The sequence below is a fragment of the Paenibacillus antarcticus genome, assembly GCF_001637225.1.
GTDB lineage: Bacteria > Bacillota > Bacilli > Paenibacillales > Paenibacillaceae > Paenibacillus_AQ > Paenibacillus_AQ antarcticus.
In genome coordinates, this window is sequence record NZ_LVJI01000029.1 from 1 (window position 1) to 52,449 (window position 52,449).

General features: G+C 40.5%; 55 protein-coding genes, 7 pseudogenes and 1 riboswitch. Of the genes and pseudogenes, 47 read left to right on the forward strand and 15 right to left on the reverse strand.

All coding sequences use genetic code 11. The features are described from left to right. Positions 1-319: 319 nt before the first annotated feature. The 4 genes from PBAT_RS18435 to PBAT_RS26255 all read left to right on the forward strand — a co-directional run bounded on the left by PBAT_RS18435 (position 320) and on the right by PBAT_RS26255 (position 4,165). Positions 320-589: a CD3324 family protein gene (locus PBAT_RS18435; RefSeq protein WP_068651668.1), complete on the forward strand. Its 270-nt coding sequence runs from the start codon at positions 320-322 to the stop codon at positions 587-589. A gap of 153 nt (positions 590-742) precedes the next feature. Next, positions 743-2,215 carry an amidase family protein gene (locus PBAT_RS18440; protein WP_068651670.1) on the forward strand — a complete coding sequence of 491 codons (1,473 nt, stop codon included), beginning with the start codon at positions 743-745 and terminating at the stop codon, positions 2,213-2,215. 320 nt (positions 2,216-2,535) lie between these two features. Further along, positions 2,536-3,627: a stalk domain-containing protein gene (locus tag PBAT_RS18445; protein WP_068651760.1), complete on the forward strand. Its 1,092-nt coding sequence runs from the start codon at positions 2,536-2,538 to the stop codon at positions 3,625-3,627. A gap of 409 nt (positions 3,628-4,036) precedes the next feature. Then, entirely contained in the window at positions 4,037-4,165 is a 129-nt protein-coding gene (locus tag PBAT_RS26255; protein ID WP_276326592.1) for a hypothetical protein, read from the forward strand. A 294-nt stretch (positions 4,166-4,459) separates the two neighbouring features. Here the strand turns inward: PBAT_RS26255 and PBAT_RS18450 are convergent, their stop codons facing one another. After that, entirely contained in the window at positions 4,460-5,812 is a 1,353-nt protein-coding gene (locus tag PBAT_RS18450) for an MATE family efflux transporter (RefSeq protein ID WP_068651672.1), read from the reverse strand. A gap of 129 nt (positions 5,813-5,941) precedes the next feature. Here PBAT_RS18450 and PBAT_RS18455 point away from each other — a divergent pair, with 129 nt between their 5' ends. Next, positions 5,942-6,622, forward strand: a complete 681-nt coding sequence (locus PBAT_RS18455; protein WP_068651674.1) for a TetR/AcrR family transcriptional regulator C-terminal domain-containing protein — start codon at positions 5,942-5,944, stop codon at positions 6,620-6,622. A 574-nt stretch (positions 6,623-7,196) separates the two neighbouring features. Here the strand turns inward: PBAT_RS18455 and PBAT_RS18460 are convergent. Next, entirely contained in the window at positions 7,197-7,988 is a 792-nt protein-coding gene (locus PBAT_RS18460; RefSeq protein WP_248912439.1) for a cytochrome c oxidase assembly protein, read from the reverse strand. Positions 7,989-7,995: 7 nt separating this feature from the next. Beyond that, on the reverse strand, positions 7,996-8,502 hold the full coding sequence (locus PBAT_RS18465) for a DUF2243 domain-containing protein (RefSeq protein ID WP_068651678.1): 507 nt from the start codon (positions 8,500-8,502) through the stop codon (positions 7,996-7,998). 247 nt (positions 8,503-8,749) lie between these two features. Between PBAT_RS18465 and PBAT_RS24875 the strand changes: the two are divergent. Both PBAT_RS24875 and PBAT_RS18470 read left to right on the forward strand, forming a co-directional pair. Then, a pseudogene (locus PBAT_RS24875) lies at positions 8,750-8,866 on the forward strand (BBE domain-containing protein); the annotation flags it as partial. Between the two features lie 233 nt (positions 8,867-9,099). Then, complete coding sequence (locus PBAT_RS18470) at positions 9,100-9,810, forward strand: alpha/beta hydrolase (protein WP_068651680.1); 711 nt, start codon at positions 9,100-9,102, stop codon at positions 9,808-9,810. A 245-nt stretch (positions 9,811-10,055) separates the two neighbouring features. On the opposite strand, the gene PBAT_RS18475 is transcribed toward PBAT_RS18470, so the two are convergent. Continuing rightward, positions 10,056-10,715 (reverse strand): hypothetical protein, encoded by a 660-nt coding sequence (locus tag PBAT_RS18475; protein ID WP_068651681.1) that lies wholly within the window; start codon positions 10,713-10,715, stop codon positions 10,056-10,058. Positions 10,716-10,796: 81 nt separating this feature from the next. After that, entirely contained in the window at positions 10,797-11,813 is a 1,017-nt protein-coding gene (locus PBAT_RS18480) for a DUF4179 domain-containing protein (protein WP_068651683.1), read from the reverse strand. A gap of 319 nt (positions 11,814-12,132) precedes the next feature. Here PBAT_RS18480 and PBAT_RS24880 point away from each other — a divergent pair. Then, positions 12,133-12,372: pseudogene (locus tag PBAT_RS24880) on the forward strand (IS3 family transposase); the annotation flags it as partial. Positions 12,373-12,420: 48 nt separating this feature from the next. On the opposite strand, the gene PBAT_RS18490 reads toward PBAT_RS24880, so the two are convergent. The 3 genes from PBAT_RS18490 to PBAT_RS18500 all read right to left on the reverse strand — a co-directional run bounded on the left by PBAT_RS18490 (position 12,421) and on the right by PBAT_RS18500 (position 14,635). Further along, positions 12,421-12,672, reverse strand: a complete 252-nt coding sequence (locus PBAT_RS18490) for a hypothetical protein (protein WP_068651687.1) — start codon at positions 12,670-12,672, stop codon at positions 12,421-12,423. Between the two features lie 302 nt (positions 12,673-12,974). Further along, the gene (locus PBAT_RS18495; protein ID WP_169810136.1) at positions 12,975-14,111 is read right to left on the reverse strand and encodes a DUF4179 domain-containing protein; all 1,137 of its coding nucleotides are present in this window, start codon (positions 14,109-14,111) and stop codon (positions 12,975-12,977) included. Next, positions 14,108-14,635, reverse strand: coding sequence for an RNA polymerase sigma factor (locus tag PBAT_RS18500; RefSeq protein WP_068651691.1), 528 nt, complete (start codon positions 14,633-14,635; stop codon positions 14,108-14,110). Before PBAT_RS18500 ends, PBAT_RS18495 begins: the two co-directional genes overlap by 4 nt. Positions 14,636-14,854: 219 nt before the next feature. On the opposite strand from PBAT_RS18500, the gene PBAT_RS25325 reads away from it, so the two are divergent. Then, positions 14,855-15,112, forward strand: a complete 258-nt coding sequence (locus tag PBAT_RS25325) for an alpha/beta hydrolase (protein ID WP_211267839.1) — start codon at positions 14,855-14,857, stop codon at positions 15,110-15,112. A gap of 60 nt (positions 15,113-15,172) precedes the next feature. Here PBAT_RS25325 and PBAT_RS18505 read toward each other — a convergent pair whose 3' ends face one another. Together PBAT_RS18505 and PBAT_RS18510 are read right to left on the reverse strand one after the other, a co-directional pair. After that, positions 15,173-15,742, reverse strand: a complete 570-nt coding sequence (locus PBAT_RS18505; protein WP_068651693.1) for a YdeI/OmpD-associated family protein — start codon at positions 15,740-15,742, stop codon at positions 15,173-15,175. A 146-nt stretch (positions 15,743-15,888) separates the two neighbouring features. Then, complete coding sequence (locus PBAT_RS18510) at positions 15,889-16,350, reverse strand: VOC family protein (RefSeq protein WP_068651695.1); 462 nt, start codon at positions 16,348-16,350, stop codon at positions 15,889-15,891. A 134-nt stretch (positions 16,351-16,484) separates the two neighbouring features. Between PBAT_RS18510 and PBAT_RS18515 the strand changes: the two genes are divergently transcribed. Further along, positions 16,485-17,396 carry a helix-turn-helix transcriptional regulator gene (locus PBAT_RS18515; protein WP_068651697.1) on the forward strand — a complete coding sequence of 304 codons (912 nt, stop codon included), beginning with the start codon at positions 16,485-16,487 and terminating at the stop codon, positions 17,394-17,396. A gap of 259 nt (positions 17,397-17,655) precedes the next feature. Here PBAT_RS18515 and msrA read toward each other — a convergent pair whose 3' ends face one another. Together msrA and PBAT_RS18525 are read right to left on the reverse strand one after the other, a co-directional pair. After that, on the reverse strand, positions 17,656-18,171 hold the full coding sequence (gene msrA, locus PBAT_RS18520) for a peptide-methionine (S)-S-oxide reductase MsrA (protein WP_068651762.1): 516 nt from the start codon (positions 18,169-18,171) through the stop codon (positions 17,656-17,658). A gap of 165 nt (positions 18,172-18,336) precedes the next feature. Next, positions 18,337-18,816, reverse strand: a pseudogene (locus PBAT_RS18525) (aldo/keto reductase); the annotation flags it as partial. On the opposite strand from PBAT_RS18525, the pseudogene PBAT_RS18530 reads away from it, so the two are divergent. Continuing rightward, positions 18,815-19,379: pseudogene (locus PBAT_RS18530) on the forward strand (AraC family transcriptional regulator); the annotation flags it as partial. The pseudogenes PBAT_RS18525 and PBAT_RS18530 overlap by 2 nt on opposite strands. Before the next feature lie 602 nt (positions 19,380-19,981). On the opposite strand, the gene PBAT_RS18535 reads toward PBAT_RS18530, so the two are convergent. After that, a complete protein-coding gene (locus PBAT_RS18535; RefSeq protein ID WP_068651700.1) occupies positions 19,982-21,478 on the reverse strand; it encodes a glycoside hydrolase family 43 protein in 1,497 nt (498 codons plus the stop codon). 161 nt (positions 21,479-21,639) lie between these two features. Between PBAT_RS18535 and PBAT_RS18540 the strand changes: the two genes are divergently transcribed. The 6 genes from PBAT_RS18540 (at position 21,640) to PBAT_RS18565 (ending at position 25,970) form a co-directional block, all read left to right on the forward strand. Further along, positions 21,640-22,566 carry an ArsR/SmtB family transcription factor gene (locus PBAT_RS18540; protein ID WP_068651702.1) on the forward strand — a complete coding sequence of 309 codons (927 nt, stop codon included), beginning with the start codon at positions 21,640-21,642 and terminating at the stop codon, positions 22,564-22,566. 474 nt (positions 22,567-23,040) lie between these two features. Next, the gene (locus PBAT_RS25795) at positions 23,041-23,391 is read left to right on the forward strand and encodes an FAD:protein FMN transferase (protein ID WP_211267840.1); all 351 of its coding nucleotides are present in this window, start codon (positions 23,041-23,043) and stop codon (positions 23,389-23,391) included. A 579-nt stretch (positions 23,392-23,970) separates the two neighbouring features. Continuing rightward, positions 23,971-24,070: riboswitch (guanidine-I (ykkC/yxkD leader) on the forward strand. Between the two features lie 102 nt (positions 24,071-24,172). Continuing rightward, positions 24,173-24,508 carry a DMT family transporter gene (locus PBAT_RS18550; protein ID WP_068651704.1) on the forward strand — a complete coding sequence of 112 codons (336 nt, stop codon included), beginning with the start codon at positions 24,173-24,175 and terminating at the stop codon, positions 24,506-24,508. Between the two features lie 3 nt (positions 24,509-24,511). Further along, on the forward strand, positions 24,512-24,826 hold the full coding sequence (locus PBAT_RS18555) for a DMT family transporter (RefSeq protein ID WP_068651706.1): 315 nt from the start codon (positions 24,512-24,514) through the stop codon (positions 24,824-24,826). Between the two features lie 87 nt (positions 24,827-24,913). Beyond that, the gene (locus PBAT_RS18560; RefSeq protein ID WP_068651708.1) at positions 24,914-25,441 is read left to right on the forward strand and encodes a hypothetical protein; all 528 of its coding nucleotides are present in this window, start codon (positions 24,914-24,916) and stop codon (positions 25,439-25,441) included. A gap of 148 nt (positions 25,442-25,589) precedes the next feature. Further along, positions 25,590-25,970, forward strand: a complete 381-nt coding sequence (locus PBAT_RS18565) for a hypothetical protein (protein ID WP_068651710.1) — start codon at positions 25,590-25,592, stop codon at positions 25,968-25,970. Positions 25,971-27,239: 1,269 nt separating this feature from the next. Here PBAT_RS18565 and PBAT_RS18575 read toward each other — a convergent pair. Continuing rightward, positions 27,240-27,611: a nuclear transport factor 2 family protein gene (locus PBAT_RS18575; protein WP_068651714.1), complete on the reverse strand. Its 372-nt coding sequence runs from the start codon at positions 27,609-27,611 to the stop codon at positions 27,240-27,242. A gap of 149 nt (positions 27,612-27,760) precedes the next feature. Here PBAT_RS18575 and PBAT_RS18580 point away from each other — a divergent pair, with 149 nt between their 5' ends. The 8 genes and pseudogenes from PBAT_RS18580 to arfA all read left to right on the forward strand — a co-directional run bounded on the left by PBAT_RS18580 (position 27,761) and on the right by arfA (position 35,582). Further along, a complete protein-coding gene (locus PBAT_RS18580) occupies positions 27,761-28,117 on the forward strand; it encodes an ArsR/SmtB family transcription factor (protein ID WP_068651716.1) in 357 nt (118 codons plus the stop codon). A 491-nt stretch (positions 28,118-28,608) separates the two neighbouring features. Beyond that, positions 28,609-28,890 carry a carcinine hydrolase/isopenicillin-N N-acyltransferase family protein gene (locus PBAT_RS18585; protein ID WP_248912440.1) on the forward strand — a complete coding sequence of 94 codons (282 nt, stop codon included), beginning with the start codon at positions 28,609-28,611 and terminating at the stop codon, positions 28,888-28,890. Positions 28,891-29,212: 322 nt separating this feature from the next. Continuing rightward, on the forward strand, positions 29,213-29,986 hold the full coding sequence (locus tag PBAT_RS18590) for a DeoR/GlpR family DNA-binding transcription regulator (RefSeq protein WP_338045640.1): 774 nt from the start codon (positions 29,213-29,215) through the stop codon (positions 29,984-29,986). A gap of 114 nt (positions 29,987-30,100) precedes the next feature. Then, positions 30,101-31,012 carry a 1-phosphofructokinase gene (gene pfkB / locus PBAT_RS18595; RefSeq protein ID WP_068651720.1) on the forward strand — a complete coding sequence of 304 codons (912 nt, stop codon included), beginning with the start codon at positions 30,101-30,103 and terminating at the stop codon, positions 31,010-31,012. A 39-nt stretch (positions 31,013-31,051) separates the two neighbouring features. Beyond that, on the forward strand, positions 31,052-33,001 hold the full coding sequence (locus PBAT_RS18600) for a PTS fructose transporter subunit IIABC (protein ID WP_068651722.1): 1,950 nt from the start codon (positions 31,052-31,054) through the stop codon (positions 32,999-33,001). A 565-nt stretch (positions 33,002-33,566) separates the two neighbouring features. After that, a pseudogene (locus tag PBAT_RS26035) lies at positions 33,567-33,809 on the forward strand (N-6 DNA methylase); the annotation flags it as partial. Further along, positions 33,763-33,984 carry a hypothetical protein gene (locus PBAT_RS26040; RefSeq protein ID WP_246168247.1) on the forward strand — a complete coding sequence of 74 codons (222 nt, stop codon included), beginning with the start codon at positions 33,763-33,765 and terminating at the stop codon, positions 33,982-33,984. The pseudogene PBAT_RS26035 and the gene PBAT_RS26040, both read left to right, overlap by 47 nt. A gap of 83 nt (positions 33,985-34,067) precedes the next feature. Then, a complete protein-coding gene (gene arfA, locus PBAT_RS18610; RefSeq protein ID WP_068651726.1) occupies positions 34,068-35,582 on the forward strand; it encodes an arabinosylfuranosidase ArfA in 1,515 nt (504 codons plus the stop codon). Between the two features lie 75 nt (positions 35,583-35,657). Here arfA and PBAT_RS18615 read toward each other — a convergent pair whose 3' ends face one another. After that, positions 35,658-35,858 (reverse strand): AraC family transcriptional regulator, encoded by a 201-nt coding sequence (locus PBAT_RS18615; RefSeq protein WP_246169014.1) that lies wholly within the window; start codon positions 35,856-35,858, stop codon positions 35,658-35,660. A gap of 12 nt (positions 35,859-35,870) precedes the next feature. On the opposite strand from PBAT_RS18615, the gene PBAT_RS18620 reads away from it, so the two are divergent. The 22 genes and pseudogenes from PBAT_RS18620 to PBAT_RS18705 all read left to right on the forward strand — a co-directional run bounded on the left by PBAT_RS18620 (position 35,871) and on the right by PBAT_RS18705 (position 52,314). Beyond that, a complete protein-coding gene (locus tag PBAT_RS18620; protein WP_068651730.1) occupies positions 35,871-36,050 on the forward strand; it encodes a hypothetical protein in 180 nt (59 codons plus the stop codon). 7 nt (positions 36,051-36,057) lie between these two features. Next, positions 36,058-36,576, forward strand: a complete 519-nt coding sequence (locus PBAT_RS18625) for a hypothetical protein (protein WP_068651732.1) — start codon at positions 36,058-36,060, stop codon at positions 36,574-36,576. A 3-nt stretch (positions 36,577-36,579) separates the two neighbouring features. After that, positions 36,580-36,780 carry a hypothetical protein gene (locus PBAT_RS25330; protein WP_149466343.1) on the forward strand — a complete coding sequence of 67 codons (201 nt, stop codon included), beginning with the start codon at positions 36,580-36,582 and terminating at the stop codon, positions 36,778-36,780. 12 nt (positions 36,781-36,792) lie between these two features. After that, positions 36,793-36,849: pseudogene (locus tag PBAT_RS26320) on the forward strand (S-layer homology domain-containing protein); the annotation flags it as partial. Between the two features lie 15 nt (positions 36,850-36,864). Beyond that, positions 36,865-37,146, forward strand: a complete 282-nt coding sequence (locus PBAT_RS18630) for an S-layer homology domain-containing protein (RefSeq protein ID WP_068651734.1) — start codon at positions 36,865-36,867, stop codon at positions 37,144-37,146. Positions 37,147-37,155: 9 nt separating this feature from the next. Continuing rightward, entirely contained in the window at positions 37,156-37,257 is a 102-nt protein-coding gene (locus PBAT_RS24895) for an S-layer homology domain-containing protein (RefSeq protein WP_084403248.1), read from the forward strand. A 437-nt stretch (positions 37,258-37,694) separates the two neighbouring features. Further along, positions 37,695-40,496, forward strand: a complete 2,802-nt coding sequence (locus PBAT_RS18635; protein WP_068651736.1) for a discoidin domain-containing protein — start codon at positions 37,695-37,697, stop codon at positions 40,494-40,496. 976 nt (positions 40,497-41,472) lie between these two features. Next, a pseudogene (locus PBAT_RS18640) lies at positions 41,473-42,116 on the forward strand (rhodanese-like domain-containing protein); the annotation flags it as partial. Positions 42,117-42,266: 150 nt separating this feature from the next. Then, positions 42,267-42,527 (forward strand): metal-sensitive transcriptional regulator, encoded by a 261-nt coding sequence (locus PBAT_RS18645; protein ID WP_068651738.1) that lies wholly within the window; start codon positions 42,267-42,269, stop codon positions 42,525-42,527. Between the two features lie 60 nt (positions 42,528-42,587). After that, positions 42,588-43,064: a DsrE/DsrF/DrsH-like family protein gene (locus PBAT_RS18650; RefSeq protein ID WP_068651740.1), complete on the forward strand. Its 477-nt coding sequence runs from the start codon at positions 42,588-42,590 to the stop codon at positions 43,062-43,064. Between the two features lie 14 nt (positions 43,065-43,078). After that, positions 43,079-43,426, forward strand: a complete 348-nt coding sequence (locus tag PBAT_RS18655; RefSeq protein WP_068651742.1) for a rhodanese-like domain-containing protein — start codon at positions 43,079-43,081, stop codon at positions 43,424-43,426. Positions 43,427-43,431: 5 nt separating this feature from the next. Beyond that, positions 43,432-43,731, forward strand: a complete 300-nt coding sequence (locus tag PBAT_RS18660; protein ID WP_068651765.1) for a rhodanese-like domain-containing protein — start codon at positions 43,432-43,434, stop codon at positions 43,729-43,731. Between the two features lie 49 nt (positions 43,732-43,780). Next, complete coding sequence (locus PBAT_RS18665; protein WP_068651744.1) at positions 43,781-44,344, forward strand: sulfurtransferase TusA family protein; 564 nt, start codon at positions 43,781-43,783, stop codon at positions 44,342-44,344. Between the two features lie 16 nt (positions 44,345-44,360). Beyond that, complete coding sequence (locus tag PBAT_RS18670; protein ID WP_068651746.1) at positions 44,361-44,756, forward strand: DsrE/DsrF/DrsH-like family protein; 396 nt, start codon at positions 44,361-44,363, stop codon at positions 44,754-44,756. An 80-nt stretch (positions 44,757-44,836) separates the two neighbouring features. Further along, entirely contained in the window at positions 44,837-45,970 is a 1,134-nt protein-coding gene (locus PBAT_RS18675) for an MBL fold metallo-hydrolase (RefSeq protein ID WP_068651748.1), read from the forward strand. A gap of 53 nt (positions 45,971-46,023) precedes the next feature. Next, positions 46,024-46,251: a sulfurtransferase TusA family protein gene (locus PBAT_RS18680; protein ID WP_068651750.1), complete on the forward strand. Its 228-nt coding sequence runs from the start codon at positions 46,024-46,026 to the stop codon at positions 46,249-46,251. Positions 46,252-46,317: 66 nt separating this feature from the next. Continuing rightward, positions 46,318-47,094 (forward strand): sulfite exporter TauE/SafE family protein, encoded by a 777-nt coding sequence (locus PBAT_RS18685; RefSeq protein WP_068651751.1) that lies wholly within the window; start codon positions 46,318-46,320, stop codon positions 47,092-47,094. 749 nt (positions 47,095-47,843) lie between these two features. After that, entirely contained in the window at positions 47,844-48,320 is a 477-nt protein-coding gene (locus PBAT_RS18690; RefSeq protein WP_068651753.1) for a hypothetical protein, read from the forward strand. Positions 48,321-48,475: 155 nt separating this feature from the next. After that, entirely contained in the window at positions 48,476-48,688 is a 213-nt protein-coding gene (locus tag PBAT_RS26415; RefSeq protein WP_420848798.1) for a hypothetical protein, read from the forward strand. A gap of 182 nt (positions 48,689-48,870) precedes the next feature. Further along, positions 48,871-49,446: a TetR/AcrR family transcriptional regulator gene (locus tag PBAT_RS18695; RefSeq protein ID WP_068651755.1), complete on the forward strand. Its 576-nt coding sequence runs from the start codon at positions 48,871-48,873 to the stop codon at positions 49,444-49,446. Between the two features lie 205 nt (positions 49,447-49,651). Further along, positions 49,652-50,692: an NADH:flavin oxidoreductase gene (locus PBAT_RS18700; RefSeq protein WP_188016954.1), complete on the forward strand. Its 1,041-nt coding sequence runs from the start codon at positions 49,652-49,654 to the stop codon at positions 50,690-50,692. Between the two features lie 764 nt (positions 50,693-51,456). Continuing rightward, positions 51,457-52,314, forward strand: a complete 858-nt coding sequence (locus PBAT_RS18705) for a copper amine oxidase N-terminal domain-containing protein (protein ID WP_068651757.1) — start codon at positions 51,457-51,459, stop codon at positions 52,312-52,314. The last annotated feature ends 135 nt before the right edge of the window (positions 52,315-52,449 follow it).

Sequence of the window (52,449 nt, forward strand, 5' to 3'; positions counted from 1 at the left end):
GGGGCATTAAGCTAACGGGACACGATAGCTTAATGTTAAGAAGGATTTAACTTAAATAACATAGAATAATTATTAAGAAGTGTGATTAGTAATAGGTTATCATAAATCGTGAAATCGCAATAAGGAGGGTTAAGATTGAACAATAGTGCCGCAAATAATAAGCTCCATGCAAAGTCTATATTATAACCACGGCGGTTATTTGTAGGGAGCATAAATGAAGTAACCGCATGTTTTCATTCTGACTTGTATGGTGAAAACAGTTTATAATATAGGTTTTGCTACCTTAAAATTAAATTCTATTTTAAGGAGTAGATCTATTTTGAAATATATTAATGCTGAAACTTTATTGCCAGAAGACTTACTTAAGGAAATACAGAAGTATGTGCAAGGTCGAATGGTATACATCCCTAACTCTGAAGGGTCTCGTAAAAAGTGGGGCGAAAAATCAGGGAACAGAAATTACCTGATCCTCAGAAACAGCCAGATTCGTCAGAAATTCGGTGAGGGATCTAATATTGATCAGCTTTCAGAACTATTCAGCCTTTCCCATGATAGTATCAAAAAAATTGTGTACTCAAAAAATAACTAGATCATAAGGTTTGTCGGGGTAAACCCGCAAGCCTTTTTATGTGCTCTACGAATACTAATTGTTTTCTACATATATTTATAAGCAGTCAATTCTATAATTAGAATCATAGGATTCACATGAATGAAATGACTAAAATCGAAAGTAGTAGCTCACATGGAACATATCTTTGGATTGAAAAAAATAAATAGTGAAGAAGCAACGATACTTGAATTACAGGATGCAATGGATAAGTGGGAAGTTACATCAAGAGAGCTTGTGATGTATTACATGTATCGAATCGCAACGATTGACCAGAGTGGTCCGATGATAAACGCTATTATGGAAATGAATCCAGATGCGATTTTTATTGCAGAAGCATTAGACCAAGAAAGAAAATTAGTAGGAGCAAGAAGCCCTTTACATGGTGTCCCTGTATTATTGAAAGGAAATATTGAAACAAATGATAAAATGCATACAAGTGCGGGTGCACTAGCCTTGGAGAACCATATAAGCTCAAGGGATGCCTTCCTTGTCCAACAACTAAGGAACGCAGGTGCAATTATTCTTGGGAAAACAAATATGACAGAATGGGCAAATGGGATGTCTTCATCCATGTGGGCGGGATACAGTTCAATAGGGGGACAAACAAAAAATCCATATGGGGATTTTTTTACTGGTGGATCTAGTACGGGATCTGCCGCATCCGTTGCAGCAAATCTTAGTACAATCGCAGTTGGGACAGAAACATCTGGCTCTATTTTAAGCCCAGCTATACAGAATGCTATCGTTGGCATAAAGCCAACCGTAGGTTTAATAAGTCGATTAGGAATAATTCCGTGGACCTATTCTCAGGATACAGCTGGACCTATGGCAAGGACTGTGACTGATGCAGCGATCTTATTGGGTGCTCTTGCGGGCAAGGATGAAAGAGATCCCGCTACTTGGAGGAATAAACATTCTAATGTGGACTATACAGTATTTTTGGATAAAGACGGATTAAGTAATGCAACTATAGGCGTTTTCAGAAATGTTCCACCTGAGAAATATCGTGACATTGGCGAGTATGATGAAAGATTATTTAATGATGCTGTGGCAAAACTTAAAGATTCTGGAGCCATAGTAATAGAAGATGTAGAAATTCCATCGTTTCATAAAGAGTGGGAATATAACAAAATGAACATTGAATTTAAGCATTCTGTTGAACTCTATTTGCAAAGGCTCCCCGCTCATTTTCCTATTCATACTTTAAATGAATTGATTGAATGGAACGAACAGAATACGGAGAATGCTTTGAAATATGGACAAGATTCATTGAAATATCGATCAATACTAGATAAGCCATTAAAGAGTCCGAAATATATTCTAGAGTCTATTACCGATTTATATTATTCACAAAATAGGGGTATAGATTATGCTTTAGAAAAGTACGGATTGGATACAATCCTGTTTCCTTCTTATGTTGGAGCTGATATATGTGCGAGAGCGGGTTATCCATCCATAGCAGTACCTGCTGGGTTCCAAGAGAATGGAAGAGCATTTGGAATTACATTCGCAGGAACGGCTTATAGTGAACCGACACTCATTCGTATTGCATTTGCATTCGAACAAAAAACGAAACACAGGAGAATGCCAAATTTCAAGAATTAAAAGAAATAAGACTCTGTTGGGAAGATACTTCTCAGTTTTGTTCCAGGTTGAAATGCCAGAAGCAAAAATATTTGCCTATTTGCCCATGTGTGCGGGCCAAATGCAACGGTTGAGATGCGACAGTGAAACGGATTGGTATTGGTGAAATGTGGATTCCTGTTGATAGGAATTAAATGTGGATCGATCTGATGCTTTGTGGAATTTTTATATTTTTGGGGTTTGCAACCTTTCCTGATTCTTTATCGTATAGAGAGGGTATTTAATGTTTATACCTCTATATGGAATTTACTAACACGAGAAAGGGATGTTGTAAATTGAAAATGAATAAAGGGAAAAGAAATCTACTTACGGCTACACTTGTAGCTACTCTTTTGGCGGCCCCTATGGCGCTTTCATTACCTGCTGGGCATGCTGAAGCAGCAACTACCATTTCAAAGTTAAAGACAACTGCAACGCCGTTTAGCATAGAAGGAACTCGGACGACAATTGATACGATCAATAAGAATAACACAACGTACATCGCATTGCGCCATCTTAATAATAGTTTAGGCCTGAGCACTAATTTTGTGAAGGCGACCCAGATGGTTAACATTGAGGGGAGAAGCCGGTCACTGCAGATTGATCTAAAGAATAAAACAACTAAATTTAACGGGCAGCAGCTTATCTTAGGATCTGAACCGATTCTTCAAGATAATACGACTTACCTACCGCTACGCTTCGTTTTAGAGCGGATGGGTTATGCCGTTTCCTATGAGCAAGCCACCAAATTGATTGGAATTCATGCTATTCAAGAGAATAAGCTGAAGATTAACTCGGAAGTAGTCGGAGCAGATGGAGACGGCAAGTCATTACTCGTGCATTATCCGGTTATCTCGGGTTATGAGAATACTACCGTTCAGCAGAAAATAAATACATTTCTGAAGAATGAAGCGGATAGGAATATCGCGGCTGGTTCGAAGCAAATGGATCAGGTTGTAGAAGGAAACAAGAAAATATTAGCCGATAATCCCAAAGCTACGATTCGACAGCCGAGCTTCGATGGTCATTATACAGTAACTTATAACGAACAGGGTAAACTGAGCCTATACGTGGATTACCATATCTATTCTGGGGGAGCTCATGGAGATACTGCACGAGTTCCTTACACATTCGACCTAGCAACTGGTAATTTGCTCTCATTGAAAGAAGTAGCAAATAGCAACGAGAATTACGTATCGATTATTAACAATAAGATTAAGTCTCAGGTTAATAGTAGCAATTTGCCATTGAATTACCCTTTCCAGACTATAGAGGTAGATCGTGATTATTTCCTTAATCGCAATGGGGTTGTTATTTACTTCACACAAAATGAATATACTTCCTATGCGGAAGGGATGCCGGAGTTTGTTATTCCGTATACAGACTTCCGATAAGAGAATGCGAGTTGTGGCTTGACACTGACCTTTCCTTGGTAAGTGTCTTTTTTAATACTGATCTAGAAACTTCGTTATGAAAACAGGCAACTGTTAAACTAACGGTATACAAGAGTAAAACAACAAGATGCTGATATGTATAACTGGTTTATAAGACAGACATGCTATAAACATACATATACCAAAAATTTAGAATCCATTCTTCATATTCTACCAGTACAAGAAGTATCAAAAGGAGGGGGCTATGAAATCATGATAGATTCGTTCGTATCCTCCAATAGCACATGTACTATAAAGTGCCGCAAGGTGGTTTGTTTTTTGCTGGTATACTGACTTATTGAAATAATTTTGTAGCCGCTGCAAGTCGGATTCTAGAGTATACCGAGGAAGGCCGGGGCGCTAAATTCAAATGAAATTTAATCCAGCTCTTCAGGGATGGCAGTTTCATGCTGCGTATTTTCTGAAATCAGCGTGGACGGATTCGAACCAAGTGTTCCGTACCAATTCAGAAGATTTGGTCTTCAAAATCCACTTTTAAAATCAGGTAGGGACCTATCGCAGAAGGTATTGTATCTGGGGACTAATGTGTTCTGTCCAATCCATGATTACAAGGTATCGTTGATTGACGGGAAGGTCCGATAGCTAGATAAAGGCTGCGTAGAAACTTGATTGAGCAGGAAAGGAAATGTATTTGTGCTGGTATAACAATAAGAGCGAGCGCTGGAGAAAATCCAGGCTCGCTTTGTGTCTGTATGTGAGTACTTGTCATGCAAGACTAAAAAGGCAGGATCGGGGAGTGCCTTATCCTGCCTTCTTGCGTGTTATATGTTTTCTACTGTACTAAACTATCTAAATCCGGCTGTAATTTGTTCCGCAGAACATACAGCATGATGGCACCAACAAGGAACGCGACAGCATCCGCAATAACGAGCGACCAGACCACACCTTGGAAGCCGTTCATTCGATTGGCGATATACAATACAGGAATCAGAGTAATTCCTTGAATAATTGACATAATAAAGGCAGCCGTTCCTTGCGCTGTTGCTTGGAAGATCCCCATAAACAACGTGGTCATTCCTGTAATGAACAAGGATAAGAATGTCACATGTAGAATATAGCTGCCCATTTCGATTAATTGCGGGTCATTCGTAAATAGACCAATTAAGTTGTCGGAAATCAAATAGACGATAATACCGAACACGACTGCTAGCGCTACAATTATTTTGAGCGTAAATCCAATGGTTTGCTTCATTCGTAATTTATTCGCTGTAAAAGAGAAGGCAATTAACGGTACGACTCCCTCGCACAATCCCATCAGAATAAATTCAGGAAATTGCAATAAACGTGATGAAATTCCGAAAGCAGCTACAGCCTGATCCCCATAATCGACAAGATAATGGTTAAAGATGAGTGACATTGCACCCAAGAAGATACTCATAACAAACACGGGAACTCCGATTTTGAATATATTGCTCAGAATCTCCTTGGAAGCCTTGAACCATTTTACAGAGGCGGTTAAGAATTGACTCTTATACCCCATATAAAAGGCATAGTATACACACGCAACCAAGTTAGAGATCACTGTAGCAGATGCAACGCCGATCACGCTCCAATGGAAGACGAAAATAACTAGCGCATCGAGAATAATATTCACGACAACACTGAGAATCATACCGATCATTGAGGTCATTGCTGCACCCTCCGAGCGCACAATATTCTCAAGTGTGAAGAATAATACGACAATTGGTGAACCAATAAGCATAACCGTGACATAATCTTTTGTAAATCCAAAGGAGTCAGGTGTTGCCCCCAGGCCATGAACGATTGAATCGATCAAGGGGAGGCCAACGGCCATTGCGATAAAACCGAGAACTAAACTGCTGTAAAAGGCGAATGAAGATACATGCTTTACATCCTCATATTTCTTCTCTCCCAGTAAACGGGAGATGAATGTACCGCTACCCATGCCAATCAAGTTGCCGAGCGCCATAATCAACGCGAATAACGGCAAGGTTAGTGCGAGTGCGGTTAACATGGCCGTATTGCCCAGTGTACCAAGGAAATAGGCATTTAAGATGGAGTATATGACACTCATTGACGTACCTAGCATCATCGGTACAGCGAAGTGAGCGACGGCTTTTGCGATAGGTGCTTTTTCAAAGTAATGGAGGTTTTCTGCTTCCATGTGGGTCACCACTTTCTTTATTATGATTATCTAACGGTGTTAGATTGAACCTTACAGTGTTAGATGTTATCATGAACTTATGAACCTGTAAAGAACAAACTTACACTGTTAGATAGAAGGGGGATAATAATGAAGAAGCAGCAGCCTCAGATTTCGGAGGATAAGATTCTGGAAGCCTCGTGGGAGCTTCTGGGGGAGGAAGGCATTGAGAAATTCAGTTTGAGACGATTGGCCGACCGGCTGGGGATTCAAGCTCCCTCTCTGTACTGGTACTTCAAGAGCAAGCAGAATCTCTATCAGCGTCTGGCAAACCAAGTATCGAAAACGATTCTGGACGAGTTCCACTCCGAGGGGGACTGGAAGGATCAGTTGACGGGGCTTGCGGTAACGATACGTAGTGTGCTCAGCCGGTATCCCTGTTCCACACAGCTCATGATGATGACGCTGCCCCACGAACCGGACATCATCCGGTTCACTAACCGTATGTTGCTCTGCGTGGAATCGACGCCACTTGAGCAAGAGCATAAAATGCAAGTGGTTACTACGCTAGTGAACTACATCTTCTACTTCGTTCTAGACGATTATCAGCATGAACGTAATGTCTCCGCTATCCTTAAGGACCAGGAAGCGCTCCCGGGTGAGGAGATGATTCGCCTTCTGGACTCCATGAGCGAGGCGGAAGCGGGACTGTTCAAGAGGATGTTCAAGAGCGGGCTGTTCGAGCTGATGGGGACCGACGGGGCTTTTGAGTTCGGATTGAAGTTGATTCTGCTGGGGATTGAACAGGTGATAAAGGATCAGGAGAAGTAGAATGTAAAAAACTGCTCATTCGGTAGTCAGATGGGCGGATTCGGATGCATCTTACCATTTACGGTGAAATGTTGTGATGAAGATACAATGTTAAGATGACATATTGAAAAGCAGGTGTTTCAGTATCCTGCTCTTGTTATTAAGCTAGCAGGCAGGATAGTTGAGTAAGGTATTTAAAGAAATTAGAATGGATTGTTAATATTTTTGGGGGATATATAAACCTAAAGAGTCGAATTCTTTGCTTACAAGAATTCGAATTTTTATTCAACTTGGGAATATTTTTGTATTATCAGTAAAAGCCTGAGAAATCAGGCTTTTCTTATTGTCATAACGGTAAAAATGTCACCAAAAAGCCGAAGGAGCAGGTGAACGAAAGGTAGAGCTAGCAAACATATGATCAGTAAAATTTCGCTTCGCGTATTCACCGCTTCTCTAGACATAGAAACAATTGAGACATCGCTGTCACAACGAGGGCGGTGATGTAAAATCCTAAATGAGCATACACAGAACATTACAGAGACATTAGAATATAAGAAATCCGAAAGATGATCAAGTTGTAAAGGCACCACGCAAACTAGCGAGTCATGGAAAATTTAGAGAATAGGGACTGGGAAGATCGGTACCATTGAAGCCAGAAAATGAAGATTAAAACTAGATCGATCAAATCTCCTCCATAATACATCAACAAGCCTCCTGTTAAACCTTGGGCTTGAGGTATTCCTTCCGGGGGCTCCGCATAAATCAGCTTGGACAATATTCCATGACCTGCAAATGCAATGATCATCACAAAGGAACGCAAATTATAGCTGGTTCGATGCGGAGCAAGATCGGTATAAATTAAGGAAGCTGTAAACAGGTAGCCTGCCACAAAGACATGAAAATGTACCAGAATATGAATAAGCATATTATGCTGCATCGCAGAATAGAGACCTGCCCCGTAGATCAGCCACAGTCCTCCGATATTAAGAGTGGCCGCTGTAATGGGATGAGAAATCCATAATACCGGTTTGGATTTGAGCAAACGAGTGACGCTCCTTGCCCAGTGTACTTCCATTGTCCGAAGAGCAAGAGCTACAGGCGAGGATAAGACGATAAGCAGTGGTCCTAACATGCCTAACAGCAAATGCCCCAACATATGCGCTCTAAAATCCAGATGTGCCCAATCAGCGAGAGGGCCTGTAACGGCTGACGCCGAGCTCAACACACCGATTATGAAGCATCCATAACGATACATTGGCCACCGCTGAAAGCGTTTATTGGAAGACAGGGTAGCATAAAGATATAGTGCAAAAGCTGCTGCAGTGATTATGACTGGAATAAATATAGATGGAAACAATTCGATGGTCCCGCTTTGTGAATGACTCATATGGTGGTTAGTCATATTGAACGGATTCTTCCGGAGGCATGCGTTTCGGGCTCGTTCGCAGGGTAATAACAACTCCGGAAATTAACAAAGCGAGGGCTGCAAGATTCCATACCCAATCATACAGGGAAATATCAACGTTATAGCGAATCTGGTGCAGCCGCATCAGCTTATGCTGAATAATGCCGTCATAAAGCTGGAAAATACCTGATCCCAGCAGAATGCCTCCAATCCACCTGCGCAGCCAGAAAGCGTCCCGGCGTCTAAGGTCTGAGAGCATGAATGAAGATCCTATCGTTGCAAAAAAACTGAACGCATGGAATAAGCCATCGGATACAAGGCCAATGTCGCTAGTGGATTTATCATAAAAGTGGTGCCAGTGCAGAAGCTGGTGGAACACGACCTCATCTATGAAGGCAATAACCCCGAAGCCGAATAAAATACCTGACCATAAATTACGGGCCGAGTAATTACGACGATCGGCGGGTTTATTCATTCTTATTTTAACTTTATCCATGATCGATCTCCTTAATTTATATATTTTTCACGCTTGAACTCTTCATGCGTTTATTCATAGTTTTACCATCAAAGAATTACGGTAAACTATATATTATTTATCATAATGCTCTAATTGAATGTGAATGGAGCCTAGACATCCGATCTTTGTTTCCACATGAATACCTTTGTAAGGATTAAACTCCTTTATGTGCTTAATTGTGTTATCAAAAAAATGACTGCACTGTACTTTTCAGCACCAGCCCACAGCCTATATTAACGTTCCAGACCAAGGCATAAAATGTTCAGGTCCAGTCTATTATGGAAAGGACTATGCCAGACTGAAGAAAATAAAAGCGAAATACGATCCAAAAATTGTGTATTAATTGATATCGCGTATAAATAGAGGTATAAAGAAATAGATAAGAATTATTCCGTACTCACTGTAATAGTAAACGCTATAAACATACATATACCAAGAAGTTTGAATCTATCAAAGGATGGGTTAATTGATCGAAGAAAGAAGAAGGAACAATCTAGAGAGATTTATTAAAGAAGTAATAGAAATCTCGCCTCATTTTCTATCATAACAAGCATCAAAAGGAGGTTTTTTGGAATCATGATAGAGACGTTTGTATCCTCCAATAGCACATGTACAATAAAATGCCGCACGGTGGTTTGTTTTTTTGGCGGTGTACTGACTTTTCGAAATAATTTTGAAGATGCTGCAAGTGAGATTGCCAAAAGATATCGAAAAGCCAAAATTGTGATGATCTTTCCCTATGGGATGGCAAACGGCAGGACGGGTTCCTCTTTAATCCGTCTCTTGGCAAGGCAGCTTACTCAAGTTGGCTATGATCTACACCATGACCAATCCAAGCGGGTAACAAGCGTATCGCAAATCATCCGCGAGCATGTAGATGTTTCGGATCACTTAATCCTTATCGGGCATAGTGCCGGAGGCGTAATCGCCTATCGGACTGGACTTTATTTGGAGGAAAAGTACGGATTTCAGCAAGTTCAAGTATTTGCTGTAGGGTGTCCAAAGTTTCATTTGAGGGATATTCCATACAATGACAGGTTTACATATATCACTGGACAGAATCCGGACAGGATCACCCAACTTGGCAGATGGCGTAAGCCGGGTTCTAGGGTGTACATAGGAAGGCCAGGGCACGAAATTCAAATGGAATTTAATCCAGCTCATCAGGGATGGAAGTTTCATGCTGCGTATTTTCTGAAATCGAACTGGACGGATTCAAACCAAGTATTCCGTACCAATTCAGAAAACTTGGTCTCCAAAATCCATGAACTGTACTCGGGAACCTGATTAATACCTAATATGTTTATGTATTTTGAAAAGCGTGCCCGCTATGCCAGAGGATGGTTATTACCAGATATTTCACCGAGTGCAAACTTGTGAATCATTTTGGGATTTCACTAAGATTCAACTAATGAAAAAAACCAGTGCGACAGCCTGATGTTCAGACTGCTGCACTGGTTTTTTAACTATCTTTCTCCGATTACCCATTTGTTGCCCTACGGTCATGGTAGCAGTTGATTGCCTCCAGTCGTTCAGCTCAAAAAAAGGTTAATATTCATGATAGCTCCAGTGGAGCGGTCCAAAGTTACAAGAAACCGGCCACCGCTAGTAAGATTGCCTTCGGAAGAAGGAACAATTTCAAATTCAATAAGCGAGTCATTGTGAGGATACTGTGTTGTTGTGATTTGTACTTCTTGAACACTAACATCCAGGAATGGTTGAGCCAATTGAATCGCTTTCTCTTTACTTTGGTCTATTGAAATCCATTGTTCTTTTTGTATTTCATTGCTATTTTTTGATTCTTTAAATGCCTTCATATCGTTGATACCGATTATTTTTTTATTATTACCAACCCATACACGCATACTATTGTCTTCGGTTACATAAGATGCAGTGGCTACTTCTCTTTCATCTTGTATAAGTGAAAATCCAGTCAGGTTAAAATACTTCTGCAATACAAGAGTAGCTTCTTCCGCAGTATTAACTGTCAGGCTTTGGATTTGGCCGCCTCCAGGCTTTGATAGCTTTGCTAGTTCCACCGTTTCTTGGATATTCATTTTTTGATCTGATATTGCAACACTCTCATTTGGTGTCCTTTGAGTATTTACTAATAAGACTGTGCAGACAGTTAATATTGTTGCTAATCCTAATACAGATAAGCCTAAGTATTTTTTCTTTAAATGTTTAATCATAAGTATTCTCCTCTTTAGAAGCTTGTAATTGCCCGATAATTCGACCCAATAAACAACAATAAGTTCCTTTTTATAGATGTATTATTGTACCGAAAATACAGTCTCCAGCTCAGGGATATATTCCTTGACTATATTTTTGTCTTCCCATCGTCCTACAACCCCAGCCGGGGCATGACCTTCGGATACAATTAAGTACGGTTTGATAGTTACGGTACTTGGTAGAGTCTTGAAGGGTTCAAACTGAATCTTATAAGATTCGCTTAAGGGGTGACCTTTGATAGGCTTCAGTTGAACGCCATTTTCATCCTCAATGTCAAACGAAAGACCGATGACGCCCCCGTTAGCGCCCTCGTATTTCGAAGGGATAGAAGCGAGCATTTCTTCTACGTTCTGGCCCGGTTTGGTTTTGTACTCAACAGATAACTGCGTTGTCATTGGGGTGATTTCCAGCATACTGTTTTGCAAATTAATGTTATCGTGATGCTTGGTCTCCTCTGAAGTTAGAACGGTAATTGGCGTAGATCTTTTAACAGGCACAACGAATTGGAACGGGACATCGTAACCCTTTAACGTTACATTTACAGTCAAGTCAAACTGATCAGGAAACTGGACAGTCTGGTCTGTGCTAGTAGTACTGGTAACATCAACGATTAGGCTGGAACCAGTCTCACCGTCCATGAATTCGTAACCTGAGTTCAGAGATTGGCCTTTATAGAGAACCTCTAACGTATCTACTGCCCCTTTATTGGCATCGGAAGGCGGCGAATTGGGCTCTGAAGCAAGACGGTTTCCAGGAGTGGTTATGTTCATAAGAATTCGGGTCCCGTCAAATAACAACGTTGGAATATTCATAGTTATCTTGCCATGGGTCACGCTTTGGTTTACGTTTGTGATGAAATCCTCGGCTTGTTGAACACCGGGATCTAAGTTCTTTTCGCCCCATAATGAATAGATTTGTCCTAGACCCGGAATTTGCTTGAATGTATCTGCCATTACGGGCGATACAAATCCGGAAGCAATGAGTGTAACACCAAGGATTGCAGCGGCTGCAGTGGAAACCCACCATTTATTAGAAGCTTTTGATACATTTGAATTCATAAGTTTACCTGCTTTCTTGACTAGAAATTTTAGTATGTTCGTAACGTTACTTATATATTAGATCGAGTAGGTAGCTAAAAGGTTACATGGAAAAAAACCACCGTATTCAGTAAAATGTACCCTATAGAATAGACACTTTAAAAAAGTCTATTCTATAGGGTGATTTTCTGTATAATGTGAAAAAGTATAATGTTGGAGTGATTCATAATGAGTCTAAAATTATTCAATAAGCATGTGGATTCGAAGTCGAAATCCTCGGGATGGCTCGCGTTCATTCAGCTGAGAAGGGTTGAACAGTCTGCATGTCGAAGAGAAGGAAGGCTTTCACTATACAAACCCAATCATTCAAAGGCTTGTGAAAAAATGTGGTTTAGGACAACCCATGTCCACGACGAGGTAACTGTTGGGATAACGTCCCACAAGAATCATTCTTTGGGCATTTTAAAGACGTGGCTGCCATCAAACCTTGTGAAAATTGAAGAAGGAAATCAAGAGCTATATGATTTACTACAATCATTTCAGATATCAATGGAATTTAAAGAAAATGACTCCTGTATAATACAGAAATCACCTTCTTCAACATGCCTAGGTCTTTTTGAAATGTCCTTTATAAAGCTGATAACACTTCGTATTTGAGCAACATTGATTGTTTGATAATCTTGTTTTTCATCAAATCACGCTGTACAGACACAGGCATATTATGAAGTCTATCTTCCTGCGCTACGGCTAACAGGACGATTTTCGTAGCAACCATCGCACGATCTTCATTTTGAAGGATATAATACGCCACTTGGTAGCCATACGTTTCCAATTGTCTTAATACTTCTACTGTCCTATTTAAATAATTTGTTGATCGCATTGTATCTACCTCGTCTGTATGTTGTGAAATTGATTTAACGAATCAACACACATAATAATAGCCCTAATCAGCAATTTGCATATACAATCTATCCATGTCCTTCATTGTCCACTTACTTTCCGATTTATCACCATCATACACAATCTCCTTTATATAGAATGTCTCCAATCGTGGCTATTGGGGAAATCACCTCGAACCTCAATCTTTCTTCCCTCGTTAACATCTCCCGATACTTTCGATATCTTATTTTCTGGAAAATGAGCCACTGCACCATATATTACAGATGAACTATTACAGATGAACTATTTCACCGAAAATACAGTCTCTAGCTCAGGGATATATTCCTTGACCATATTTATAGCTTCCACTCGTCCTTCAGCCCCAGCAGGGTATTCTTCGGATACGATTAAGTACGGTTTGATGGTTACGGTACTCGGTATAGTCTTGAAGGGTTCAAACTGAATCTTATAAGATTCGTTTAAGGGGTGAGCTTTGATAGGCTTCAGTTGAACGCCATTTTCATCCTCAATGTCAAACAAAAGACCGATGACGCCCCCGTTAGCGCCCTTGTATTTCGAAGGGATAGAAGCGAGCATTTCTTCTACGCTCTGGCCCGGTTTGGTTTTGTACTCAACGGATAACTGCGTTGTCATTGGGGTGATTTCCAGCATACTGTTTTGCAAATTAATGTTATCGTGATGCTTGGTCTCCTCTGAAGTTAGAACGGTAATTGGCGTAGATCTTTTAACAGGCACAACGAATTGGAACGGGACATCGTAACCCTTTAACGTTACATTTACAGTCAAGTCAAACTGATCAGGGAACTGGGCGAATTCACCACTATTGAGAACATCAACCATCATGCTGGAAGCAGTCTCGCCCATGTATTCGATACCCCGGACCAGATTTTGACCTTCATAGAGGACCTCTAACGTATCCTGCGCCCCTTTATTGGCATCGGAAGGCGGCGAATTGGGCTCCGAAGCTAGAGTGTTTCCAGGAGTGGTTATGTTCATAACAATTCGGGTTCCGTCAAATAACAACGTTGGAATATTCATAGTTACATCGCCATGGGTTACGCTTTGGTTTACGTTTGTGATGAAATCGGCTTGTTGAACACCGGGATCAAAGTTCTTTTCGCCCCATATTGAATAGATTTGTCCCAGAACCGGAATTTGCTTGAGTGCATCTGCCATTGCGGGCGATACAAATCCAGAAGCAATGAGGGTAACACCAAGGATTGCAGCGGCTGCAGTGGAAACCCACCATTTATTAATAGTTCTTGATACATTTGTCTTTCTCTGAATGGGAGAAATGGAATGATCGGTTTCCGTGATGATTTGGTAAGTCTCATTCAGCTTGGAGCGGGCAATATCAGATAACTGATCAGGAAGTAGGCTTTGGCAGTTCTTTAATTGTTCTTCTAACTTAGTCTTCACCATGTGGCAACTCCCTTTTCTTGATTGATTTGAGATGAATGCTTTAGCTTTTTGCGGGCGCGATGCAGCCGGGTCTTCACGGCTACCGTAGAAATTTCGAGAATGTCGGAAATTTGACTGATCGGCATGTCCTGTAGGTAATGAAGGATAGTTACAATCCGTAGGTTCTCATCTAGATGTTGAACGGCTTCCCATAATTCGATTTTCTCATAATCCTTGGAAGGGGAAGGGACGTCGGGAAGTTCTCCGTAAGGGAGGGCTCTTGCGTTGCTTTTGATTATTTTATTGCATTCATTAATCAGAATCCGGAAGACCCATGTTTTGAAAAAAGCGGGCTCTCTGAGTGTATGGATGGACTTAAAGGCTTTAAGTATCGTCTCCTGTAGGGCATCTGCACAATCTTCGTCTTTGTTGACGATGGACCTTGCAGTTCTATACAAGGGTAACTCTATCTCTTGCATCAACTGCATGAATGCTTCAGGGTCCCCAGCTTTAGCTTTGATGACAATAGGATCTGTATGCAAGGGTTCACCTACTTTCTTGACTAGAAGTATTTAGAATGTTCGTAACGTTCTTATATATTAGATCGAGTAGGTAGGTAAAAGGTTACATGGGGAAAAAACCACCTCATTCAGGGGCGACATCCCGTTTGTGTGACAGGTACCAAAAAACCTTGCAATTTTAGTTGGCCAGTCGTCGGAAATTCAATAGCGACTGGTTATTTAGTCTCGCCTGAATCCGAATTGAGTTATGTAACGCAAATCATCCGTGAGTATGCAGAAGGTTCGGATCACTTAATCCTTATTGGGCATAGTGCCGGAGCAGTGCTCGCCTATCGGATAGGGCTTTATTTGGAGGAGAAGTACAGACAGCTATCAGCAAGTTCAAGTATTCGCTGTAGGGTGTCCAAAGTTTCATGCTGCGTATTTTCTGAAATCGAAATGGACGGATTCAAACCAAGTGAATACCAATTCAGAAAACTTGGTCTCCAAAATCCATGAAAGAGAAACCCCGAATTCTTACAATGACTAATTCTACTATGTTTTTTAACGTTATTATAATCAGTAATTCAAAAGGCGTCCGTTGTCGTTCCAATTACCATACAATTTATTTTGTCTGGTGTTTGTTATAAACTTATCTAATCTTTTTTCAAATAACTCAGGTTGATTATTAATACTTTGTATTGTGTCGATTCGAACTCTTTTATAAAGATCTGGAAATCGAACAAAATTCTGATATACATCTGTTTCCTCTTTCAGCCTCTGCTCAATAATAGGATCAATTTTAAATGAGTCATAACTCAGATCAAGTAGCACCTTTCTACCTACTTCCGTCATTAATCCCAACGTTTCAAGGCGACGGACCCGTTCTTTATTTAATTCAGTCCATGAACTATTTTTGTTTCTAGGAGATAGCCTTTGGGCTAGTTCAGTCTCGGAAACTTTCTTTTTTATTCCATCAATCCATCCACAACACAAGGCTTCTTCGACAGCGTCCAGATACAGCAAAGTACCTTGTGTCAACTTCATACTCACGACAACCCAACAAGATTTTTCAGTCAAATTATGTTCCTGAAACCAATACCTCAATTCGCTTTTCGACTTTACTGGAAGCAGTTCGTTGATTTCCATGAATGTGTTTCATTCTCCTCTCTGCATGAGCTGCAAACGAGAAAAAGTGACAACGCTAACTGTCCGTTGCCACTTTCCCTTAAGTCATATGACGTGCAAGAACAATTACCTAAAAACGAGAATCTACTCCTTGGTGTTAACTCTTGCTATTGGTTTGAAACTAAACGATCAAGGAACTTATTGGCGTCACTATTAAACTTCCAAACAACACCAAATTTATCAACCAACATTCCAAAGCAGGAAGACCAAGGCATTTCTGATAACGGCATGATAACATAGCCACCTACAGATAAATTAGAAAAGTAATTTTCCATTGTCTGTCTATCATCAATAACGATACTAATCAGTATATTGTTGCCTTTAACCAACTCGCCCGTTACTTTCTTCATCGAAGGTAAAATATCCGACATCATTATTTTTCCACCAGCGAATTCTAAGGATGACTCCATAATCATATTCCACTCATCTTCTGGCAAAGGGTAGTTTGGATCTTGTGGGAAATCCTTAAATTTAACTTTTTTTACTTCACTTGAATTCAAAGCTTCTGAATAAAATGCTATTACCTGCTCTGTATTCCCATCAAAATTTAAATATGCAATAACTGACATGAAAAAACCTCCTTCTTGTAATACATGAAGTATAAGCTATAATAGGTGACAGCTATTTGTCACCTATTATAGCTCTGTGAAATTTTTTTTCATAAATGGATTGACTTATTACGCTTCAAACCGGGAGGGACAATATGAATAAAATTGAAAGATTAATATCTATAATAATGATCTTGCTGCAAAAGAACGTTGTTTCATCAACCGAATTCTCACAATTATTTAACGTGTCCAAAAGAACGATTCTACGTGATATGGAAACTCTCAGTTTATCTAATATTCCTATTTATTCTGTAAATGGAGTTAACGGGGGATACGGGATTATGGATGAATACAAATTAGACAAACGACTTTTAAGCAGTAAAGATTTAGAAAATATATTAACCGCACTGGGCGGATTGGGACAAATTCTATTTAGTGACGAAGTCGAACTAACTCTTAAAAAAATTGAATCAATGATAGGCTCAGCAACTTGGAAAGGTTCAATTCACCTGTCATTTTATGATTGGGACGGTCGTTCTGAAATTTTTCAAATCTTAAAGACTTGTCAAGAAGCAATAGTGCAAGGAAGATTACTTACCTTCAATTATATTGATCGAAGTGGAATGAAGACGAATAGAATGATCGAGCCCTACCAGCTTCATTTTAGTGAAATGAGTTGGTATTTGAAGGGGTTTTGTTTAAATCGAATGGAATATCGAACTTTTAAATTGTCCAGAACGGATAATCTTAATATCGATATCAAAACATTTGTTCCTAGAGATTTTTTGACCGAGCTAAAAGCTGAACAACATTATCAACCAAAATTAATTACAATTAAAGCATTGATCTCACATAGCATAAAAGATCACTTTATTGAAAGATACGGTCAGAAAAAGATTCAAGCCTATAATTCTGAAGTTTTAATAGCTTCAATAGATGTACCGCAAAACCATATCGGATTCCGGTTTTTGGCTAGTTTTGGAACTGATTTGGAAATCATAGAGCCTAAAACATATGTTGATGGTTTTCGAGAGTTTCTAAATGTCATGATAAAGAAATATACATAAAGAATCCCCATTGCATAGTTACGCTGATTGCTTTGCTCTTTTATATAGAGAAGAAGGGGATTCTGGCGGGGGAGGGAGCCCAGTAGTGGCCACATATTATCTTCGAAGGAGCAGAGTATAGCATTTCCTTTAGATAAACCATTCAAGTTCGTAATGAGAAAAAATGCGAGCTTCAAGGTACAGAAGATCCTTATGTTTATTACATAAGAGTGATAGGAATAGATTAAAAAATGCGGCCAATTTATGGCCGCATTTTACTTTAACTCCAATATTTCTCGATAATGTCATTACGTCCGGAGTAGACTCGGGATTCTTTGTAAAACTCCGGATTTTTGCGATGGTAATCTTGATGATATTCTTCCGCCGGATAAAATACAGACGCTTCTTCAATTCCAGTAACTATCGGCTTATCAAAGCGTCCGCTTTGTTCAAGATCATGTCTAGACTTAATAGCCAGTAAACGTTGCTCTTCATTATGGAATAGGATTGCCGCCCGATATTGGCTTTTCCGATCGTTACCTTGTCCTGTCGCATCAGTTGGATCAATTTGTGGCCAATAAAGCTCTAGCAATTTTTCGTAAGGGAAGATAGTCGGATCATAAGTGATTTGGACTACTTCCAAATGTCCGGTTTCTCCTGTCAACACTTGTTCGTAAGTAGGATATTCCACTGAGCCGCCCATATAACCAGAAATAATTCCGTGAATGCCCGGCTGTTTTTCGAATGGAGTTACCATACACCAGAAGCATCCACCTGCAAACGTTGCTTTTTGAATCATACGTTCCCCTCATTTCATGTTGATTTTAATAATTATAGGGTTACGATAAAGCGAAGTCTATAAAAACAAATGGGCCGTTTTTATTTTTTTAGGGAACTATCATAATTAGCGAGAAAAAAGGCCGCAGCTAGTTTAGTAGCTGTAGCCTCATGATCGTATCAATTAAATATCAAGTTTATGGGTACCCATCCATTTTACCATTTCAGGATCGCGATGTGAAAAGAACAAGCTTTCTTTCGTATCTAACGTACTAATCGATTCCATATCCTCTTGACTTAATTCAAAATCAAAGATATTTATGTTCTCGAACATTCTTTCTTTACGTACAGATTTTGGAATCACAACAACTTCTCTTTATGTCAACCAACGCAAAACCACTTGAGCAACAGATTTATTATACTTTTCAGCTATAGGTACCAATACCTCATTCTGGAACAAGTTATTTTTCCCTTCAGCAAAAGGCGCCCAGGACTCAACCTGAACATTGTTTTCTTTCATGAATTCTGCACTTAAGATTTGCTGGTTGAAGGGGTGTGTTTCGACCTGATTTACAGCAGGAGTTACTTCGTTATGAATAATCAAATCGATCAGAGGATCCGGCTGGAAGTTACTAACGCCGATTGCCCGAATCTTTCCTTCACGAGCCATGTTCGTTGGTCAGATCGAGTTATCAATATTGGATTCCGTGCTTCGTTTGGTTCAATTGCTCGATTCACCTCAAGACATTCCATTTCTTGCACCTATTCATAAGAAAGAGATCATCTATAGACTCCTTCAAGGGCAATATGGGGCAACGCTTGCACAAATTGCAATGGAAGGAAGTAACACCTATCGCATCAGGGGGGGCAATCGACCAAATTATCCAACATTATGATCAACCTTTAAGAATTGAAGAGCTTGCAGAAGTCGCTAATATGAGCACTTCTTCGTTCCACAGACATTTTAAGGAAATGACTAACATGAGCCCACTTCAATTTCAAAAACATCTTCGGTTACAAGAAGCCCGGAGTCTTTTGTTAATGGAGTCAGGAGATGCTACTGAGGTTGCGTATCGGATTGGTTATGAAAGTGCATCCCAGTTTAGCCGTGAATATTCTCGTATGTTTGGATTTCCTCCTAAGGCAGACATAAAGCGACTGAAGGAAACATTCGAGCAATTAGAAGGGAATCTAGATAAAAACCTTATTTGGACGTCCAATTTGTGATGGGTGACAATCATTCGTTCACAGAATATCTCATCATAATAAAGAAAGGCAGCTGGTCTTCATCCAGCTGCCTTTCTTCGTTTACGGACAATCAGAAGTTAACTCAATCTCCGATAGACACTAACCATTAGACCCGTAATTATTTGTTCCATCGATAAAGAGTTATTCTCATATTGCTCCTCCAGTCTGCAGCGGCAAGAGAATTAGGCAATTATTTGAGACAATCGAGATAACGGTGTACTCATTATGTCATGCATAATAAGATGAACGAAAAAAAGTGGGTTGGAAATTGAACAACTAGAACCTATTAATAAGGAGGGAAATAAGATGAAAATACGATACTTAATCACCCTTGGGTTGGCAATTATAATCACATTAGTTATTTTTCATTTAAAGGGAACGAGTTCTTGTACCAATTCGTGGACGAGAACTCGTTCCCTTTGCAGTATAGGACACAATATTGCCGATTGACCAATCCCAAAAAATACCCTCCATCCAACAGTGTTCAATCTCTCTTAGAATGAACATCTTGTCTTATTGTTAACATGAGGGGGGAATTCTATTGAATTACAATTTATCTAGCGACAATGATGTCGGAAGCATTAAGAATAAACGCAGCTGAAATTTGTGAACTCCGCAGAAGGATCATCGACTTCTCCAGTGGCATACAAACCGATAAGTACACCTGTAAAGCCGCCTGCAACTTCAGATGAGAGATATTTTGTTTGTGCGGTTCCTAGTAAGGTCTCGGTACCATCAATCTGAACATAGAAGTAATAATAAGTGGGGGTAGCTTTAATAACCAAGACAGCATGATTTACCTGGCTCAGATTTCTGGCTTTTTCTATAGATTTAATGTCTCCGATATTAAGCCGTTCAATGACTTCGTATCCATTTTGATGTTCGCGTAGCGCCAAATCATAGTGATGGTTTTCGTCCATATAGAGAGTAATACCGGCTTCGCCTCTGGCAAGGGTGATATCGCATGATATAACCGCGTTGAAGTCTTTTTGACGAATACCTATAAATGTCGGGGATGCCGGTACATCCAGTGTAACTTCTGTTCCATTAAGCTTTACTTTGTCAGGTTCTAACAGATAATTTTCTGGAGCTGGATGCCGAAGATAACACCAATCTAGATTCCAGTCCGTATTCTCGAACGTATAGAATTTTTTCTCTTGATGACTGATCGTGCTCGCAATACGATCAGTCTCGAAGCTCATAAGTGTGGTGCCGTTGTGACCCGCAGTAAACCAGCCGTCTTCGCTAAAGGTAACTGGCGTTAAGAAAACTTCCCGCCCTAAGTGATGATAGGATAGATACTGTCCGGTCTGCCGGAATCCAAGATGATAAAGCCACCAATTTCCTTCGTGGTCTTGTATCAGGTCACTGTGACCAACACCCTGCAGTTCGTAACCGCCCAAATTACGATTGGTCAGTACGGGATTTTCCGCATAGGCTACGAACGGCCCTGAAGGTGAATTTCCCCGTGCATAAGTGACCATATGGCCATATTCGGTTCCTCCTTCAGCTGCCAGCAAGTAATATTGTGCATTAATTTTGTACAAATGAGGACTTTCTAAATATCTTCCACCCGATCCTTGCCATACTGAGCAGCTTGGAGTCAACTTGCGTCCGGTTTCAATTTCGATTTCACACTGGACAATGCCATCAACCCCATAATCATCAGTACCATTGCTCATGAAATATGTCTTACTATCTTCAAAATATAAATCCGGATCGATTCCTCCTTGATCAACATTTATCGGTTCAGACCATTCACAATAAATATCATCAGTCCAGACATAGAAGTTCTGGCGTGCAGTTGCATTTGTAGTCGTCATGTAGAATCGGCCGTTGTTATAGCGCAGGGTGGGAGCAAAAACACCTCCGGAGCTGTCCACAGTGTCCAACTGAATCTGGCTTTTTCGGGTTAGGCAATGCCCGATTTGTATCCAATTTATCAGATCTTTGCTTTCGAAAATTGGAACCCCAGGGAAATACTGAAAGGAACTGCAGGCCAGATAATAGGTGTCATCCACTTTGCAAACGCTTGGGTCGGGGTAGAAACCTTTAATGACCGGGTTATTGTAGTTCATTGTCCACCTCTCCTTTAAATTAACATAAATAAGAATTCAATTTGATTGAAACTAAGAAAATTAAACACCATTGCTCAAAGTAATTCAATGGAGCAGAATTAGAGTTTCATGTTAAATTAACATATATGTTATTTTAACGATTGATAGTGAGGAGATTATAGATGTTAAAAGCGAATGGGGAACCGAAATTTATGGCTTTATATGAAGCGCTGGCCAGTGAAGTTAGGTGGAGAATCATGGGGTTGATTGCTGATAGTGAGATTAATGTAAAGGATATTGCGGCAAAGCTAGAACTTAGCCCTTCTATTGTGACCATGCACATCCGAAAACTCGAACAAGCCGAATTGATCGAATGCCGCAGGGTACGTATAAATGGAGGGACACACAAAATGTGTTTCCTTAAACAAAAAAACATCGAAGTTGAACTGCCATCCAGTAACCAAACTGTGAGGATAAAAGAGCAGACGATTTCAGTCGGTCATTATACCGCTTTTGAAATCCATCCTACATGTGGGCTTGGGACCCAAGAAAAAGAAATTGGAATTTGGGATGAAGCTCGCTTCTTTCTCGATCCCGAGCGAGTTCATGCTGCCATTTTGTGGTTCGGGAGAGGATACGTAGAGTATAAAACACCTAACTATCTTCTTCCTGATGAAACGCCTGAGGCCATCGAAATTTCAATGGAACTAGCTTCTGAAGCCCCCGGATTGAGAGATCATTGGCCTTCGGATATCCGATTTACGTTTAACGGTGTTTTGCTTGGAACTTGGACCAGCCCTGCAGACTTCGGAAGAGCGGCTCGTGGCAAATATACGCCTGAATGGTGGCATAGAAATGTGAATCAATACGGATTGTTGAAGACTATACGCATAGACGCCCTAGGAACATCTATAGATGGAGAACGCATGTCGGACGTAACTATTAAGGATATCAAGCTAAAGGAACAATTCTGGACGCTACGTTTCACGGTGGACGAGAATTCTGTTAACGTTGGAGGATTGACGCTCTATGGAGCTGGATTCGGCAATCATGACCAAGATATTATAATCCGCATTTGTCTTAGCAATAGTATGTATTTTCAATTCTAAAAGACAAGAACACAGTCAGTGTACGGAAAGTCTAAGGGAATTGATTCAAGAGTATGTGGATAAGAATCCCAATATAGATCCAAATCGCATAACTCACCCCCTATCGGGAGAGTGCACAGAGAAATTCATTTTCAAGTTCGATGCCCTTCGAACACAATGGGAGATCGAAACCAGTAAACCGTTGAACAGCTACTTACAACAATACATCCTCGAACAAATTGAACAATTTGATGCCATATACTCACGATTCCGACATGACTCCATCATCACTCATATGGCTTCTGCCCATAAAGGAGGGAGTTTCCTCTTTCCCGATGACTCCATTGTCTTATTTGATCTTTACGATAAGCTCCACAAATTAAGTGAAGGAGCAGTGAATCCACTATTGGGTCGCGACCTAGAGTTGCTTTGGATACGATCAGTCCTATTCGTTCAAACCAGCCCCCGAGCTTATCATAAACGAGACAAGTGCTGGTGAAAGATATTATTAGAACGGGACATACACTTCATACTCTTCAGCCGCTACTGATTGACGTGGGAGCTGCTGGGAAGGGATATCTTGTGGATAATATCTCACAGATTCTGCAAGGAGTTGGGATTACCGACTTTGTTGTCGATGGAAGTGGAGACTTCCGTCATTCAGGTGAGTCCGGTATTCGAGTGGGACTTGAACACCCATTCAATGCTAGCTTAGTGATTGACATCGCTAACATAAAAAAACGGTCAATGTGTGCATCAGCGATTAATAGGCGAGCTTGGGGTGATAATTTGCATCACGTAATTGACGCAAGGACAGGGAAGCCTGTCCACATGGGTTGTCGCTGATGGTATGGCCACAGCTCTGTTTTTCACAAGAGGTGAACTTCTTTTGAAGGAGTTTCAATTTTCCTATGTACGAATGTTTAGTAATGGATGCGCTGAGATGTCTGAGAACTTCGATGGTGAGCTATTCGTTAACTAAATTAATAGTGAATCAACTTCCACAAATTGAGATCATGAATCAATTCATTATGCTTTTATGTCCCAATTTTTATCGGGCTTAATGATGCCAATTTATGCAGTTTATCGGGAAATTTAGTTATGGTGGACCTATCGTTATTATAGACCAGGGATTTGATACACCCCGGACAAATCAAGGGAAGAAAGGAAAATGTACACATGGATAAATGTGACTATTTTTAAGTTAAAACCTCGAAAATTTAGCCATAACTCATAGATTTATGTGCTTTTTAGCACCAAATGTATGCAATGCCTTAGCATTTTTAGTCTTTTAGCTCGTTCCAGTCAAAAAAACTCTGGATACAGCAATATGAAGCGGGTATTGATGGTTCTGAAAGAATAATTGAGATGTGAAAAAGATTGTAATTAAAAATGAAGTATGTATAATTAAGAGAAAAATAAATTTTGAATGTTTTCTAGGGTTCCGCGATTTCTAAATCGGCTGGTCCGAGAGAAAACTCACAGCCTATAGGTTGTGTCACGGAGGGATAAAAGCCTGGGAGATAAACTGTTGAGAGACAGTTTGTTTCCCAGGCTTTTTTATATTTTTGCTACATTTGATAAATACTTCATATGTAGCGTAATTCTGTAGAGGAGTGTGGAAGAAATGAACAAAACGTGGTTATCTGTCATTATTGCAGCGGTATTTGAGGTGGGATGGGTCATTGGATTGAAACATGCCAGTGGGACCCTAGAATGGGGAGCTACAGTGATCGCCATCATTGTAAGCTTCACTTTGATGATTAGAACTTCTCGATTCCTGCCTGTAGGAACTGTATACGCCGTTTTCGTTGGATTAGGTACTGCAGGTACTGTTTTTGCAGAAATTATTCTATTTGGTTCTCCTATCCAGATTGAAAAAATGGCGCTCGTTGCAGTGCTGCTCCTGGGTGTCATTGGCCTGAAAATGTTAAGCAAAGAGAAAAAAAAGGAGGAGGCATAATTCATGGATTGGGTATTTCTAATTTTAGCGGGGATATTTGAAATGTTCGGAGTCCTTATGATTAATAAGTTGAACAAAGACCGTAACTTGGTCTCATTCCTATTGTTAGTTGCAGGATTCGGCTTAAGCTTTTTGTTCTTGTCCTTTGCAATGGCAACTCTGCCGATGGGGACAGCATATGCCGTTTGGACAGGAATAGGAGCATCGGGAGGAGCTATTCTCGGAATGATCTTTTATGGTGAATCAAGAAATGTCCTGAGAATTGTATTTATTGCCATGGTGCTTGGATCTGCAGTAGGCTTGAAGTTAGTAAGCTAACTTCTTATTAAACTAACGGGTAGAATATTGCAACTTTGTGAGTATGTTTACGTTTATTAAGGAAGAGCTTGAAAAAGGATGTGTGTAATGAAGCGAAAAATTGCTTTTTCACTTACGATATTAACAATAATTGCAACTATATTCTCCATTTGGAACTTCATACCCAAGCGGTACTCAGAGACAGTAAATGGTGTTTATTATCAATTAGGAACGGAAGGAATAATCGAGAGTATAAAAGTACATCTTGATGGAAAATTGCAAAATCATATAAATGGCAATAGAACCTTTAAAGGTATCGTTTACTTTGAAGGAAGTAAGGTTCCTCAAATTCCTAAAGATAGAACAGAATTAGAGTTGCATTACGATGGTCATAATTTCACAACCATTTTCAACGCTTTTCGAATCATAGATGATAAAGGGAGAATAGAGCCTGATATTTTCACTTACGGTTGGCTATATACTGATGATAAATTCTCTGAATTTACAATTAAAGTTATGAATGATGATGACCAGTGGTCCCCATCAAACGGACTTATGATTACAGCACCAGCGAAAGATAGGCAGGAAGCAACGAAAAGGTCCCAAGAGTTAATCAAGGAGTTTGAAGGAAAGTAGAAAATGTTTGAACTAACGGACGGATTCTCCAATTAGACAATATCACTAGGAATAAGTGGGATTTCGTGGTATATATAGTGAAAAAGAAGTGTATCTTATTGACACGACTATGTACGACCGATTCCGACATTAATTAGGAGTGAATGCAATGGGAATACGAATAGTCATCATTGGTGTTGTCTGTGTAATTGGCTTAGTGTCAGGAACGATGGCTCTCGATAGTACAAATGCTAACTACGCAATCAATCAAAGCTCTGTACAAGCTCCTAACTTCCCTAAAAATGAAAGTGGACAGACATACGGATCTGCATCGGATGCCACTTCTCCATATACAGAACCGGATTTAATTAAAGCATATGGTGTAGACGGAACTAACGGATATGTGCTGAAAAAAGATTTGGACGGGGAGATGCCAACTACCCCTGAGGAAGCATTAGCTCAACAGAAGAGTAGACCAGCGGGTGGTCGTGACATCCCATTATATGACGTTGATGGTAAAACTGTAATTGGTGTCTTTCATATTGGATAATAGATACTGGGCAATACCCCGATAATCATAAAGACTCGTAAGCTAACGGGACACGATAGTTGAATAATACATTGATGAGCAGGTACTTTGGTAACCTGTTCTTTTTATTAAGCTAACGGGGCAGATTAATGGAACTTTTATGTATTTATAGTGTCTAAAACTATGAGTTTATTTGTTGATTATCATAGGCATTATTTGAGTAGAATTAAACAAAATGGAGGGGATGAACGTGGATAAGAAGAAGTATTTCATTCTAATGCCACCAATGTTATTACTTGGAATTTTTTTATTTTACTTTCTTCCAGCAAATCAGAGATCTTATGTTTTTTTAGCTCCTATTGTATTGTGGTTGATATATTACACTTGGATATTTATTGAAATAAAACACAAGAAAAAATTATAATTGGCTGTCATTGGATGCCAATGATCTATGCCCGTATGATTCAAAGAAAATGGATGAATTAAAATACATAAGCTGATCTTGTTGAAGATCAGCTTTTTTTGTTCTCCTAAGAGTAAGCGGGAATGGGTACATATTCTTGTCCTCGGATAGACAAAAAAAATGTCCAAGGACACTAAAGTGCCTACATAAGTAGTATCAGTAAAAGCTTGAGAAATCAGGATTTTTTATTTTTATGTAGGCAAATTGATGTCACGCTAAAATGCACTAATCTGCCTACATTATAGAATTTTGACATAAAGTTACCTACATAGTAGCGGTACTTTTGGTACTTTTATCTACTGATATTTACAAAGAATCTAAAGAGACGTTATACCGATGTGAAAACAAAAAAATATTGTTCGAGGAACAAGCTTTTGTAATGACATCATATGGATGATTATTATTTCTATATGCCTCGGGTTATAGAGCATGTTAAAAAAGTGTGTTGATCGAGGTTGTACTGAATTTCCAGAAGATACGGTCAGAATGACACTGTATTTTCGATGATTTAACAAATAAGAGATCAGCAGAATGTCATCGACAAGCATTTGTAAACGAAATTACCAATATACTTAGGAGTTTACATAAAGTATTTTACAGACTCTAAAGTTAGGTAATCAATTAGTTACGATGAATATAAGTAGACAAAGCGACTACTAAATTTAGAGATATTTAATCATCTGCAATACGTCGAACCTTATTATAAGTAAGGCAAAATTAGATTTAGTAGTCTGTAGGTAGAACTTAAAGGTGAATGGGTGTGCGCTCTTCATAATAGCAAAAGTTATATTTTCTTATGAGAGGAATTTAGGTATCGGTAGCAGTTCTCATTTATATTTACTAAATACATCCTTGTCCGCCTGGACATTTTCCAAGTAGACAATTTGTCCTGTTTCATTCAGCCGTGCAATATCAATGCCGGTTTTAGCGTACACAGAACCGTCTGAGCCCTGACCACATACCGCCCAATTCGTCTGGTAGCTGCCGTCCGGCTGCAGTTCCCATTTGTCCCACATATGTTTGATATCGCTGTTATGCTCATAGAAGGCTTTAATAAAACTTTCAAATCCTCTTCTGCTGGTACCGTTAAATACAATCTCTGCATCAGGCGTGAATAAGGAAAGCAAATCGGACAACGCGCGTTCTTCTATACGCGAAGCGTCAAACAAACGGAAATAATTATTTAAAGTAGTGGTCATTGATATTCCTCCTAAGATAAATCTGATTATAGTTCGAAAATTTTCAAACTGATAATAAGGATATTAGCATAATATTCAACCCTTTACAACAATCAGTTCGAAAAAAATCGAACATTGAAATGATTTGCTGCATGTGCTACTTTTAGGGTATGAAAATGCCAAACATTCCAAATTCTTCGGAAATCAGCCTGACTACAGTCTTTAACGCACTTGGAGATCCCATTCGTATGAAGATCGCCTATTGCTTGGCTAGTACGGGCGAGAAAAACTGTTCTACTTTTGAGGTAGGTCATATATCAAAATCAACGTTGTCCCATCATATCAAAGTATTACGGGAAGCAGGAGTCATTCAACCCCGAATTGCAGGGAAACAACATTTCTACTCTTTCAGAAAGGAGGATTTGAGTATCCGTTTTCCCGGACTTATGGATCTGATACTAAATAGTGCAGAAGTCGGAATACATAAGTCATCAATACAAGTAATAAATATTTCCGACCACAATTAATAACGAATAAATGAAAAAGAGGAGGTGAATGAACTTAATTCATAGATTTAAGGGCAACATAGGAAAAGTACAACAAACAATAAAGATTGCATTTGTTTTCCCTAAAATCATCTTCAGAGGGAATTAGGGCAGTGCGTTAATTAATTTATTTTCCATTTCGGAATCTAAGTAATAGACCGACGTTGCATTCAACTATCGGGAAACGTTAGTTGAAGATTTGTGCTTACGAAAACCGGATTCTCTTCTATAGTAAAGGGAATCCGGTTTTTTCATGCAAGAATTGTTTAGCTTATAGTATTTCGTTTCGTGAAGAGTGATTATTGGTGGTGGGGAATGGGATTTAATAATTATATGACCAGTTTTTTTGTCATTTATCGGATGAGTTTCTTGTCATCCGAGAATAAATAAAAAGAAGAAAATCAGACAAAAAATGTAAGAGGACAGGAACATATACCTGATGAAAGAAGTTTATGTATTGGCTCGTAGTTTCCATGACTAGTATTGCCTATTTGAAACCAATTGGTGGGCATGGATGTGAGTTCTGGGTCGCCATACGTGCAATTTTAGACCGCTGCAAAGATGTTTATGAAGGGCAATATTTGCTTGAAGAAATACCGTTATGTACAAATGCGAATATTATGGTAGCAGATACTTCAAATCAAGTTACTATTTTCGAAGTAGCAAGCTTTTCAAATTTCATCGTAGGGATTAAGGATTTAACCATAATAAGTGTTAAACAAATGATCCATACGTTTCTTATCTTGTCGCGATGAGAAACGTATGGATCATTTGCATTATCAGTCATGTCATTCTAATACGATTCTCCGTACTTTACACTTTCACATGAAATTCAGTGTGCAAGAAGACAATATAAGCGTTATTTGTCGCTTCCCGCCAATAGTTACATACTTGTGGATGTAGGTTGAAATTCGCCTGTCATATTGGGGTCTGGTTTTACTTTCGAAAAACTCATTTACAGATGATGAAAACGCTGTTACAATCATAAATGAGCATGAATGAGCACAAACGATCAATAATAATCACATAGATAAGACGATTGTAAGATATTTAGGCTGTGCTAGCGCCCTAAGGAGTGTGAAGATGATGCTGTTTGAGGAAGAAAGAAAGAAAAGAATCGTGGAGTTCCTGGAGAAACACTCTAGAGGATCGGTACAGGAGCTAAGTCAGGAGACAGGCGTATCCGAGTCCACTGTGCGCCGCGATCTTAAGGAACTTGAAGAAGAAAAACTACTGAAACGTACGCATGGCGGAGCAGTTTCACTACAAAGTGTTAACTTCGAAGCACCCTATTCCGATAAGGAAGATCGTTTCTTAGAAGAGAAGCAGCGGATAGCCTACAAGGCTGTAGAGATGATCCAGGAGGGTGATGCGATCCTGCTAGATGCAGGAACGACAACGCTGCAGATTGCCAAAGAATTAAAGAACATCTCAAATATTAAGGTTATCACCAACTCGATCATGGCTCTGAATGAGCTTAAGGATTGCCGCAATATTGAAGTCTCGATAACTGGTGGCATATTGCGCCCGGATACGATGGCTTTTGTTGGACCTATGACCGAGCATTCTCTAGATATGGTGAGAGTGGATATAGCATTTCTTGCCACGAACGGTCTGGATTTGCAAGAAGGTATTTCTACACCGAATATGCTAGAGGCAGCTACGAAGCGCAAAATGATTGCGATCGCAAAAAAGGTGGTTTTGCTTGCTGATCATAGCAAAATCGGGCAGGTGTCTTTCTGCAAAGTGGCTGATATTACCGAAATAGATTATTTGATTATGGATTCAGGTGCGCCGGCTAGCTTCATTCAGAAGTTCAAAGAAATAGGCGTTGACGTTACCTTAGTATGAAACGAATATGAAATTACTTAAGTTATGTGATCGGTAAAGGAATCAACGTAAGAGGATTTAGGAAAGTTAATTAGGGTTAAACTCGAAAATCAAAAAAATTGAGGGATAAATCATATGATCTATACAGTGACGCTTAACCCTTCCATTGATTATATCGTGGAAGTTGAAGATTTCAGACTAGGTAACTTGAACCGCATGAAACGTGATTTGAAGCTTCCGGGAGGGAAAGGAATTAACGTTTCACGTGTGCTGAATCAGCTTGAGGTTCAGAATAAAGCGATTGGTTTTCTCGGAGGATTCACCGGGCGATATATTGAGGAATGGTTACGTGAAGAGTCGATTTCAAGCGATTTCGTGTACGTCGCTGATGATACCCGGATTAACATTAAGCTCAAAGCAGGGCATGAAACAGAAATCAACGGCACTGGCCCGGTCATTCGTGAGAATGAAGCCGATGCCTTGCTACAGAAACTGGTCACGTTGACCGCGGATGATATTGTTATTTTGTCTGGTAGCGTGCCTCCATCACTTGGTGGAGATTTCTATGACAAGTTAATCTCTGTATGCAAGCAAAGTGAGGCAGAATTCGTTATAGACACTACCGGTACGGCGTTGAAAGAGGCCTTGGCCCATAAACCTCTGCTTGTAAAGCCGAACCATCACGAGCTCGCAGAGCTGTTTGGCGTAACGATAAACTCCAAGGAAGAGATTATCACTTACGGACGTAAGTTATTGGAAGCGGGAGCCAAGCATGTTCTGGTCTCCATGGCGGAAGAAGGGGCGCTATTCATCACAGGTAATGAGGTATACCATGCAGTTGCACCTGTGGGCAATGTGAAGAATTCGGTAGGTGCAGGGGATTCTATGATTGCCGGTTTCGTCGGCACCCTGTCTTTGACCGGAGATTTGCTCGAAGCTTTCCGCGCAGGGGTTGCTTCGGGAAGTGCAACTGCGTTCTCTGACGATTTGGCAGATCGAGAACACATTGAACAGTTACGGCCGTTAATTCAGATATCACAAGTATAAAAAAGTCAGAATTCAAAGTACTCAAGGGAGTTGTAAGATATGAAAATTACGGATCTAATGATAAAAGATACAATGATCATGGATTTAAAGGCTACAACAAAGGAAGCGGCAATTGATGAATTGATCGCTAGTCTTATGTCACACGGCCGTATCAATGATCCAATCCTATTTAAAGAAATGATTTTGAAGCGTGAAGCGGAGTCCAGCACGGGCATTGGTGGTGGGATTGCCATGCCGCATGCAAAAACTAAAGCTGTCAATGAACCAACTGTTGTTTTTGCCAAGAGTGCAAAAGGTGTGGACTTTGAATCGTTGGATGATGAACCAGCACAGATTTTCTTTATGATTGCCGCTCCCGAAGGGGCTGGTACTATGCATCTTCGTACACTTGCCGCATTGTCCAGACTACTGATCGATAGTGAATTTATCGAGAAACTGATGGCTACTCGGACGCCGGATGAAGTATCAGAGTTGTTTGATACAAAACAGGAGGAACAAATAGCTAAGGAAAACGAGAAAAAGAGGAAAGAGAAAGAGAAGGAAAATGAGAAAGGTAGCACAAAGTCAGAGCCTGAACGTGTAATTGTGGGCAATCCGGATTCACAAGCCTTCGTAGTCGCTGTTACTGCCTGCCCTACGGGAATTGCCCATACCTTCATGGCTGAAGATGCACTCAAGAAAAAGGCACTAGAAATGGGAGTCAACATTCGCGTGGAGACAAACGGTTCAGAGGGTGCTCAAAACATACTGACCGCTGATGAGATCCGGCGTGCAAGTGGTGTCATTGTTGCGGCTGATAAAAATGTGGAGATGGCCCGTTTCGATGGAAAACCAGTGCTGCAAAGACCGGTTAGTGACGGTATCCGCAAGTCAGAAGAGTTGATCCGCAGAGCGATGAATGGTGAAGCTCCGATCTACCACAGTGAAGGAAGAGGTGGCCGTGATGAACAGCCAACCGAGAAATCCGGTAGTATCGGTGGCAAAATATATAAGGATTTGATGAACGGAATATCTCACATGTTGCCGTTTGTAGTCGGCGGAGGTATCCTGCTGGCAATTTCCTTCCTGATCGAACAGATTGGAGGGGCAGACCACCCGTTATTCCAGCTACTACAGACGATCGGTGGAGGGGATGGTGCATTCCATTTTCTAATACCGGTTCTTGCTGGATTTATCGCTATTAGTATAGGTGACCGTCCGGCTCTGATGCCGGGTATGGTCGGTGGTTTAATGGCCTTAAATTCCAATGCCGGATTCCTTGGCGGCCTTGCTGCTGGTTTCTTGGCTGGTTATGTCGTCATCGGATTACGTAAACTGTTCGCTGGTCTTCCAAAAGCCCTCGAAGGTTTGAAGCCGATTATGCTATATCCAGTATTCGGGTTACTGATTACTGGAGGAATTATGTATTATCTGTTCGATCCTTTCTTTAGTTGGATCAATGTGGGTCTAATTGATGGACTTAACAGCCTTGGAACCACTAATGCTATTATTCTGGGTATGATCCTCGGTGGGATGATGTCAATTGATATGGGTGGCCCCTTCAATAAAGCCGCTTACACGTTCGCCATTGGGGTATTCACTACCAGCGGAAATACAAACGGATTTATGATGGCGGCTGTAATGGCGGGCGGGATGGTTCCCCCACTTGCCATCGCTCTTGCTACTACTTTTTTCAAGAATAAATTTACTGAATCGGAACGCAAATCAGGCGTAACGAACTACGTGCTTGGATTGTCATTCATTACCGAAGGGGCGATTCCATTCGCCGCTGCTGATCCACTTCGTGTTCTGACATCTTGTATTCTGGGTTCAGCCGTTGCGGGTGGTCTCACTCAGCTGTGGAATATTAACGTCCCAGCACCGCATGGTGGGATCTTCGTAGCTGCTCTTTCTAGTCATGCATTACTGTTCTTATTGGCTGTTCTAATCGGAGCGGTCATGTCGGGACTTATTCTCGGGCTCTGGAAGAAACCGCTAAAAGCGAAGTAATCCTATCTGTAACTCCTATTACTAGACAGAGGGATGTCCTAAGATTATTCACAATCTTAGGACATCAAATATTGAAAATAAAATTGCCGAGGTTGTCAGCGAGGCAAGAACATCGTCGATTGAAAGACGCCATTATAATATGGCGTCTTTTTGCCCTTCACATATTTATCCATATGAAATAAAAAATATTTCGGGAGATACAGATCAATGAAGCCACATTTATCCATACAGACTTATCTTATGTAGGAAGAGAAGAGAACGAGCGAACGTAAATGTCCGTTGTACCAATGTAGTTGCATAACTAACAGTATTGTTTTGATTAAATGCAGGAGTAGAAAAATACGGATCGAGCGGATATCTGTATCAACAGGCGGCTCTGGACGTTTCTTTAGGAGAATTCTACGAAAGACCCATTACGTATACGAAGTCGCTTTGAACCACGGTTCGTGAGAATATTTCGCGTTGCCTCCCTTCCAGGGCGGGAAGTTGCAGAGGAGATTTATAAGCTTGCTCTCGGTGAACTGTTCGCCCCGTTAGACTATGTTTGCAGACGAGCGACAGCTAACTTTCTCTATATGGGCAAGAGAAAAAATTGAATACGTGAAGTATTGCCAAGATGAACATTCTTTTACATGGACTACCTGACCATGAGATTCGCAAAAGTGATACGATTCGTGATCCAAAATTACTTGAAGATAACGAGCTGAGGTTATTTGACCGAGTGATTGCGAGTCCTCCATTTTCACTCAAAGAATGGGGGCGTGAGTCAGCCGAGCACGATACGTTTGGTCGTCTCCGCTTTGGGATCTGCCACAATCGCATTAAAGCTTTTCAGCGACGCCATTATTTCAGGCGAAATCTTAAGCGTTATAAAACGGGCATTCTCATTGAATGTAACTGCTATCGGATGTTGGGCTGATCGTCAAGCATTGATTAAGATTGAGCCAAATTTATTGATGTTAAATTCACTTGGAGATTGGTAATATAATGAATATAGCGCTTACTTGTAGGTTGTAATTGTGTAAGTAATGGAGCTATCTAACATATTCGATGACGAGGGAGAGTGATGACTATGTTTAAACAGGCCAAGATGATTATAGAAAAGGAGTATAAGTTAGCAGAGGTAGATCCTAGAATTTATAGCTCGTTCATCGAGCATTTGGGAAGAGCAGTATATGGGGGAATTTATGAGCCAGGTCATCCTTCAGCAGATGAACACGGATTCCGGCAGGATGTAGCTTCAATGATCGGAGAGATTGGTGTGCCGATGATTCGTTATCCGGGCGGCAATTTTGTATCCGGTTACAATTGGGAGGATGGCGTTGGGCCAGTGGCAGATCGTCCTCGGCGGCTTGAATTAGCATGGCGAACGACAGAACCGAATGAAGTCGGTACGAACGAATTTATCCGCTGGGCCAAAGGAATCCGTTCGGATGTCATGATGGCGGTAAATTTAGGGACTAAAGGCGTAGATGCCGCGCGAAATTTGCTTGAATATTGTAATCATCCATCCGGCTCCTATTATAGTGATCTACGCAGATCTCATGGCTTCGAACAACCACATGGCATAAAGACTTGGTGCCTGGGCAATGAGATGGACGGTCCTTGGCAAATTGGACAGAAGACGGCCACCGAGTATGGAAGACTGGCAAGTGAAACGGCTAAGGCGATGAGGTTGGTTGACCCAAGTATTGAACTGGTGGCTTGCGGAAGCTCATTCCGTTCTATGCCTACCTATGCTGAGTGGGAAGCAACTGTGCTGGATTATACTTATGAGCAAGTTGACTATCTATCCTTGCATACCTATTACGGAAATACAGAGAAGGATACGGCTAACTATCTGGCTAAATCGCTCGATATGGATCTTTTTATTAAAGAAATCGTGGCGGTGTGTGATTACATCAAGGCAAAGAAGCGCAGCAAGAAAACAATGAATCTATCCTTCGACGAATGGAATGTGTGGTTTCATACGCTGGAGTCGGATAAGCAGATCGATCCATGGCAAGTAGCTCCAGCTCAACTGGAGGATCAGTATACATTTGAAGACGCGTTGATGGTAGGTAGTATGCTGATTACTCTGCTGAATAACGCAGATCGTGTAAAAATCGCATGTTTGGCTCAGCTGGTCAACGTGATTGCACCGATCATGACTGTGAGCGAAGGCCCGGCTTGGCGACAAAGTATTTTCTATCCATATATGCACGCGTCCTTGTATGGCCGGGGAACCGTACTGCACCCTATCGTGTCCTCACCGCTATATGACAGTAAGGATTATACAGATGTACCGCTACTAGACTCTAGTGTGGTTTATAACGAAGAGAATGAAGAATTGGTTATTTTTGCGGTAAATAAAAGTCTGGAGGACACTTTGCTGCTGGAATGTGACGTTCGGGGGTTTGAAGGATATCGCGTGATTCAGCATACGGTGCTTGAGAACGTGGATGTAAAAGCAGTGAATACAGTAGAGCGGCAAGATACCGTAACTCCACATGATCAAGGGGATGCAAAGACGGATGCTGGGCGCCTGACTGTCTCTTTGTCCAAACTATCTTGGAATGTTATTCGTTTGCAGCGTGCTTAAGTAGCTACTTGCTTTGTTCGAACAATGAAAGGCCTGAAAGAGGAAGAAGCTTTCAACTTCCTCATCCAGGCCTTTTCATATATATTTACAGGTGAATTTTCGGCGTGAGTTAGCAGGAGAGATACCTTCCTTTTTGGAGAAGTAAGAAGAATAGTATGTAATATGATGGAAGCCAACCTCTTCAGCAATACGAGCGATAGTCCAGGAAGTCTGGTCATCAGCTTTTTGAATTGTTCTAGAGGGTAAGACAAGAGATATCTCATCGGTGTTACACATCCCGACAACTGGATGGCGATCACAAGTAGTGAGGTTACAGATCTTGTTATCGGAACCTATTATGTGAGATATAAGGAAACTGCAACTCACAACGCGAATGGTTCTCTGACGGTCGAAATAAGCAACCCGTCTGTAGAACCGACTGATCCAGTGCTTGAAGAAGTTAAGGGAGTAAAAGTTAACGGCTGGTGATAGAAAGTTGACCATAACATGGACCAATCCGTCATATGAGGACTTTGACCATGTTATGGTAACAGGTGGAGCAGGGATAGTTACACAAAACATCGGCGGTGGAGTTCATAGTGCTACCATCACCGGGCTTGTAAACGGAATTACCTATGCAATAACTTTGCAGACCGTTGATAAAATAGGCAATATTTCGACAGGCATCAATGTAAGCGGAACACCAGTGGCTAATTCACCATCTCCAATACCAACGCGGGAACCGGTGCCTCCAACAAAAATAAGATCGAAGGATGGAAACTTAACGTTGCCTGCGGGTAGTATCGGTGTGGTTAGCTTAGAGGATGAGGTTATAGTTTCTATTCCAGCAGGTGCAATAAGTAATGGGTTTATAATAAAAATAGTAAAGGTAGTGGAAACCCCAGATCTGACAGTGAATGGCGAAGTTCTAGTCAGTCCGGTCTTTGAGATTACCAAAGACTTCACCGGTAACTTTAACAAACCTATATCCCTAACTATTGTATTCAATTCATAAATTGTGAAGGACGGACAAAAGGTAGCCATATTCTATTATGCTGAAGTGAAGAAAATATGGGTTAAAGTCGGAGGTAAGGTTAATGGCAATCACTTTACGAAGTTTGCCGTATTTGTTGTAGAACAAACTTCATTTGTGCCTGTGAATCCGATTATTAATTTTAGTGATATAGCTGGACATGGGGCTAAGAACGGAATCGAGTAGGCCGTAAACAACGGTATCATCAAAGGTTATCCAAACGGTGCATTTATGCCAAATCACACGATAACTCAACTAGAATTTACTGTGATGCTGATGAGTGCGTTGAAGCTGGAAGGCGAGGGAACAGCACTAACCTTCACAGACACAGCGAAAATTGTAAAAGCAGTCTCGCAGGCACTGCAAGCAGGTATCATTAAAGGCTATGGAGACGGCAGTTTCCGTCCGAATGCAGAAATTACACATGCTGAAATGGCTGTGATGATCGCCAACATTTTGGGTCAATCAATCGTACAGAACGCAGTAACCAGCTTTGCAGACGATGCGAACATTCCAGCATGGGCGAAAGGTAGCTTTGCTTACATGAAGTAAGCAGGCATTATGAAAGGCAAGGGCAACAATCAATTCGCTCCACTGGACTATACCACAAGAGCTGAAGCTATAACGGTTCTGATGAACATGTTGGCGCTACAGATCAAGTAAGATAAGCATTACTGTATAGGGTAGAAAAGAGGGGGTGTCCCAAAAACCATTAATAAATGGCTAGGGACACCCTTTTTCTGTTGAAGCAAAATAGATGATGCGAGCAGACGCTCCGAGAACGGACCATTACTACTTAGAATTAGCAATGAAATGAATGAGTAAGTCTACGGATACAAAAGTCCTAACTATACAGTGAGATTTTGCTATAAATGAAGATAAATTTGCATTTCATTGTATTTCATTTACAAGTAAACTGGGTTGAATTACTAGTTCGTCCAGTAAGGAGTACCATCCACGCCCACCGTGATACAAAACGTATCTAAGCGGTCGTGGACAGATTATATGGATGACTCTGTAATAAGATAATTTTGAATGGGAACGCAGGTTATCTGCTTATTCACCATTCATACTTTAGAGTGAAAGAGAGGATGAATAGTTTGAAAAATCGAATTTATGCAAGAAGTATGGCTCTATTATTAGGATTTACGTTATTACCTACCTCAGCTATAGGCTATGCCTCATCCGTAAGCACTCAAGATATACAAAATGTATCGTTAACTTCTGCTTCAGTTGACGAGTTATTGAGTCAAAAAAATGTGACCGGTACTATTATTTCACAAAGTCAAATGACAGCAACAGCAACCAGTTCCTATACGGGGGAGGGTCCTGATAAGATGCTGGACGGCAATGTGAATACCAAATGGCATACTGATTGGTCTTCGAAATACATGCCGCTGCCGCATTCCGTTACGTTAAAACTCGGAAATACTTATTCAGATGTGTTCAAGTTGAGGTATTTACCCAGACAAGACAAGGATTTCAACGGAGTTATTACTAAGTTCGAAATATCCGTAAGTATGGACGGAACTAATTTCACAAAAGTGGCTGAAGGTCAATGGAAAGGGGATAAAAGTGAGAAGTCGGCATCGTTCCCCTCTGCTGGAGCGGCTTATGTAAAACTAACTGCTTTGGAATCGGTTAGCGATGCGAATAAACAATTTGGCTCTGCAGCCGAAATAAACATTGAGAGAAAGCAAGGATTTACGTTGGACAAAACAATGCTTCCTACGGTTTTGACGGGTGCTCAGGCATACGTGGACGCCTATGTGGGGAATGCTACCGTGCTTGACGGATTAAAGTCAATGATCGCGGAAGGTAACGTGTTAATGGGTAGTGCGTATGCAACACAGGAAAATATATATCGAATTATTGAATCGATTCGAACGGAACAGTCAGAAATCGACACCATCGGAAAGTTATCTACCTTTAGGCCGGGGCAAGTATGGCGGGATACGGAAGGCAATCCAATACAAGCTCACGGTGGTGGTATATTTTATCAAGAAAGTACCAAAACCTATTATTGGTACGGTGAGAATAAGGGAGCTCCGAACACTCCAGGTACAAACCGAGTAGACGTCATTGGAGTTTCGTGTTATTCATCTAAAGATTTGTATAACTGGAAGTACGAGGGTCTAGCATTGTCTGCGGATAGTTCGGTTGCTGGTAATGACCTGCATCCTTCCAGAGTGCTTGAGCGCCCGAAAGTGGTTTATAACGATACTACTAAAAAATATGTGATGTGGATGCATATCGACAGCGCCGATTATTCCTATGCCCGTGCCGGTGTAGCAGTAAGCGACACACCTGTCGGACCTTTCACCTATATTCGCAGCGAGCGACCTAACAATGCCATGAGCAGAGATATGACCGTTTACAAAGATGAGGATGGGAAGGCATATCTAATCTATTCATCCGAAAATAATGCAACGACATATATTTCGCTTCTTTCAGACGATTATTTAAGTCAATCAGGCACATTCACGAAAGTTTTTCCGCAACAGTTTAGGGAAGCCCCTGCGATGTTCAAATTGAATAATAAATACTATTTAGTGTCTTCAGGACAAAGCGGATGGGCGCCGAATGCAGCAAGCTATGCCATCGCAGACTCCCCACTAGGACCATTTACGACCATTGAAAATCCAGCAGTCGGCGAGAATGCTAATACGACCTTTTTCAGTCAAAGCACTCATGTTCTTCCTATTGCTGGAAAACAGGGTAAGTTTATCTTTATGGGCGACAGATGGAACGAAAATAATTTGCAGGATTCACGTTACGTTTGGCTACCGATGGAATTTAATAAAGATAGATTTACGTTCAAATGGAGCGATGAGTGGAATTTGAACGTATTTCAAGGGACAGTTAGCAACATCAGTGGTGTATCCGTAAGTACGGTAGAACAAGTGGCTCCAATCTTACCGACATCCGTCACGGTTACTTATTCCGACGGAACTTCGGGAGAGGCTGAAGTCACCTGGGAGGCTATTGATCCGTTACGTTATGCATCTGCAGGAACCTTTACGGTGAATGGGACAGTGGCAGGCACTGACATTCCGGCAAAAGTGACGGTTACTGTCACAGTCAAGGATGGGCAGACCAGATTAACGAGCACCGTGTCGAAAGTGACGCCGGGGCAAGAATTTGATTTGACATACGCTCTGAGCGGTATTAGCCAGGATGTCTTTGCGCAGGATCTGACGTTTGCCTACGATGCGAACCAACTGGACTTTGTATCGGCGGATTCGCTTCTGCAAGGATTCGAAGTGGTTGGTGCTTCGACAACGGAAGGTCAAGTTCATTTAGTTGCGGTAAACATAGGAGCTAACCATCAGGCGAATGGAGACTGGTTGAAGCTCAAATTCAGGGCCAAACCAATTCTGTCTGCAAGAGCGACAGTCACATTATCGAATGCAACGATTGCAGACGGTCAAGGAGCCGAAACTTCGTTAAGCGGCATATCTTCAAGCGTGCAAATCGATGTTATTGATAAAGCGGCTCTTGGCACATTGATCGCTGAAGCGCAAAGAAAACACGATGTGGCTATAGAAGGAAGCTTGCCAGGGCAGTATCTGTCTGGCTCGAAAGCTACTCTACAGGCTAGCATCAACAGCGCGAATACAGTGTTCAATAATACAGCTTCAACACAAGAACAAGTGGAGAAAGCTGTCCATGATCTGAACGCAGCGTTGCAAACCTTTGCCAATGCTATGGTTCCTCGTTCGTTGTATGATCTGACTAACGATGGAAAAATCAGTATCGGTGACCTTGCTGTCGTAGCAGCAGCTTACGGTAAAACTTCTACAGATGCAGATTGGGATTTACACAAAATCGCAGATGTTAATGATGACAAAAAAATAGACATCGAAGATCTTGCGGCTGTAGCACAGGAAATTTTGAAATAATAAGGGAAAGACAAGTAAGGATAAAATCATTGAATACCATAGAGAAGCGCTCCAATGTCATGACATTGGAGCGCTTTTTTTTATTAAGAATAATCAATTAGCGTTATACTCATACAAGTTTTCATGAAATTTCGTGAAAAGATGAATTACTGAATAATAAGATACGGAACATGATCAGAAATAATATCATCTGAAATTAGATAGTAGCATAGGTTCTCCGAGTAGAGCTGATGTTATATGCAAGGATAAGGAAGTAACAAAAAATATGTAAGAGGAGATAACAACACAAACTGTAAGAGGACAAGAATATATACCTAATGGAATCCGCGATGGGTGCGGATTTTTTATTTTATAGGTACAAGTTCTTGTCCTTTGCTCGAGACAAGAACTTGTACCGTTAGCCGCGGAGTTAATTCTTAATTGAATGGTATCGAAACTGCATTGAAGTTAGAGACACGCAGGGAGCTGAGCGTATTCTATTAACGGTGATCCGGTAAGATGTATCGGATGAGCAACTGGCAGAAATGATGCTGATGGCTTATGCACGAATGATTCAAAAAAATGGATAAGATAAAAACTACAGGCTGATCTTGTTAAAGATCAGCTTTTTTTGTTATCCTAAGAGGGAATAGGTACATGTTCTTGTCCTCCGACAACACAAAAGATGTAAGATGACAAGAATATAGTCTGATTAGTATCCGCCTAGATCGCGGTTTTTTTATTTTATCGGAACAGATTCTTGGCATTACGCATTGTCAAGAATCTGTTCCGATTGCCGTTTGAGGCCAAGAATATAGTCCGAATGCCGACGGAGATCATTTTAGCATACCAATAGATCTTTAGAGTTCCGATCTTTGTTGATGGAGAATCTCAATATACTTTACGGAAGTGCCATAGGATGGAAGGCTAAAGATAAAACCTCACAAAATGTTCCTAGTGATCCGTCTATATATGCATGTTCATCAAGTATTCAAATTTTGATTTAGTATGTGAATTTACAGAAATAAATGAAAAAGTAGGTCTTATACCCAATAGTAACCCACTTCATTTAAGTTTAGTGTTTGAGGTTCCTACAGGAAAAATATTAGGAGCACAAGCTATTGGAAAAGGAAATGCTGACAAACGAATCGACGTTATTGCAACTCTAATTACGATGGGGGAACACTAGAGGATTTGAAAGAGCTAGAGTTAACATACTCACCGATGTTCAGTACAGCTAAAGATGTTGTTAATCTGGCTGCTTTAGTAGCTTTAAACGTACTATACGATCGTTTTGAACAAATCCATGTTTCAGAGGTGCGTGATCTAGTAGAAAACAATGAAGTATTTATTGATGTACGCGAAAAAGAAGAATTTGCGAATGGACATTTGGTTAATGCGATAAACATTCCATTAAGTGAACTACGCGAGCGAATGAATGAAATCCCTTCAGATGTTCCAGTCTATGTTCACTGTCGCTCAGCACAAAGAAGCTATAACGCAGTAATGGCTCTAAGGAATAGTGGATACCATAATGCTATTAATGTTTCAGGATCTTTCCTTGGTATTTGTTTGTATGAATATTTCAATGATGTTACTAAAGAGCGAGAATCTATAGTGACAAAGTATAACTTTAAATAAGTAATGGAATATGGACAAATGCTGCGGGTTAACATCTAAAGTATTTTGGTAAGCTTACTGGTTGAAATTTGATGTTGACTTTATACCCTATAGGGTATAATATGAGTGTGTAAGAACGATAGCGAATATAAATAAGAAGGGAGTGTGTGTATGACATACGATAGCAAAGTCATAAATCGTGTCAAACGTATGGAAGGGCAATTAAGAGGTATTTTACGTATGATGGATGAAGGGAAAAATTGCAAAGAAGTCATTACACAACTTTCAGCTGTACGATCTGGATTAGATCATACGATTGGTGTCATTGTAAGTGAGAATTTAGTAGAATGCGTGCAAAATGCGGAAGGCGATCAATCCAAAATGAATGAGTCTATCCAAGAAGCCGTAAATCTACTCGTAAAAAGCCGATAATCTCGGCTTTATATTTTTAAATAATAAATACCCATACCAGTATGGGTAAAGGAGATCGAAATGGAAAAGAAAAGAACGACAATTGTGTTATTCAGTGGAGATTATGATAAGGCGATGGCTGCCTATATTATTGCCAATGGTGCTGCGGCTTATGATCATGAGGTAACAATCTTCCATACCTTTTGGGGAATTAATGCATTACGTAAACAAGCACCCATTGAAGTAAAAAAAGGATTCTTAGAAAAAATGTTTGGTAAAATGATGCCTCGTGGTGCTGAAAAGCTAGGTCTCTCCAACATGCAAATGCTGGGTATGGGTCCGAAGATGATCAAGCATGTTATGAAAAAACATAATGCGTTGTCATTAACACAACTTATTGAAATGGCTCAAGAGCAAGATATTAAGTTAATAACCTGTACGATGACGATGGATTTATTAGGCTTACAAAAGGAAGAACTATTAGATGGTGTGCATTATGCGGGGGTAGCAGCTTATCTTGCTGATGCAGAAAATGGTAATGTCAATCTATTTATCTGATAAGGAGGTGAAACATGGAGGCAGCCATTATTATTGCTATCCTCATTTTGTTTATCATTTGGCGGAAGTTGCCAACGAAAGGTATAAAGGCAATTACAGCTGAACAACTGAAGACGGTGTTAACTGAGAAAGATAAAGTATTTGTTGATGTTCGAACTTCAGGTGAATACAAAGGTCGTCATATTGCTCAGTTCAACAATATTCCACTTGGGTCTGATTTGTCAAAGCTGCCAAAGGATAAGGAAATTGTAGTGATTTGTCAAAGTGGAATGCGTAGCAATCAGGCATGTAAACAACTTATGAAATTAGGATATGATAAGGTTACTAACGTCCGTGGTGGCATGAATGCATGGAGAGGATGAGGGAAATGAAAGAGATTACAGTTCAAGAAGTACAACAAAGCATAGAAAATGGGAATAAACTGAATCTAATTGATGTTCGTGAGGTGTCTGAAGTACAAGAAGGTCACGTTCCTGGAAGTATCAATATTCCTTTAGGCTTACTTGAGTTTCGCTTACCTGAGCTAGACAAAAATACACCGTACATTATCATATGTCGTTCGGGTGGACGTAGCGGGCAAGCTACTGAATTTCTGAATTACCAAGGCTATAACGCTACCAATATGGTCGGTGGTATGTTGGCTTGGGAAGGCAAAGTTGAACAGTAAAAAAATTTGCGCAAAAAAATACACCGTGGGGTATTAGGAGGGATTCAGAATGGCAGTTAAAGCAGATGTTATGTTAGATGCAAAAGGCCTAGCTTGTCCAATGCCTATCGTCAAAACGAAAAAGGCAATGAACAATCTAGAAGAAGGTCAAATCTTAGAAGTGCAAGCAACAGATAAAGGTTCTAAAGCTGACATTGCAGCTTGGTCAGAATCAGTTGGTCACCAATATATAGGTACAACAGAAGATGAAGATGTGTTATATCATTACATTCGTAAATGTTCAAATGACACTCTGATAGAAAACACACATGAGCATACCATCGCTAATGAAGAGATTGTATCACGTGCAGCAAATGGTGGATACATTCTAGATGTACGTGAAGACGCGGAATATGCATTTGGTCATATCAAAGGGGCACAATCAATACCCATGGGTGAACTAGAATCACGCATGAATGAGCTAGATAAAAGTCAAGAAATCTATGTAATTTGTCGTACTGGCAAACGCAGTGATCTTGCAGCACAAAAGCTTGCAAACAATGGATTTGAAAAAGTGTATAACGTCTTACCAGGTATGACAGGTTGGAATGGAGACTTAACCAAATCAATATAATTTATGGAGGTTCAACATGTCAAACAAAGTAGCAATTATTTCAAGTAACGGTGGTCTTTTCGACGCATATAAAGTATTTAATATCGCAACAGCAGCAGCAGCCTCTGACAAAGAAGTAGCCATTTTCTTTACATTTGAAGGGTTGAATTTAATTCATAAGCGAGGTATGCATGGACTTCCCATGCCAGCTGGCAAAGAATTTATGGCAGAGGGATTTGCTAAAGCTAATATTCCAGCGATTCCTCAACTGGTTGAAATGGCACAAGAGTTGGGTGTGAAATTCATCGCTTGCCAAATGACTATGGATGTAATGAATCTAACAAAGGAAGACTTTGTAGATAATATTGATGTTGGTGGAGCAGTTACATTCCTAGAATTTGCAAAAGATGCTGCTCCAACATTAACTTTTTAGAGTATGAGCAACAAACTTAGTGAGAGGGTCTATCCTCTCACTAAAAAAAACAAAAAAATATACCTATGGGGGTAATGTGAGTGACAGTAACAAAATGGACAGCAGCTGATGTTGCTCGTAAAGTCATTGAAAATCAATCACTATTCATTTTGGATGTACGTAATGCAGATGCATTCCAAGACTGGAAAATCGAAGGACATCAATTCGATTATCTAAATATTCCTTATTTCGAATTATTGGATGGTGTAGAGGGCATATTGCCTCAAATTCCATCGGACAAAGATATATTAGTTGTTTGCGCTAAAGAAGGTTCATCCATTATGGTAGCTGAAATGTTGAGTGAAGCTGATACTACCCTATCACTAAGTTATTTAGAAGGTGGTATGAAATCTTGGAGTGGTTACTTAGAGCCAATAAAAGTAGCGGATCTTTCAGGTAACGGTGAATTATATCAATTTGTACGTTTAGGAAAAGGTTGTCTGTCCTATATGGTCATCTCTGAGGGTGAAGCAGCACTGATTGATGCCGTAAGATTTACTGAAGTATTCACAAGCTTTGCACAAGAGAAGAACGTTACAATTAAACACGTATTTGATACACATCTACATGCCGATCATATTTCAGGAGGGCGTTCTATTGCAGAGGCTACTGGAGCAACATACTACTTGCCTTCGAAGGATGCAGAAGAAGTCGTATTTGATTATACGCCGCTTGAGGATGGGTTAACGGTTCAACTTGGTGCTTCAAACATTGATGTAGGTGCACTATACTCACCAGGTCATACCATTGGATCAACTTCATTTGTAGTAGACGGTAAGTATCTATTAACAGGTGATATTCTATTCATTGATTCTATTGGTCGTCCTGACTTAGCTGGCCTTGCGGATGATTGGGTAGGGGATCTTCGTGATACATTATATCGTCGTTATCGAGGACTTGCAGAGGACTTAATTGTTCTACCAGCACATTTTATGATTATCGATGAATTGAATGAAGATGGTACGGTTGCGAAACGATTAGGTGATTTACTCGCTGATAATCACGGTTTGAATATTGAAGATGAGCGTGAATTCCGTAGTATAGTAACCGATCATTTACCACCACAACCGAATGCTTATCAGCAAATTCGTCAAGTAAATATGGGGAAAATTACTCCAGATTATGATGAACAAACCGAAATGGAAATTGGTCCAAACCGTTGTGCAGTACGTTAATTCATTAACATGAAATAAATAGCATACAAAAAATTGAAATGAGGTTATTTAAAATGAAAGCAGACAAAGTAGTAGACGCAAAAGGACTAGCATGTCCTATGCCAATCGTTAGAACAAAAAAGGCAATGGATTCCGTTGCTTCAGGTGAAGTAGTAGAGATTCATGTAACTGACAAAGGTGCACTTGCAGATTTTCCAGCTTGGGCAAATGCAGGTGGACATACAATTTTAGAACAATCGGAAGACGCCGGCGTATTTAAATTCTATATAAAAAAAGCGTAATTGGTTCTTTTAGGCGGGTTTTCGATCATCGAAGCCCGCCATCGTTATTAGAAAGAAGGGTAACGTGTGGATATCACATTTATTGTTGTCATATTATTAATTGGTTTTATCGGCTCTTTTGTATCAGGGATGCTTGGTGTTGGGGGTGCTATTATTAATTACCCAATGCTTTTATATATCCCGCCACTATTTGGGATAGCAGCCTTTACAGCTCATCAGGTTTCAGGTATTACTGCGGTCCAAGTATTGTTTGCATCGATCGCGGGAGTTTGGGCTTATCGTAGAGGTGGCTATCTCAATAAGTCACTGATTATCTACATGGGTGGATCTATTTTACTCGGAAGCTTTATTGGTAGCTTTGGCTCGTCTTATTTATCGGAGCAGTCTGTAAATGTTGTGTATGCGATACTCGCTACAATAGCAGCAATCATGATGTTTGTACCGAAAAAACATATCGATGATAATCCATTAGATAAAGTAACATTTAATAAAACACTAGCAGTAGTTCTAGCGTTAATAGTTGGAGTAGGGTCAGGCATTGTTGGTGCCGCTGGTGGATTTTTACTTGTACCCATTATGCTAGTTGTGCTAAAAATTCCAACGCGAATGACGATTGCTACGAGTTTAGCCATTACATTTATCTCCTCTATAGGAGGGAGTATTGGTAAATTAATGACAGGGCAAGTCGATTACTTGCCAGCAATTATCATGATTGTTGCGAGTCTTCTTGCAGCTTCACTGGGTGCTAAAGTTGGTAAAAAATTGAATGCGAAGGCTTTGCAAGCCATTTTAGCGGTATTGATTTTAGCTACTGCTATTAAAATATGGATTGATTTATTCTAAAGTAAGTTAAATATTTAGTACTTGTTACTAACGCAGGGGGATGTAGCATTATTGCCAAATATAAAGGTAATCGATGTATGATCATGATTCTACCAGAGTGAAAGTTTTCACCATGATTAAGTCCTACCCTAGTAAATATAAACTGTACCCTATGTAAAGGATATTGTAAAAAAGTTAGGAAACTTGAAGGAGATGGCGTCTGTATTCTACAGGCGTCATCTTTTTAGTGCGCCCAGCATGGTGCTATCTAGGGTTTAAGTTCCGAGTGGTGAAGGCAGTAGTAGCCATTAGCTTAAGGCAAGGGTGTCCACCGTGAGGTGGAATCTTGTAAGAGGACAAGAACATATACCTAATGGAATCCGCGCTAGGCGCGGCTTTTATATTTTATAGGTACAAGTTCTTGTCCTTTGCTCGAGACAAGAACTTGTACCGTTAGCCGCGGAGTCAAGTCCCTGATGTTTACAAATTTCGAATGACAACAATAATGTCTCATTAAACAACGCTTTTAAGCGTTCTAAGTAGGTTAGAATCAAGCGTACTCCACAACACGGCATCTGTCGGAAGACAATATAATATCTAATGCTAATCGACATAGTTCAAGAATAAAATTACGGTGGACTATGATGATTAAGCTAAAGGGCAGTTATGTGTAATAGATGAATCATGTTTCTGAGTTTTCTTTTTTTGTAATAATTATCGATCTATTCTCCATACTAAGGTTATATTTGAAAAATAAATGGAGGATATATATGAATCAGAAAGTAACTTGTTTTTTTCTCTTGATATTTTGCTTATTGTTTAGTTCAGTAAACAATGTAGAAGCTCGATCCCTCAAAATGGAAGATCCATATATAAAAAATACAGAACAATGGTCAGTTCAGATTGACCATCCCATGTTTAACGAACAAGGTATGGCAAAACCTAAGCCTGGTATTGCTAATATGTATAGCTTAGTAATAAAAAATACTGGAGAAACACTTCATAATATAACCATTGAAGGGTATAGAAACGATCCAGAGTCTCCTACAAAATTTGGATTATTTTCAACTCTTGTTGGAACGGTTTCCTCTGGAAATGAAGCATTTTCGCATACGAATTTTCCGGTATCTGCTAAATCTAATCATGTAGAGATTGTTATCTCATGGCAGGATAACCCCATAATAAGTAAAGGGCACGCTATAGACGGAAGAAAGTACAAGCAAACATTTACCTTCGAAGTTAATTGAACTAGAAGATTTTCCTAGCTTTTGTCATAAAGATAATAATCTAATATCCTCACTAACGGGACACTATAGTTGAATGATATACATTGATGAGTAGGCGCTACGGAAACCTGTTTTTTCTAAATTTCTTTATCGAGCACAAGGGCAAGTAACAGCATATTTTCAAACAAGTTGATAATAATCTGTTACTTATTTTCACGTTGGATCCCTTGAGGAATTTTGTGAAACAATATTTCAATGGGGTTGTGGAAATGAATGAGGATAATTTAAATCAAATGATTCAAATAAGCTGGGGTGCTATAACAGTTAGTGAGAGAAGGAGCTACCTCTGTATAGTTAAGTTAAATAGCACCATTCTCTTTTTTGCTTAGTTTAATGGAAGGACCGTTTAAAAACGGACATATGAAGCACCTGTCTTCACACTTTGGGGGGATCGGTGCTTTTGTTCATTTATATAAAAATTTATGTTTATCCATTGTAACCATCCTCTTTCAAATAGGATGTAAAATGATCAGTTATTGACTGCATGGTCAATAATTGATATATTAATCCCATGAGTAGACCAAGAGAATTTGATGTCGATCGTGTATTACACCAGACTATGGAAGTGTTCTGGAATCAAGGCTTCAAAGCAACTTCTTATGAGGACCTTACGCGTACTACAGGAGTCAAAAAGCAAAGTTTGTACTGTGTTTTTAAAGACAAGCGATCGTTGTTCCTGAAGGCGCTGGCACTTTACCGTGAACAGGTTATAGCGAAACTGAAGGAAATTGAAGCCCTGGATTCGTCTCCCGGTGATAAACTGGATGCCTTACGATATTCCCTTTTAGACGATGAAACTGGCTGCCAAGGGTGTCTAATTGTGAATGCATCACTCGAATTCGGAACAGATGACGAGCAGGTCACACGCGAAGCTGAGCTCATGGTAGAGGAGGTTCAACTGGTATTAGAGAAGATCATAAGTAGTGGCCAGAAACAACAGTTAATTTCCAACCGGTATACGAGTATAGAGCTTGCATCTTATCTAAATAACACCATTCTTGGTGTGAGAGTTATGGAGAAATCAGGTTCATCCCGTGAACAGATCGAGACGGTTCTGCGTACTTCATTTGGCATGATCATGTCTTGATCTTTTTTTTGTGAAATTCTTGACTACGAAGTCAAAAATAATTTAAGGCGGATTAATACACCATGAAACCTTGAAGGAGGTGGGGCTTTTCGATAAAAATCGTGTATTGATTCATTTGGAAGTAACGTCTAGCTGTTAACCAGGCTGGTTGCTGTTTAACATCTCCTAGGTCAACTTATATAAAACGAAATATGTGGAGGTTATTATGAATTATTCTCAATCCGTAGAAGCATTGTTCCAACCTATAGAGTTAGGTCACTTGAAGTTATCCAATCGGATCGTGATGGCGCCGATGACGCGTCAATTTTCTCCGGACGGTATCCCGGGTTTGAATGTTGCTAGCTATTACCGCCGCAGAGCAGAGAACGCAGTGGGGCTTATTGTGACGGAAGGGACGATAATTAATCACCCGGATGCATCCAATCAAGCGAATGTGCCGCATTTTTATGGGGAAGCTGCAATGAATGGCTGGGCACATGTTGTATCTGAAGTACATGAAGCTGGCGGTCGAATTATTCCACAGATCTGGCATATGGGAGCCAAAGGTCATGTTAATGATTATTCGGAAGCTGAAATTGCTACAATCGTTCAGGAATTCGCAAAAGCAGCCTCTGAAGCGAAACGTATTGGGTTCGATGGTGTTGAAATCCATGGAGCGCACGGCTATCTGATCGACCAATTCCTATATGAGAAAACCAATTCACGTACGGATCGTTACGGTGGAGATATGATGGCTCGCACACGTTTTGCAGTTGAAGTGATTGAGGCTTGCCGTGAAGTAGTCGGACCGGAATTCCCTATTGTACTGCGTTTATCTCAGTGGAAGACAGATGATTATCAGGCTAAACTGGCTGAAACACCGGAATTGCTGGAGCAACTTCTCGCACCGTTGGTTCAAGCTGGAGTAGATATCTTCCACTGTTCCACACGCCGTTTCTGGGAGCCGGAATTCGAAGGGTCTGATCTGAATTTTGCTGGATGGACCAAAAAACTGACTGGCAAACCGACAATCACCGTTGGATCGATTGGTCTTGATGGTGACTTTACAAGTCTGTTCACGGAAGGTAAAGGGGCAACCAACGTCGGCATCGAGGGTTTGGTGCAACGACTTGAGAATAATGAGTTTGATCTGGTTGCTGTAGGACGTGCTCTTCTGGTCGACCCTGCATGGGCTAAAAAAGTTCAAGAAGGACGTACCGATGATTTGCTTCCATTTACAAGAGATGCGATGATGGAGCTGACTTAATTGAATTTATAGTTGTTGGTGATTCATCTATAAAAAGCAGTGGTAGACCATAAATAGCGGTCCACCACTGCTTTTTTTGTTTCCAGTAAGTGTTGTACTGCATAGACGGAGGGCACAGCAGTCTTAAAGAATGAACACTTCGAGATTGCCGGTGCCCATTTTAAGTGTAAGAGGACAAGAACATATACCTATTGGAACCCGCGCTAGGCGGGCTTTTTTAATTTTATGGGTACAAGTTCTTGTCCTTTGCTCGAGACAAGAACTTGTACCTATTGCCGAAAATGGACAAGAACTTGTACCGTTAGCCAGGGAGTCAAGCCCGAGACGTTTACAAATTACAGGTGACAACAATAACATTTCATTAAATACCGCTTATTAGCGTTTTTTTGTTTTTTAAGGGACCAAAGTAGGTTCGAATCATATGTACCCGACAACACGGCATTAGTTGGATGACAAGACTGTGTACCGTTAACCGAAATAGGCTAAGAATATGTTCCGGTGGACGATGATGATTAAGCTAACGGGCAGTTTACGCAACAAAATCATCAATATTTGCGTATTAGTCTTTGTGGTAAAATATGGGCATGAGAATTTTTTGGGATTTTATGCGCGGAGTATAGAAAAATGGAGCAGTTAGGAAGCTTATCATTTTATTCATTATAACAGTTGTCGTGATGAGTGGTCTCGTAATTAACGGTAAGGAAGTATCAGCATGCGATTTTAATCGCACGTTGCAAAATCTATATACGAGGAGAATTCACACAATGAAAAAAATTATTCTTAGCACTGCACTTGCTCTAAGCCTTATTGCTGCATCGGTGCCTGTTCATGCGGCAGAGAGTCATCCGATTATCATGGATGGCGTTGCGATCACATCCGATGTACAGACTGAGATGAAGAACGGTCGTACAATGGTGCCTTTGCGCGTGATCAGCGAAAATCTGGAGGCTGTGGTCGATTGGTCGGGCTCGGAAGTGACGATTACGAGAGATGACATGAAAATAACCTTGCAACTGAACAGCAACACCGCAGTGAAAGATGGAAAGACACTGGAGTTGGATGTGCAGCCGTACATCCAAAATAATCGCACCCTCGTTCCGCTTCGCTTTCTAGCGGAAACGTTCGGCTGTACGGTCAATTACAGCAACGGTACGGTTACGGTCGTTACCGCGCCCTTGATGATCAATGGAGTGAAAGTGACAACTTTGCAATATGAATACCACATGATAATAGGCGGCTACAGGCAGCAGTTCAGTGGCAAGCGTTATAACGAAGAGATTTATGCGCTCTTTGAGTCGAATAAAGGTGCTAAGGTGGATGCTCCGACGAATTATGGGTGGTATGAAAATTGGGATACTTTAGGGTGGAATACGAAAACCGGGCAATATGATTTTCTGGACGCGGCAGGAAATAGTGTCCAACGCTTTGATCCCTATATTCTGAGTGATCCATCTGGGCTCAACGGATTCACGGAAGAACAATTGGCAGACTATCCGAAAGCGCTGATTTTTGACGCTGTGGAGGGGCAATGGTATAAGTTCAGCGAGACTGCGCTGGATTCCATTGCTAAATTGATGAAAACAGCTGAACAAAACGGTTTGATGAAGAGTACGGAAATGTAAATGATACAGACTGGGGAAGCGTACAGTTATCGCTCCGGTCATTGAACTAACGGGACACGATAGCTCAATAAAGACACAAAGGTAGCCGGTCATTAGATCGGCTACCTTTGTTCAACTATACCAGCTAATAGCTTG

Coding starts and splice junctions, on each gene's coding strand:
- PBAT_RS18600 (WP_068651722.1), top strand. CDS start 31,052: ATGAAAATTACGGATCTAATGATAAAAGATACAATGATCATGGATTTA.
- PBAT_RS24895 (WP_084403248.1), top strand. CDS start 37,156: ATGAAAGGCAAGGGCAACAATCAATTCGCTCCACTGGACTATACCACA.
- PBAT_RS18470 (WP_068651680.1), top strand. CDS start 9,100: ATGATAGAGACGTTTGTATCCTCCAATAGCACATGTACAATAAAATGC.
- PBAT_RS18450 (WP_068651672.1), bottom strand. CDS start 5,812: ATGGAAGCAGAAAACCTCCATTACTTTGAAAAAGCACCTATCGCAAAA.
- PBAT_RS18535 (WP_068651700.1), bottom strand. CDS start 21,478: ATGAACTACAATAACCCGGTCATTAAAGGTTTCTACCCCGACCCAAGC.
- PBAT_RS18695 (WP_068651755.1), top strand. CDS start 48,871: ATGAGTAGACCAAGAGAATTTGATGTCGATCGTGTATTACACCAGACT.
- PBAT_RS18555 (WP_068651706.1), top strand. CDS start 24,512: ATGGATTGGGTATTTCTAATTTTAGCGGGGATATTTGAAATGTTCGGA.
- PBAT_RS18475 (WP_068651681.1), bottom strand. CDS start 10,715: ATGATTAAACATTTAAAGAAAAAATACTTAGGCTTATCTGTATTAGGA.
- PBAT_RS18440 (WP_068651670.1), top strand. CDS start 743: ATGGAACATATCTTTGGATTGAAAAAAATAAATAGTGAAGAAGCAACG.
- PBAT_RS18480 (WP_068651683.1), bottom strand. CDS start 11,813: ATGAATTCAAATGTATCAAAAGCTTCTAATAAATGGTGGGTTTCCACT.
- PBAT_RS18645 (WP_068651738.1), top strand. CDS start 42,267: ATGACATACGATAGCAAAGTCATAAATCGTGTCAAACGTATGGAAGGG.
- PBAT_RS18550 (WP_068651704.1), top strand. CDS start 24,173: ATGAACAAAACGTGGTTATCTGTCATTATTGCAGCGGTATTTGAGGTG.
- PBAT_RS18585 (WP_248912440.1), top strand. CDS start 28,609: ATGACTAGTATTGCCTATTTGAAACCAATTGGTGGGCATGGATGTGAG.
- PBAT_RS18540 (WP_068651702.1), top strand. CDS start 21,640: ATGTTAAAAGCGAATGGGGAACCGAAATTTATGGCTTTATATGAAGCG.
- PBAT_RS18505 (WP_068651693.1), bottom strand. CDS start 15,742: ATGGAAATCAACGAACTGCTTCCAGTAAAGTCGAAAAGCGAATTGAGG.
- PBAT_RS18445 (WP_068651760.1), top strand. CDS start 2,536: ATGAATAAAGGGAAAAGAAATCTACTTACGGCTACACTTGTAGCTACT.
- PBAT_RS26255 (WP_276326592.1), top strand. CDS start 4,037: ATGAAATTTAATCCAGCTCTTCAGGGATGGCAGTTTCATGCTGCGTAT.
- PBAT_RS18680 (WP_068651750.1), top strand. CDS start 46,024: ATGAAAGCAGACAAAGTAGTAGACGCAAAAGGACTAGCATGTCCTATG.
- PBAT_RS18510 (WP_068651695.1), bottom strand. CDS start 16,350: ATGTCAGTTATTGCATATTTAAATTTTGATGGGAATACAGAGCAGGTA.
- PBAT_RS18615 (WP_246169014.1), bottom strand. CDS start 35,858: ATGTGTAACACCGATGAGATATCTCTTGTCTTACCCTCTAGAACAATT.
- PBAT_RS18650 (WP_068651740.1), top strand. CDS start 42,588: ATGGAAAAGAAAAGAACGACAATTGTGTTATTCAGTGGAGATTATGAT.
- PBAT_RS18670 (WP_068651746.1), top strand. CDS start 44,361: ATGTCAAACAAAGTAGCAATTATTTCAAGTAACGGTGGTCTTTTCGAC.
- PBAT_RS18630 (WP_068651734.1), top strand. CDS start 36,865: ATGCTGATGAGTGCGTTGAAGCTGGAAGGCGAGGGAACAGCACTAACC.
- PBAT_RS18560 (WP_068651708.1), top strand. CDS start 24,914: ATGAAGCGAAAAATTGCTTTTTCACTTACGATATTAACAATAATTGCA.
- PBAT_RS18700 (WP_188016954.1), top strand. CDS start 49,652: ATGAATTATTCTCAATCCGTAGAAGCATTGTTCCAACCTATAGAGTTA.
- PBAT_RS18465 (WP_068651678.1), bottom strand. CDS start 8,502: ATGGATAAAGTTAAAATAAGAATGAATAAACCCGCCGATCGTCGTAAT.
- PBAT_RS18660 (WP_068651765.1), top strand. CDS start 43,432: ATGAAAGAGATTACAGTTCAAGAAGTACAACAAAGCATAGAAAATGGG.
- PBAT_RS18515 (WP_068651697.1), top strand. CDS start 16,485: ATGAATAAAATTGAAAGATTAATATCTATAATAATGATCTTGCTGCAA.
- PBAT_RS18460 (WP_248912439.1), bottom strand. CDS start 7,988: ATGAGTCATTCACAAAGCGGGACCATCGAATTGTTTCCATCTATATTT.
- PBAT_RS18620 (WP_068651730.1), top strand. CDS start 35,871: ATGGCGATCACAAGTAGTGAGGTTACAGATCTTGTTATCGGAACCTAT.
- PBAT_RS18705 (WP_068651757.1), top strand. CDS start 51,457: ATGAAAAAAATTATTCTTAGCACTGCACTTGCTCTAAGCCTTATTGCT.
- PBAT_RS18690 (WP_068651753.1), top strand. CDS start 47,844: ATGAATCAGAAAGTAACTTGTTTTTTTCTCTTGATATTTTGCTTATTG.
- PBAT_RS18565 (WP_068651710.1), top strand. CDS start 25,590: ATGGGAATACGAATAGTCATCATTGGTGTTGTCTGTGTAATTGGCTTA.
- PBAT_RS18665 (WP_068651744.1), top strand. CDS start 43,781: ATGGCAGTTAAAGCAGATGTTATGTTAGATGCAAAAGGCCTAGCTTGT.
- PBAT_RS18655 (WP_068651742.1), top strand. CDS start 43,079: ATGGAGGCAGCCATTATTATTGCTATCCTCATTTTGTTTATCATTTGG.
- PBAT_RS18580 (WP_068651716.1), top strand. CDS start 27,761: ATGAAAATGCCAAACATTCCAAATTCTTCGGAAATCAGCCTGACTACA.
- arfA (WP_068651726.1), top strand. CDS start 34,068: ATGACTATGTTTAAACAGGCCAAGATGATTATAGAAAAGGAGTATAAG.
- PBAT_RS18575 (WP_068651714.1), bottom strand. CDS start 27,611: ATGACCACTACTTTAAATAATTATTTCCGTTTGTTTGACGCTTCGCGT.
- pfkB (WP_068651720.1), top strand. CDS start 30,101: ATGATCTATACAGTGACGCTTAACCCTTCCATTGATTATATCGTGGAA.
- PBAT_RS18490 (WP_068651687.1), bottom strand. CDS start 12,672: ATGCGATCAACAAATTATTTAAATAGGACAGTAGAAGTATTAAGACAA.
- PBAT_RS18455 (WP_068651674.1), top strand. CDS start 5,942: ATGAAGAAGCAGCAGCCTCAGATTTCGGAGGATAAGATTCTGGAAGCC.